Origin of the sequence: Vibrio neptunius, assembly GCA_019339365.1 — a bacterium.
In the GTDB taxonomy this organism is placed as follows: Bacteria; Pseudomonadota; Gammaproteobacteria; order Enterobacterales; family Vibrionaceae; genus Vibrio; species Vibrio neptunius.
Genome location: CP079859.1, coordinates 1,845,491 through 1,903,161, shown reverse-complemented (window position 1 = coordinate 1,903,161; position 57,671 = coordinate 1,845,491). Strand labels below are relative to the sequence as shown.

At 45.1% G+C, this 57,671-nt stretch carries 54 protein-coding genes, 5 pseudogenes and 2 riboswitches (2 of these 61 running past the window's edge); of the genes and pseudogenes, 21 read left to right on the top strand and 38 right to left on the bottom strand.

Translation table 11 applies throughout. The features are described from left to right. A protein-coding gene (locus tag KW548_09090; protein QXX08021.1) for a GNAT family N-acetyltransferase crosses the window boundary here: on the bottom strand, positions 1 to 187 show its 5' end (the start). The gene continues 242 nt to the left of window position 1, outside the view; only the first 187 of its 429 coding nucleotides appear in the window; its start codon is at positions 185 to 187; the stop codon falls past the left edge of the window. Between the two features lie 168 nt (positions 188 to 355). Then, on the bottom strand, positions 356 to 700 hold the full coding sequence (locus KW548_09085; protein ID QXX05416.1) for a lipoprotein: 345 nt from the start codon (positions 698 to 700) through the stop codon (positions 356 to 358). Positions 701 to 1,184: 484 nt separating this feature from the next. Between KW548_09085 and trpS the strand changes: the two genes are divergently transcribed. The 3 genes from trpS (at position 1,185) to KW548_09070 (ending at position 3,788) form a co-directional block, all read left to right on the top strand. After that, entirely contained in the window at positions 1,185 to 2,207 is a 1,023-nt protein-coding gene (gene trpS, locus KW548_09080; protein QXX05415.1) for a tryptophan--tRNA ligase, read from the top strand. A 657-nt stretch (positions 2,208 to 2,864) separates the two neighbouring features. Beyond that, positions 2,865 to 3,428: a hypothetical protein gene (locus tag KW548_09075; GenBank protein QXX05414.1), complete on the top strand. Its 564-nt coding sequence runs from the start codon at positions 2,865 to 2,867 to the stop codon at positions 3,426 to 3,428. A gap of 42 nt (positions 3,429 to 3,470) precedes the next feature. After that, positions 3,471 to 3,788, top strand: a complete 318-nt coding sequence (locus tag KW548_09070; protein QXX05413.1) for a hypothetical protein — start codon at positions 3,471 to 3,473, stop codon at positions 3,786 to 3,788. A gap of 309 nt (positions 3,789 to 4,097) precedes the next feature. On the opposite strand, the pseudogene KW548_09065 reads toward KW548_09070, so the two are convergent. After that, positions 4,098 to 4,847, bottom strand: a pseudogene (locus tag KW548_09065) (IS3 family transposase). Between the two features lie 197 nt (positions 4,848 to 5,044). On the opposite strand from KW548_09065, the gene KW548_09060 reads away from it, so the two are divergent. The 5 genes and pseudogenes from KW548_09060 to KW548_09040 all read left to right on the top strand — a co-directional run bounded on the left by KW548_09060 (position 5,045) and on the right by KW548_09040 (position 11,665). Continuing rightward, complete coding sequence (locus KW548_09060) at positions 5,045 to 5,347, top strand: DUF1330 domain-containing protein (protein QXX05412.1); 303 nt, start codon at positions 5,045 to 5,047, stop codon at positions 5,345 to 5,347. A 90-nt stretch (positions 5,348 to 5,437) separates the two neighbouring features. Then, complete coding sequence (locus KW548_09055; protein QXX05411.1) at positions 5,438 to 6,769, top strand: MFS transporter; 1,332 nt, start codon at positions 5,438 to 5,440, stop codon at positions 6,767 to 6,769. Positions 6,770 to 7,027: 258 nt separating this feature from the next. Then, complete coding sequence (locus tag KW548_09050) at positions 7,028 to 8,518, top strand: hypothetical protein (GenBank protein ID QXX05410.1); 1,491 nt, start codon at positions 7,028 to 7,030, stop codon at positions 8,516 to 8,518. Positions 8,519 to 8,581: 63 nt separating this feature from the next. Further along, positions 8,582 to 9,199, top strand: coding sequence for a DUF1566 domain-containing protein (locus KW548_09045; GenBank protein QXX05409.1), 618 nt, complete (start codon positions 8,582 to 8,584; stop codon positions 9,197 to 9,199). A gap of 106 nt (positions 9,200 to 9,305) precedes the next feature. Beyond that, a pseudogene (locus KW548_09040) lies at positions 9,306 to 11,665 on the top strand (DNRLRE domain-containing protein). Between the two features lie 65 nt (positions 11,666 to 11,730). On the opposite strand, the gene KW548_09035 reads toward KW548_09040, so the two are convergent. The 9 genes and pseudogenes from KW548_09035 to KW548_08995 all read right to left on the bottom strand — a co-directional run bounded on the left by KW548_09035 (position 11,731) and on the right by KW548_08995 (position 19,927). After that, entirely contained in the window at positions 11,731 to 12,303 is a 573-nt protein-coding gene (locus KW548_09035; protein ID QXX05408.1) for an NAD(P)H-dependent oxidoreductase, read from the bottom strand. Then, positions 12,303 to 12,701 carry a VOC family protein gene (locus KW548_09030; protein ID QXX05407.1) on the bottom strand — a complete coding sequence of 133 codons (399 nt, stop codon included), beginning with the start codon at positions 12,699 to 12,701 and terminating at the stop codon, positions 12,303 to 12,305. The genes KW548_09035 and KW548_09030 overlap by 1 nt, the downstream gene beginning before the upstream one ends. Positions 12,702 to 12,876: 175 nt before the next feature. Beyond that, positions 12,877 to 13,755 carry a DMT family transporter gene (locus KW548_09025; GenBank protein QXX05406.1) on the bottom strand — a complete coding sequence of 293 codons (879 nt, stop codon included), beginning with the start codon at positions 13,753 to 13,755 and terminating at the stop codon, positions 12,877 to 12,879. Then, positions 13,748 to 15,024: pseudogene (locus KW548_09020) on the bottom strand (opine metallophore biosynthesis dehydrogenase). Before KW548_09020 ends, KW548_09025 begins: the two are co-directional and overlap by 8 nt. 1 nt (position 15,025) lies before the next feature. Further along, positions 15,026 to 15,811, bottom strand: coding sequence for a hypothetical protein (locus KW548_09015; GenBank protein QXX05405.1), 786 nt, complete (start codon positions 15,809 to 15,811; stop codon positions 15,026 to 15,028). An 18-nt stretch (positions 15,812 to 15,829) separates the two neighbouring features. After that, on the bottom strand, positions 15,830 to 16,597 hold the full coding sequence (locus KW548_09010) for an ABC transporter ATP-binding protein (GenBank protein QXX05404.1): 768 nt from the start codon (positions 16,595 to 16,597) through the stop codon (positions 15,830 to 15,832). Beyond that, a complete protein-coding gene (locus KW548_09005; protein QXX05403.1) occupies positions 16,594 to 17,670 on the bottom strand; it encodes an iron ABC transporter permease in 1,077 nt (358 codons plus the stop codon). Before KW548_09005 ends, KW548_09010 begins: the two co-directional genes overlap by 4 nt. A 3-nt stretch (positions 17,671 to 17,673) precedes the next feature. Next, positions 17,674 to 18,783 carry an ABC transporter substrate-binding protein gene (locus tag KW548_09000; GenBank protein ID QXX05402.1) on the bottom strand — a complete coding sequence of 370 codons (1,110 nt, stop codon included), beginning with the start codon at positions 18,781 to 18,783 and terminating at the stop codon, positions 17,674 to 17,676. A 229-nt stretch (positions 18,784 to 19,012) separates the two neighbouring features. Further along, on the bottom strand, positions 19,013 to 19,927 hold the full coding sequence (locus tag KW548_08995) for a LysR family transcriptional regulator (GenBank protein ID QXX05401.1): 915 nt from the start codon (positions 19,925 to 19,927) through the stop codon (positions 19,013 to 19,015). 194 nt (positions 19,928 to 20,121) lie between these two features. On the opposite strand from KW548_08995, the gene KW548_08990 reads away from it, so the two are divergent. Then, entirely contained in the window at positions 20,122 to 20,280 is a 159-nt protein-coding gene (locus KW548_08990) for a hypothetical protein (GenBank protein QXX05400.1), read from the top strand. A gap of 181 nt (positions 20,281 to 20,461) precedes the next feature. After that, positions 20,462 to 20,604, top strand: a riboswitch (FMN riboswitch). Between the two features lie 93 nt (positions 20,605 to 20,697). Beyond that, on the top strand, positions 20,698 to 21,357 hold the full coding sequence (gene ribB, locus KW548_08985; GenBank protein QXX05399.1) for a 3,4-dihydroxy-2-butanone-4-phosphate synthase: 660 nt from the start codon (positions 20,698 to 20,700) through the stop codon (positions 21,355 to 21,357). A 130-nt stretch (positions 21,358 to 21,487) separates the two neighbouring features. On the opposite strand, the gene KW548_08980 is transcribed toward ribB, so the two are convergent. Both KW548_08980 and KW548_08975 read right to left on the bottom strand, forming a co-directional pair. Then, positions 21,488 to 22,201, bottom strand: a complete 714-nt coding sequence (locus KW548_08980) for a transporter substrate-binding domain-containing protein (GenBank protein ID QXX05398.1) — start codon at positions 22,199 to 22,201, stop codon at positions 21,488 to 21,490. Positions 22,202 to 22,367: 166 nt separating this feature from the next. Continuing rightward, positions 22,368 to 23,276 (bottom strand): LysR family transcriptional regulator, encoded by a 909-nt coding sequence (locus KW548_08975; GenBank protein ID QXX05397.1) that lies wholly within the window; start codon positions 23,274 to 23,276, stop codon positions 22,368 to 22,370. Between the two features lie 133 nt (positions 23,277 to 23,409). On the opposite strand from KW548_08975, the gene KW548_08970 reads away from it, so the two are divergent. Next, positions 23,410 to 24,465, top strand: a complete 1,056-nt coding sequence (locus tag KW548_08970; GenBank protein ID QXX05396.1) for an HlyD family secretion protein — start codon at positions 23,410 to 23,412, stop codon at positions 24,463 to 24,465. A 3-nt stretch (positions 24,466 to 24,468) separates the two neighbouring features. Next, positions 24,469 to 26,019, top strand: coding sequence for a DHA2 family efflux MFS transporter permease subunit (locus KW548_08965; GenBank protein QXX05395.1), 1,551 nt, complete (start codon positions 24,469 to 24,471; stop codon positions 26,017 to 26,019). A 155-nt stretch (positions 26,020 to 26,174) separates the two neighbouring features. On the opposite strand, the gene KW548_08960 is transcribed toward KW548_08965, so the two are convergent. From KW548_08960 to KW548_08895, 14 genes are all read right to left on the bottom strand, one after another. After that, complete coding sequence (locus KW548_08960) at positions 26,175 to 26,570, bottom strand: NUDIX domain-containing protein (GenBank protein ID QXX05394.1); 396 nt, start codon at positions 26,568 to 26,570, stop codon at positions 26,175 to 26,177. Positions 26,571 to 26,604: 34 nt separating this feature from the next. Continuing rightward, positions 26,605 to 27,111, bottom strand: coding sequence for a peptide deformylase (gene def, locus KW548_08955; protein QXX05393.1), 507 nt, complete (start codon positions 27,109 to 27,111; stop codon positions 26,605 to 26,607). Between the two features lie 149 nt (positions 27,112 to 27,260). Beyond that, complete coding sequence (locus KW548_08950; GenBank protein ID QXX05392.1) at positions 27,261 to 27,692, bottom strand: GNAT family N-acetyltransferase; 432 nt, start codon at positions 27,690 to 27,692, stop codon at positions 27,261 to 27,263. A gap of 105 nt (positions 27,693 to 27,797) precedes the next feature. Continuing rightward, entirely contained in the window at positions 27,798 to 28,172 is a 375-nt protein-coding gene (locus tag KW548_08945) for an MmcQ/YjbR family DNA-binding protein (GenBank protein QXX05391.1), read from the bottom strand. A gap of 31 nt (positions 28,173 to 28,203) precedes the next feature. Then, positions 28,204 to 28,743, bottom strand: coding sequence for an AAA family ATPase (locus KW548_08940; GenBank protein ID QXX05390.1), 540 nt, complete (start codon positions 28,741 to 28,743; stop codon positions 28,204 to 28,206). 178 nt (positions 28,744 to 28,921) lie between these two features. Next, a complete protein-coding gene (gene lamB, locus KW548_08935; GenBank protein ID QXX05389.1) occupies positions 28,922 to 30,124 on the bottom strand; it encodes a maltoporin LamB in 1,203 nt (400 codons plus the stop codon). 413 nt (positions 30,125 to 30,537) lie between these two features. Further along, on the bottom strand, positions 30,538 to 30,714 hold the full coding sequence (locus KW548_08930; protein QXX05388.1) for a hypothetical protein: 177 nt from the start codon (positions 30,712 to 30,714) through the stop codon (positions 30,538 to 30,540). Positions 30,715 to 30,767: 53 nt separating this feature from the next. Beyond that, positions 30,768 to 31,298, bottom strand: a complete 531-nt coding sequence (locus KW548_08925) for a GNAT family N-acetyltransferase (protein ID QXX05387.1) — start codon at positions 31,296 to 31,298, stop codon at positions 30,768 to 30,770. A 34-nt stretch (positions 31,299 to 31,332) separates the two neighbouring features. Then, positions 31,333 to 31,872 (bottom strand): GNAT family N-acetyltransferase, encoded by a 540-nt coding sequence (locus KW548_08920; protein ID QXX05386.1) that lies wholly within the window; start codon positions 31,870 to 31,872, stop codon positions 31,333 to 31,335. Between the two features lie 230 nt (positions 31,873 to 32,102). Then, positions 32,103 to 33,032, bottom strand: a complete 930-nt coding sequence (locus KW548_08915) for a hypothetical protein (GenBank protein QXX05385.1) — start codon at positions 33,030 to 33,032, stop codon at positions 32,103 to 32,105. Positions 33,033 to 33,205: 173 nt separating this feature from the next. Continuing rightward, complete coding sequence (locus KW548_08910) at positions 33,206 to 33,724, bottom strand: hypothetical protein (protein ID QXX05384.1); 519 nt, start codon at positions 33,722 to 33,724, stop codon at positions 33,206 to 33,208. Between the two features lie 310 nt (positions 33,725 to 34,034). Continuing rightward, positions 34,035 to 34,424 carry a ribosome recycling factor family protein gene (locus KW548_08905; protein ID QXX05383.1) on the bottom strand — a complete coding sequence of 130 codons (390 nt, stop codon included), beginning with the start codon at positions 34,422 to 34,424 and terminating at the stop codon, positions 34,035 to 34,037. Positions 34,425 to 34,777: 353 nt separating this feature from the next. Beyond that, positions 34,778 to 35,512 (bottom strand): chromosome partitioning protein ParA, encoded by a 735-nt coding sequence (locus KW548_08900; protein ID QXX05382.1) that lies wholly within the window; start codon positions 35,510 to 35,512, stop codon positions 34,778 to 34,780. 18 nt (positions 35,513 to 35,530) lie between these two features. Then, the gene (locus KW548_08895; GenBank protein ID QXX05381.1) at positions 35,531 to 35,689 is read right to left on the bottom strand and encodes a hypothetical protein; all 159 of its coding nucleotides are present in this window, start codon (positions 35,687 to 35,689) and stop codon (positions 35,531 to 35,533) included. A 283-nt stretch (positions 35,690 to 35,972) separates the two neighbouring features. Between KW548_08895 and KW548_08890 the strand changes: the two genes are divergently transcribed. Beyond that, positions 35,973 to 36,311, top strand: a complete 339-nt coding sequence (locus KW548_08890; protein ID QXX05380.1) for a YggL family protein — start codon at positions 35,973 to 35,975, stop codon at positions 36,309 to 36,311. A gap of 45 nt (positions 36,312 to 36,356) precedes the next feature. On the opposite strand, the gene KW548_08885 is transcribed toward KW548_08890, so the two are convergent. Further along, positions 36,357 to 36,599 (bottom strand): hypothetical protein, encoded by a 243-nt coding sequence (locus KW548_08885; protein ID QXX05379.1) that lies wholly within the window; start codon positions 36,597 to 36,599, stop codon positions 36,357 to 36,359. A 447-nt stretch (positions 36,600 to 37,046) separates the two neighbouring features. Between KW548_08885 and KW548_08880 the strand changes: the two genes are divergently transcribed. Together KW548_08880 and KW548_08875 are read left to right on the top strand one after the other, a co-directional pair. Further along, positions 37,047 to 38,597, top strand: coding sequence for a hypothetical protein (locus tag KW548_08880; GenBank protein QXX05378.1), 1,551 nt, complete (start codon positions 37,047 to 37,049; stop codon positions 38,595 to 38,597). Positions 38,598 to 38,893: 296 nt separating this feature from the next. Next, positions 38,894 to 38,998: riboswitch (glycine riboswitch) on the top strand. 108 nt (positions 38,999 to 39,106) lie between these two features. Beyond that, a complete protein-coding gene (locus KW548_08875; protein ID QXX05377.1) occupies positions 39,107 to 40,480 on the top strand; it encodes a sodium:alanine symporter family protein in 1,374 nt (457 codons plus the stop codon). Positions 40,481 to 40,514: 34 nt separating this feature from the next. On the opposite strand, the gene KW548_08870 is transcribed toward KW548_08875, so the two are convergent. After that, positions 40,515 to 41,129, bottom strand: a complete 615-nt coding sequence (locus tag KW548_08870) for a LysE family translocator (protein QXX08020.1) — start codon at positions 41,127 to 41,129, stop codon at positions 40,515 to 40,517. 258 nt (positions 41,130 to 41,387) lie between these two features. Between KW548_08870 and KW548_08865 the strand changes: the two genes are divergently transcribed. Beyond that, positions 41,388 to 42,872, top strand: a complete 1,485-nt coding sequence (locus tag KW548_08865; protein QXX05376.1) for a carboxypeptidase M32 — start codon at positions 41,388 to 41,390, stop codon at positions 42,870 to 42,872. Positions 42,873 to 42,903: 31 nt separating this feature from the next. Here KW548_08865 and KW548_08860 read toward each other — a convergent pair whose 3' ends face one another. Further along, positions 42,904 to 43,461, bottom strand: coding sequence for a thiamine phosphate synthase (locus KW548_08860; GenBank protein QXX05375.1), 558 nt, complete (start codon positions 43,459 to 43,461; stop codon positions 42,904 to 42,906). Here KW548_08860 and KW548_08855 point away from each other — a divergent pair. Further along, positions 43,448 to 43,771 carry a hypothetical protein gene (locus KW548_08855; GenBank protein QXX05374.1) on the top strand — a complete coding sequence of 108 codons (324 nt, stop codon included), beginning with the start codon at positions 43,448 to 43,450 and terminating at the stop codon, positions 43,769 to 43,771. The genes KW548_08860 and KW548_08855 overlap by 14 nt on opposite strands. 81 nt (positions 43,772 to 43,852) lie before the next feature. Beyond that, positions 43,853 to 45,163 carry a hypothetical protein gene (locus KW548_08850; GenBank protein ID QXX05373.1) on the top strand — a complete coding sequence of 437 codons (1,311 nt, stop codon included), beginning with the start codon at positions 43,853 to 43,855 and terminating at the stop codon, positions 45,161 to 45,163. A 51-nt stretch (positions 45,164 to 45,214) separates the two neighbouring features. Here the strand turns inward: KW548_08850 and KW548_08845 are convergent, their stop codons facing one another. After that, positions 45,215 to 45,433, bottom strand: a complete 219-nt coding sequence (locus KW548_08845) for an integrase core domain-containing protein (protein ID QXX05372.1) — start codon at positions 45,431 to 45,433, stop codon at positions 45,215 to 45,217. Positions 45,434 to 45,958: 525 nt separating this feature from the next. On the opposite strand from KW548_08845, the gene KW548_08840 reads away from it, so the two are divergent. Then, positions 45,959 to 46,915, top strand: coding sequence for an AEC family transporter (locus tag KW548_08840; protein QXX08019.1), 957 nt, complete (start codon positions 45,959 to 45,961; stop codon positions 46,913 to 46,915). On the opposite strand, the gene KW548_08835 is transcribed toward KW548_08840, so the two are convergent. The 6 genes and pseudogenes from KW548_08835 to KW548_08810 all read right to left on the bottom strand — a co-directional run bounded on the left by KW548_08835 (position 46,889) and on the right by KW548_08810 (position 56,418). After that, on the bottom strand, positions 46,889 to 48,175 hold the full coding sequence (locus KW548_08835) for a HAMP domain-containing histidine kinase (protein ID QXX05371.1): 1,287 nt from the start codon (positions 48,173 to 48,175) through the stop codon (positions 46,889 to 46,891). The two genes, KW548_08840 and KW548_08835, sit on opposite strands and share 27 nt — an antisense overlap. Then, positions 48,172 to 48,856, bottom strand: a pseudogene (locus tag KW548_08830) (response regulator transcription factor). The gene KW548_08835 and the pseudogene KW548_08830 overlap by 4 nt, the downstream one beginning before the upstream one ends. A gap of 40 nt (positions 48,857 to 48,896) precedes the next feature. Then, complete coding sequence (locus KW548_08825; protein ID QXX05370.1) at positions 48,897 to 52,058, bottom strand: efflux RND transporter permease subunit; 3,162 nt, start codon at positions 52,056 to 52,058, stop codon at positions 48,897 to 48,899. A 1-nt stretch (position 52,059) separates the two neighbouring features. Beyond that, entirely contained in the window at positions 52,060 to 53,244 is a 1,185-nt protein-coding gene (locus tag KW548_08820; GenBank protein QXX05369.1) for an efflux RND transporter periplasmic adaptor subunit, read from the bottom strand. Further along, a pseudogene (locus KW548_08815) lies at positions 53,241 to 54,633 on the bottom strand (TolC family protein). Before KW548_08815 ends, KW548_08820 begins: the two are co-directional and overlap by 4 nt. Before the next feature lie 204 nt (positions 54,634 to 54,837). Further along, positions 54,838 to 56,418 (bottom strand): ATP-binding cassette domain-containing protein, encoded by a 1,581-nt coding sequence (locus KW548_08810; protein ID QXX05368.1) that lies wholly within the window; start codon positions 56,416 to 56,418, stop codon positions 54,838 to 54,840. Positions 56,419 to 56,898: 480 nt separating this feature from the next. On the opposite strand from KW548_08810, the gene KW548_08805 reads away from it, so the two are divergent. Both KW548_08805 and KW548_08800 read left to right on the top strand, forming a co-directional pair. Beyond that, the gene (locus KW548_08805) at positions 56,899 to 57,369 is read left to right on the top strand and encodes a GNAT family N-acetyltransferase (GenBank protein ID QXX05367.1); all 471 of its coding nucleotides are present in this window, start codon (positions 56,899 to 56,901) and stop codon (positions 57,367 to 57,369) included. Between the two features lie 88 nt (positions 57,370 to 57,457). Further along, positions 57,458 to 57,671: the beginning of a VOC family protein gene (locus KW548_08800; protein ID QXX05366.1), read on the top strand. Its footprint extends 335 nt past the window's final position; only the first 214 of its 549 coding nucleotides appear in the window; it begins with the start codon at positions 57,458 to 57,460; its stop codon lies beyond the right edge, outside the window.

The following is a 57,671-nucleotide window of genomic DNA, read 5'->3' as shown; positions in this document are numbered from 1 at the left end:
CAATGTACATGCCTCTGAGTATGGTGACATCATGAATAAGTTCTACTTTCACGGCACCGATAATCACCCCGTCATTCAGGCAAATAAACGCTCTTTCTGTCTCCGACCAAGCGCTGTGATACCCCTGCTCTTTGTAGAATTTACCGATCGCTTCCTTCATCGAGTTGTCGGCTTCGATTATTGTCATTTCTACTTCATTTATTATTGTCATTTCTACTTCATTTATTATTGTCATTTCTACTCCATTTATAGTGGCTAACGCCTTTTTATTACAACAAACGAGTTAACCCTCAAACTCCAAGAAAAAAACGCCAAGAGTAAGTCGTCTGACGTAAGTCGTTTGTATCGGCGTCTTTTAACCTGAACTGGTTTCATCGGTCTTGACCAATGTCACGCCATCCACTTCCATCAACCACTGACCTTCTATTAATTGAGGAGGTTTGGACACAACAAAGGTTGTGGTTAAAAAGGAAAACCCCACAACAAAGTCGTCACCAACAAACTCTTTGATTGACGCATTTATCGAAGTGGTTCCTCCACTCTTTAAGCGCTCATAAGCTACCGTACCATCTGCAAGAATTAACAAGTACATTTCTGCACTTTGCCACTCACCAACATAAGAAAGTTTTTCTTCAGGTAGCGGCTTACTGCACCCGGCAAGTGCCAATAAAGCCAGCAAAATTATTAACGGTTTTTTCATCACTTCTCTCGACAGTCTAAGTTTTGTATTTCGCCACCATCTTTTATCATGGACAGTCTTGGTTTTCTGCCGCCTAACCTTCAATCAAGCTAACATAAACCATTAAAAAATAAAGCATATATTACATGCTCGATTTCTGGCGTCCGATAAAAAATGAGCCTGTGTGTTATCGCTTTTTCAACAAAGCGCATTATAGTGGCGAGCGTTGCGTCAGTCTGATGATTAACAGTAATTTATTTCATCTTCTACTGGCATATCAAGCCAGTTTTATATTAAAGGCAGGCTTAAAGGGTTGTATTTGTTAGTTTTTGTTGTTAGCTTGTGCCAATGAAATGTATCTTAATGCTTACTTCATCTTTCTTCTGGTGGCGCTCTAATTAGAGCGGCACTGAATTCTTACATTCTTTAGCTGCTGGAAGGTAGCTAAGTATGTCATCCCTATTTCTATCTCCAGTAGCCCTCTATTTAACTAGGAGACAGAAAAATGTTAAACAAACTGCAGACTGAAACACCGGACATTATTCTAACCGGAGATCGAGCCACTGGCCCATTGCACCTGGGACATTACGTCGGTTCTTTAAAGCCGCGTGTTCACCTTCAAGACATTCATGAGCAGACTATTCTTGTTGCGGATATGCAAGGCCTTACAGACAACGCACATAACCCGAACAAGGTATCTTCGAACATCTTGAATGTGGTTGCAGATTACTTAGCGGTCGGCATCGATCCATCCAAAACAACCATCTGTCTGCAATCCCAACTGCCTGCACTCGCCGAACTCACCATGTACTACAGCAATCTGGTTACTATCAGTCGATTGGAGCGCAACCCAACGGTCAAAAGTGAAATTCACAACAAAGGGTTTGAACGCTCTATTCCGGCCGGTTTTCTTACCTACCCTATATCTCAAGCGGCTGACATCACAGCTTTCAATGCTTCTCTGATTCCCGTGGGTGATGACCAAATACCCATGCTTGAGCAAACCAATGAGATAGTAAGGAAAGTGAACTCTTTAGCTGGCAAAGCTATCTTAAATGAATGCCGCCCCTTACTCAGTAACGCTCCCCGTTTGCCCAGCACAGACGGTAAAAATAAGATGTCTAAGACGATGGGCAACACCATTAATCTTGGTGCCAGTGAAAAAGAGATCTCTGCAGCGGTCAAATCTATGTATACGGACCCCAATCACCTGCGAGTTGAAGATCCGGGTCAAATCGAAGGCAACGTGGTGTTTACCTATCTCGATGCTTTCCATCCAGATCAAGATGAAGTCAAGCGACTCAAACAACAGTATCAGAGCGGCGGACTTGGTGATGGTACGACAAAAAAGATCCTAGAGGAGTGTCTACAAGAAATGCTTAAACCGATCAGAGACAGAAGACAGGAATTTCTGAATGATCGAGCTCAATTGGTGGATGTGCTGCGCAAAGGCAGCCAAGTATCTAGAGAGAAAACACAAAAAGTGCTTTTTGATGTAAAAGATATCTTCGGCCTTAATCTCTTCTGAAAGGCTGGCGTTGTCGATTCAGCATCGACAGATACTCAGACCAGTAGCACTTTTAAGGACAGCGCCTGATTGAGTGGGTTCTGTCCTATTTGTTGCATCTGTTTCAACGGATTCGGGCAATGTCTAGTAGGCCGTTTTCTATATAGAGATTTGATGCGCATGTAGGTGGCCAATTCGCCACAGTTTTGTCGCATTAGCTTTGAATTCAGGAGAGTGGTTTCTACCTTTCTAGTCATAATCTGTTCCAAAGTGTCTGTGCACTATCAACACAGAGCAATCACTTAGAGCCATATCCTAAAAGGCTGCACACCTGTTTTCTCAGTCAAGTCGAACAAAAAACAACCAGACCATATTCATTTATTGTAGCTTTAAGGCAAAATTATTGAGGTAAGTCACAAAAAAAACATCAAAATGTGCTTTTTCTTTTTAACGGCGTTCCTTGAGGTTAGAATCCCGCGCTTTATTCATCAAAAGTATCAATTATATCGATAGTATTGAATCACTGATAGTTTCATCTACCAAACTTCAACATCAAGACTGTGAGCATTGTTTTGGTTTATTTCATATAAAACAAATACTCCCATTGATATGACGAACGATTCCACATCTACGGTATTTTATTTACACCATTACTAAACATTCACAAGGAAAACAATAATGAAGTACTTGATTATTGCCCTGTCCCTATTCGCACTTTCTGGGTGTGGTAGTACGTTAAAGATAACAAAGCCTCAAGAAGATGGCTACTACAACACAGGAACGAAAGTGGCCACTGAATCTATCTTGGTTAACGAAAAAATCGACCTGTCAAAGTACAAATCTCTATTTTTTGCCAAAGTAGACAGGGAAAACATCGAAAAGTATCTCGACTTTTATAAATCATCCATTGAAAACATCGGTTATTTCGATCGTGTTTTGACTCAGTCAGATATGGAGCAGTTAATCTTAACTGAAGGTATTGCAGAAAAAGTGACCAGCGTTTCAGATAACATTGGTTTGTACCATGCTCAAAAACACCTTGGTAAGTTTCTTGTTGGTGAATTAAGTACTAAGCGTAAAGGTGGGTACAACTACGAAGCAGAGCTAAAGGTTTCAGACCCAAGTAACGGAAAAGTGGTTTTTCATGTCAAACATCAGGCCTTTAACTTCGATGGTCTGGATAAGCCCCTATTCTTGCCAATGTACAATGCTTTCATTGATTGGATAAATACAAATTCATAATGGTGTATGGGGTGCTCCGCACCCCGATTTTAAGGAAAAACCGTGTTTCATAAACATGTTATTACCGCATTGTTGGCACTGCTTTTAACCGCTTGCACTAACTATAGTTATGTGAAGGTTGAAAATTCGAGTACCCAACTTTCTGCTAAACTCCCAAAAGCAAGTGTTATTTCTCCAAGTCAATATGATTACTACCCATATATTTTTCGAGAACTAGATGTATTTGACGATATCTCTGAAGGTTACACTAATAATGGATTAGAGATTCGCGTACAAAGAAGTTCTTCCCCAAAAATCGTGGCGTCACTTTTACGTCGTTCATTATTTCTGCCGCCACTTTTTTTGTGGTCCCGTCTATAGGCCAATTTCAAGAAACCTTGGATTTTTCGGTCTATGAGGACGGTAAGTTTATAGATTCCTACAATTATTCGGCAACCAAGTATATGACTGTATGGCTCTTTAACTCCCCTAACCCTCTAGATGAAACCACCATTTCCAAACAAATGGACACTGAACTCTCTAAACAGTTTACCCAAGCTTTATACAACGACATTAAAGAAAAAAAGAGAGCAAAAGCCTACACCATAAATGGTAAGTGTAACCCTCCCTGTTTTAGTGTTTGCCTGAGCGAATAAACTCCAGTTCAACTGTGTTCTCTTCCGTCCACTAAGCCAGAGTGGTTGAGATAAATTCAGGGCCATTATCCATGCGAAGCTTACTGGGTGAACCCTCGCCAGGCAATAATGCGCTCCAGCACTCTGATAATGCGTTGTGCTAGCAGGTTTAAATCCACTTCAATCGCCAGCACCTCACGGTTAAAATCGTCTACGACGTTGAACGTACGAAAGCGCCTGCCACAGAGCAATGCGTCACTCATGAAGTCGACCAGCAACTGTTGATCGACTCTGGGCATGCCAGTGGCGCTTAGATAGACGCTTTTTGCCCTTGCGCCGTAGGTTTAGTTTGAGCGAACAGTACACTCGATGGACTCGTTTATGATTCCATCGGTGTCCCCAGCGCCTAAGTACTTTAAATAATTTGCCAAATCCGTATGCTGAATACCGCTCTGTTGCCTCCTGCAACTTAGCGATAACCTCATCATCTCGATAAGGGTCTGGTCGGTAGCGATAGACTGAGTCGCTAATGCCAACTGCGCGGCAGGCTATTCGCAAACTGACCTGATAGTGTTTGCGAGCGTAATCGACAGGCTCGCGCTTAACCGCTGGCTTTACAGCTTTTTCCAGAATATCTTTAACGATACGGTGCTCGAGGCTGAGGTCGGCAAACGTTTGCTTGAGCCTCCAGTTCTCATCCTCGAGCTCTTTAAGCCGTTTAACATCTGACGCTTCCATCCCACCGTGCTTCGACTTCCTTCAGGATCTTTACGATTTGCGTTTCTGTGTAGCGTGATTTTTTAATCATGCGTTCTCTGTTTGTTTCAGTGTAAACGGAAAAACTCTAATTGCTAATGACCAGTTTTTTGGGGAGGGTTACAGCTGCATCTGTTTCAACGGGTTTGGGAATAACAAGGGGTAACATTTGGGTTTGATTCGGTTTAATTCTTTAAGGCACAATAAATTAGGTAACCAAACACCGAAAAATAGGAAGCGATTAAAATGTACGAGTTCTTAGTTGGCCTTGAAGTATCGAACAATGACGTTTACTCCGAGTATCGAGCGGCTATGAAGCCTATTCTTAGGTCATTCGGTGGCAGTTTTGGCTTTGACTTTATGGTTTCTGATGTTCTGCTGTCTGAAGTTGATGAACCTATTAATCGAGTCTTTACGATCCGATTTCCTAATCAAGAAGCCGCGCAAAATTTCTTTGCAGATAGTGAGTATTTGAAAGTCAAAGCTCAATACTTTGATGCGTCTGTATCCCACACAACCATCATAGCCAGTTATGAAAAAACCACTTAGCAATCCCATGATTTCAAACACACAACCTTTACCATCGAGACCCAAAGGGTATATACATAGTTTTATCTTGTTCAAAGTGTTGAAGCCTTCATGACGCTCAAAGAAATTCTTCAAATCCGTAATGTCCGCAGCTTCTTAATCTTTCGCAGCAGTTACTTTGCGCGTTTTTACTACCCAGTATTCACCCTACTTTATCTCGATTATGGCTTAACTCTGTCACAGTTTGCGATGCTTAACGTCGTTTGGGCCGCGACCATTGTTTTAGCTGAAGTCCCATCTGGCGCTTTTGCTGATACCTTGGGGCGGAAAAAGCTGGTGGTGCTCTCTTCAGTGGTCATGTTTATAGAGATCGCCATGATCGCTTTTGTGCCCACAGGGAACCCAACGATTGTTTTCTTTGTGTTTTTGATTAATCGAGTGTTGAGTGGCTTGGCGATGGCATTGGCGAGTGGCGCCGACGAGGCTTTGGCTTACGACACGCTCAAAGAACAAGGTAAAGAAGACGTCTGGCCGCAAGTGCTGCAGATCCAGCTGCGTATTTCCTCTAGTGTAGGGATTCTGGTAACCCTAATTGGCGCAGCCATGTATGACGTGAACTTTATGGCGTCGGTATTTAACGTCTTTGGACTAGACGCCCCAGAAAAGACGCAAGACATCATGCGTATTCCTGTCTATGCCACCCTGTTCGTTGCGCTTATCGCCTTTTATGCCGCAATAAATATGGAAGAAGACAACAGTGCATTGCCAGTGCACGACAATAAATTTGCCACCACAATCGCCAGCCTCAAATTAACGTTGAATACGGGTAAGTGGGTGCTTTCCACTCCTTACGTGCTATTCATATTGCTCTACTACAGCTTGTTTGAGCATACATCGCGGATGTTCTTAACCATGAACAGCCAATACTATCGCGCCATAGATATTCCGATTATCTATTTCGGCTTCATCGGCGCGGGGATAAGCGTCTTGCAAATCTTATTGGCTGGGCAAAGTCGTAAACTAGCGGAACGAATCGCCGCCAAAAGGTTCATTGCGATCATGGGTTTAGCAAGCATGGCAACGTATTATTGGATCAGCCTAGGGTGGTCAATCTATGGGGTAATCCCTGCCCTGTTACTCATCTTTATTATCATGACGATGAACATCTTCATCAGTTATCACCTCAATAAAAAGACTGAGTCTCACAACAGAGCAACGGTGTTGAGTTTCAAAGGTTTAGTGTTCAACTTAGGATACGGCTCAATCGGCATTTTGTACGCCTACTACTATAAGCTGGTGTCTCAGAATTATACCGAGCAGGAGATAGAACAGCACGTCGACTTCATCGCCTCACTCTCTTCATTTTTCTATTACTTTACGTTTCTGTTCATTACAATCAGCGCTTTTTTCTATATCAAACATAGGAAGCAGGCAATTTTCTGAAAAGGAATATAACGCGCAGCCTCGGCTTAAAACTTTGATAAGTTCGTTTGAGCAAGATTATTTGATGTAGGAATCCAACACTTTCAACACGATCTCCATATCTACTCTCTTGGGATTCTGTGGTGAGATGACACCGATGATTTATGACAGTTGCGATAAATTCATATTAAACATTATTCATATGTGATTCATATCCTATCCTTTTGAATCACATGCTTTAAAGTTGGCCCACCTCTATCAACTTTATCAATCGGGTCAATGAAACGGACACTAGTTTGGGTCGTATTGCATGGATTTGCCATGCTGTTTGTTCTGATCAACCTTTTCACAGGCTTTCGCATCGCAACAGTGAGCTATCCGCACTGGCTTTTCTTCTCAGTGTGGCTTCCTCAAGGGCAATTGCATTCCATCCATATCTATTCCGGTATTGCGTTAAGTGCTTTAACGCTCTCATATTGTATTTACCGTTGGAGGCTCAAGCCGAGTGTTAAATCGAGCCCGCATCGAGGCATCAACGCATTTAATAAACGCTTTATTAAAGTCAGCTACGTGCTCTTCCCTACATTAATTGTGACTGGATGGTTACTGCTTGGCGGTTACGCCGGTGATGCAAGCAAGCTGCACTTCTATCTTGCACACGGAGCGCTGCTTTACCTGTTTCTTCATGCTGGTGGCTACTTTGTTCAATATGGTGTAACGGTATTCGTCTCCCTCTTTTCCACTCAAGTCACTGGACCTGAAATACGCCAAATACTGGTGGTTTTAACCCTTACCTGTGTCCCTTGGATGGGGCTATTTTTGACTTCCTCTTCTACTCTCACCGCCACCACTTTACCACCGGATCAGGTTATCAGTATTGATGGTATTGCCGACGAGCACATTTGGAAAAATACACCATCGACCTATGTAGAAACCCATGGTGGGGAAGGGTTTGAAAATGGCTATACTCGCATCGGCATCAAAGCGCTCCACAACCAGCAGGATATTTTCTTCCACATCACTTGGGATGACCCCACCGAGAGCCTAAATCACCTCCCTCTGGTTAAAACAGACAAAGGTTGGCAAGTCCAAGAAGACGGCTTTTATCGCTTCGACGAAAAGCGATTCTATGAAGACAAACTGGCAATAATGCTCTCCAATACCTGTAACCTAGGCGCTGATGGTACAGCCCATCTTGGGCCTAAACCCTTAGAGGGAAAACCGGCCAATTGGCACGGCAAAGGTTATCACTATTCGCCAGATAACAGCCTTCGTGATCTATGGCATTGGAAGGCTGTACGAACCAATGCCATGTATCAGGCGGATGACAATTCGTTCACTACTCCTCAGCAAGTTGACCCCGCTAAGAGGCGCTATACCGCTGGCTATATCACTGATGGTAAAGAGTCCGGCGCTTACGTAATGAACTGGCAGTGGTATTCACCCCATGGCGTCACGCCTAAACGTCTGCCTAACTCAAATCTAACCAGCTCTTTTTCGTCTATTAACCAGTCTACGCGTTACGCTCCCTACCTGAGCTGGCATGACACCATGGCTTACACACAACACGTTGACCAGTCCCCCTCAAGACGATCCTTCCTTCGGTATTACACAACTCTAATCAGTTTGAAGGGGACCGGGGGATGTCCGTGCCTTTGGACGATGGAACAATGGAGTATGGTCACTCGAAATCGCTCGAAGATTAGAAACAGGCTCAGTTCAAGATATTGCAATACGCGATGGCGTGTGTCTTTGGGTAGCCGCGTTTGATCATTCACAAATAGCACATACGCGACACGCGCAAGGCATTCGCTTGGCATTTGAGGCAGCACAATGATCAAACGCTTGTCGATTCTGGTTGCTTTGATCACAAGTTTAGTGGTCATCGCTTACCTTCACCCCATTCAACCCGATAACCCCCAATCATCAAGGTGGCAAAAAATAACCATGAGTGGACAACCGCTCGATATCTGGCAGGGGCCTTGGAACTGCGTGTTGGATAAGCAAACCGGATTGCTCTGGGAAGTAAAGACTGACTCTGAAAATATCCATGACTCTTACTGGTCTTACTCATGGTTTGACGGGGAGCGAGGAGTCCCAGATCGCGGCGATTGCTTTTTTAACGAGGGTCGCTGCGACAGCTTCGACCATGTCACTCGAACCAACGCTGAATCCTTATGTGGCCGCAATGATTGGCGGGTCCCAACGACAGACGAGCTCACTACGCTGATTAACCTCTCGGTGCCCAATGGACAAGCCAAAATCAGCAGCGGATTTTTCCCGAGGGTGCGCAAAGGCGATTACTGGTCATCTGACCATTCCATTCCTTTGCACGGCTTCTATGCTCGTTTGGGTGATGGGGCCAACGCTGTTGACTTTCGCGATGGGCAAGTGAAAACCCTTCCCTATCGCAATGCCGCCTTTTTAATTTTGGTCACTCAATGGGAGTGAACCCGTCATGAGCGTTCCCCCTGTAGCAGGTGCGCACTTAAGCACGTTAGTCGAATTTTCATGGTCAGTTTAGGCCGACTCTAACCCATAACCTATGGACTTAATTATGATTCGAAGGATTGCAACACTGTCACTTTTAGCCATAACCGGGCTCACCTGTTTGAATGCGGGAGCCGCAACACAATATCATCGAGTAGTCTGGGACAGCGACCCTGCGCGAGAAGCGGTGATTGGTTTCTCGCCAAACGGTGAGAGTGAACAACCCTATGTGCAATACGGCACCTCAACAGATGAAACGACATGGCTGACCAAACAACCTAGCTACAACCACGTGTTCGGCGGTGATTTACTCAGCTATTTTGTCAGACTGGAGAATCTAACACCGGATTCACCGGTTTACTATCGTGTCTGTGACCAGCAAGGTTGTGGAGAACGTTTTTGGTTCCGTACCGCTCCGATTGATAACAGTGAGTTTGTTATGATCGCTGGAGGCGATACACGCACAGGGTGGACCAACCGAAGAATGGGAAATCAGCTCGTCGCGAAAGTTCGTCCTTTATTCATACTTCACGGCGGCGACTACACCAGCCAAAACAGCGCGTCACAAATGGCTCAGTACTTAGAGGATTGGGCATTGACCTTTTCCAGTGACCAGATTGACGGCATAGCGTACAAGCGTACCTACCCATTTATTCCTACCCATGGCAATCATGAAGACTACGATTACTCAACACTATGTAAGGTGTTTGGAGTCGATGCTGATGGTAATGGTGAGTGTAATCCTTTTGATACCTACAACGTTGTTAACATTTCACCATTACTTCGCGTCTATACACTGAACAGCCAATTTCGCAAAAGTGGATGGTCAAGCTACGCTTCTCAAATGAACCAGTGGCTTGAACAAGATTTAGCCACTCATGGCACTCAAAACGTCTGGCGCGTTGCCCAGTATCACAGGCCGATGTTTCCTCACGTGTCATCCAAGTCAGACAGCCCAGATCTGTTTAACTGGTGGGCAAACTTGTTTTACCAACACGGTATGAATCTGGTTGTGGAATCTGACAGCCACTTGACCAAAGCCACCCGAGAACTAAAACCAGACGGCAGCGGCTTTGTTACTTCGCCAAGCGGAGGCACAGTCTACATCGGTGAAGGCAGTTGGGGGCGGCAGCCCGATCAGCGAATGATCCTAAAAGCTGGACCTTAGACGCGGCCAGTATTCAACAAGTGAAGGTCATCCAAGTGTTGCCAGACACGATGACGGTCCGAACAGCGCAGTTTGACGCTTCAGCCTCCACGCTAACAAGAGAAGACAGACAAGCGGATAGGCTTCGTTTACCCGAAAACGTCAACTGGTGGTCACTCAATGAAGTTGGAGAAACGATGGATCTGGTTCAGTCATCAGATGGTCTCTCAATACTGAAGAACCAAAACCCCGGGCCATCTCCTTCATTTATTCGCTTACCTGTGACGCAAGATGTTTTTGTCGCACAATCACAGCCAGATACTAACTTTGATGGACACCAAGATGGCTTGCTAGCCGACGCCTCTGATTCTGCTTATGGCCGTACCATGAGTCTGATGGCGTTTGACATTTCATCAATCCCCACGTGTGTCGATATAGCTGGCGTTAAGCTTGAATTGCAAGTCACTAACAAATCTTATGGCGCGTATGGCGTTCATATTGCAGAAGAGGCTTGGACCGACTCATCGGCGACTTGGAATTCAGTCGGTGGTGAACAAATCGCCGCAAGAACACTGACCCAATTCACTCCTTCATCAACGGGCAAGTTTGATGTTGATTTAACCGACAGCCACCTACTCGATTTGTGGGCTCATGATGGCAATTTTGGCATCGTCGTCGCTTCATCAGGTACAACCGACGGCCTCGACTTTAACTCAAGTGAAACAGGTACACCACCAGCCCTGGTTGTTAGCTATCACGAACGTAAAGACTGTGAGGCTCCCGTTAACTCGCTATCGCTACCAACCAGTGACGATACTTTTATCGCCTCGAGTAAATCTTCGGAAAACTTCAACAACCATTCGGACGGTTTGCTTGCTGACTTGCTTGATAGCAAATATGGCAAAACCAATACGTTGATGAAGTTTGATGTCTCTGTTTTACCTGAAGTTGCTGAGATTGACTCAGTGGTACTAGCCTTACACGTGACCAACGCTTCGACTGGCGATTTCGAATTGTATCGCGTCAGCCAAAGTTGGAATGAGCAGACGGCGACTTGGCAATCGGTTTACGATAACGGTGGTTCTAGCGACTATCTGACCACCTTCTCGCCTAAAGAGAAAGGTGTTTACCGTATCGACCTAACCCATTCAGGCTTACTTCAATCATGGTTAAACGGAGAAAACACTGGGCTTATCATTGTACCTAAGAGCCTGAACGGCCTTGATATCAGTTCTCGTGAACTGGGAATGGGGCCTGTATTAACCATTACTTATCACTAGCAACTACGAATAGAAAATCTCAATCTGGGCGACAGGTTCAAAGCCCAGATTGAGTATTTGGATCACTATTCTACGCTAACCCCTTGCTCAATTATCTGCTGGCTGTCGATATGGCCTGCCGCTTTATGAGCAGCCACTTCTATTTGCGCCAGATCAGCGTCGGTTTGAATAGAGAGATATTGGTGGCCTTTGAAGTCCAAGTCGAAATACCGAGCGGTCAGAACAAATGGCTCAATAAAACACGATGGACACGTAGATTGATAACCTGTAGAAATGACCGACATGCTTTTTCCCGCCCAACGTCGACCCAAAGGCTTGTCGTTCTCTGTCAAGTCCGACAACCTGTCAAAAAACACTTTCATTTGAGCTGACATCGAATACCAGTACACAGGGGACGCCCAAACTATATGGTCTGCGTCGACCAATGTACGCATTAACTCAAGAAAATCATCGGATTCGTTGCGGTGTTCGTAGTCGTAATATGTGATGCCATAATCTGACAAGTCAAACACGCGGCCCCCAGAAGCCGCAGCAACCACTTCAGCGAATTGACGTGTATTGCCATCTGCCTTTGATGAGCCAAGTACAATCGCTATTCGCCTATCCTGACCTCGTTTGGTATGTTCTAAATTAGCCATTATGCCTCCCAAACCTGACGCTGCAATACCACGCGGTAACCATCGATATCTTCATAAGTCCATCCAACGTTTTCCCAATATGGGTTAAATGAAGCGACTCGGTGAAACCCCGCCTCCACCATGTTTTGGCAACAGCTCTGCCAATGACTTTCATCAGGTACGTAAAATACCAGCAAGTTATCTAGACTAGGTGCAGGTTCTACATGACTGCCGTGATGGTGTGTGAATTCTAAGTGATAGGGGTGAGCTGGATGACCAATGATACTTCCGCTAAAGCCTTCGTGGTCAGTAAAACTAGCCAATAGTTCAAAGCCTAAGCCCTTGATATACATATTGGTGAGAACATCAAGTTCGTTAGTCGGTCGAGCAACGCGCAATATTGAGTTCCTTGGGATCATAATAGCTCCTTGTCAAGATCCTGAGTTTAGCGATAGCCCATATCTGGGTATCACCAAAGCGAAGAAAACACAGGATAAAACCTCAACTTAAGTCGAGGTCAACAGTCACTATAGGAGTTTTTGGTCTCCATTATGGGAGCAATCCGCTCAGCAATCGTCAATATGATCACTGAGCTTAGAAGAGGTTAAGATTTCGCTGACTGTGGCTGAGCGGCAGGAGAAGAGGATGTTTTCCAAGACAAGGCGATACAAGCGACAACAATGATCCCCCACCCAAAATAGTCATCCAACTCGGTATTTCCTGCCAGAATAAAACGCCCCATAGCACATTAAAAACTAAGCCTATGTATCGAGTCGCTGCCACGACAGCAGCATTCTCATGCGTAAAGGCTTTGGTTAAAAAGATCTGTCCAATCAAAGACACCACCCCAATTGCCACTAGGTAAACCCATTCAATCCCTTGCGGAACAACAAAATCATCTTTCATTAGATAGGCAGAAACCAGCATGGCCGTCATCAGAAAGTAAAACACAATTTCATACGTATGATGCCGCTTACTCAAATGACGAATGGTGATAGACGCACCAGCAGCAAACAGCGCACTGGCAATACCAGCCAAAGCAAATACATTAAACGACGTGTAATCAAAAGGATTGATGACCAAAGCAACACCGAACATGACTAAAGGCAGTAACCATCGGGCTTTATCTGGGAGGCGTTCCCCCAACACTAGGCTGGACAACACGATCACAAAAAACGGCGACAAGTAGGCCAGAATCGCGGCATCAGCGAGCGGTATATGAGTAATGGTGTAGACAAAAGCCAGCAAATAGAAGGCTCCGAGAAGCCCCCGCAAAACCAGTAACGGAACGCCAACCGTCGAGAACGCAACCTTGGCTTGCCACATTAACCCCAATATCATAGTCGTACCTATTGCGCTGCGGAAAAAGACGATTTCCGCACTCGGTATGGTTAGGCTAGCGGCCTTGATTAGTGCATTCATTATACTGAATATCAACGCTGAAAATATGGCAAGAGCCACACCTTTATTCATGATTGTCTCCTGACAACAGGGCCAACCACTGAAGACTCTGAGTCTCGTGGCAATGGCTTGATTCTAAAAAATGGTTGGGGATCTGACGATGGCACAGCCACTGCTCAAATTCATCTAAGAGGCGACTGACCGTTGGCAAAGCAAGCCCAACATAGTGAGCTAACGCTCTAACCCAATACAATGCGTGAATATCTTCACTGGGGATCCGTGGCCAACTTTCGTGCTCAAGATCGCCCCTAGCAAACGGAACGGCTGAAAAATCAAAATATCGCCCTTGTTCATCCGGGACAGAAAATGGGTCGATCAAAATGGCACTGTAACGTACGTAAAGCCGATACTCCTGCTCGATAGGTTGACAGTCAGCAAAGGTATCGATGTCATGTCGCGATAACGTTTCTTCGTGCACAGGGTAGTTGTCGTCATTAAGAAACTGTAACAAGTTAAATGGTACCCCACCCAACTGGCGCATCAGTAATGACAGATCCTGCCATAACCCCACCATGGTTTTCATTGTCGCTGGCGTAATCGGCCCCTCAGGAAAAAGCTTATACATGTACTTAGTTTCATCACTGGACCCAAAAATATGGTCAAGTGAAAAAGGCGTCAAAAAGAAGGCTGGGTGGACATATAATGTAATGTTTCTCCCTTCAACACTGTAGCCACTTTCTAGCCTTTTGACGTCAGTGCCCACCTTAATTAACGCCTCACTAAGCGCTAAAAAAGCCCCCTTACTACCCTGACTGACATGAGCATAAATGCGTTTCTTCACTGCCTTGGTCAGCACGTTCACTGTCGACGAATCGGTGTCGAACTTTGTCGCCGCATAGTAGTTAGAAAAGACCACTATATTTGGATTCAAACCCCGCTCAGCAAAATACCCTTGTGTCATTTTATGCCCACCGACCCAAGAGGAAAGCAAGACGACGTCTCGCACAGATTGCAAACACCCAATCGGCAACGACAGTAATACAGACGCCAACGCGTATGAAGGTGTGGCAATCACCAAGGTATCCCACTCGCCCTCAAGTGTGAGTAAATCATCAAAAACCTCATCAAACATCACTGTTCTAGCAAGGGGGCAAGATTGGATTTGGCGACATTGACGCACGCTGCCTGTTTGTCTTTCAACAAATGGCCATGGCGTTGCCAGCGAGCAGACGGACGGCTGGCAATGCCGATGTGTGTGGCCTGATCCTGAAGTAAGGCCGCTGTTTGAATTCCAGCGGGGCCAGCCCCGACAATGAGCAAACGCCCTATTGCTTTTGTCATATTAGGATCTCTCCATCAAAACAGTGTCATAGACAGCCGCTGAATTTCGGATATGTTGGGTTTCCCAACCATCCATCAATTCAGGGTTGAATGGATAATTGAACGCTGACTTGAGACCATTTCCAAACCGCACTAATACTCTATGCTCTGGATTCAGATGCGGCTTAATCTTATTGAGCAGTTCCCATTTGTGCTCGACTAACGAAGCCACCACAATATGAGTTGGCTTAAAGGTCTGGAATTCGGTCACTATGTCCTTGGAGCCAAACGAGGTTGGTAAAGAGGCTCGGTCTAACTGATTAGCCATCGTAACGGCTTGCTCATCGATATCGATACCATGCACCGCCGCCCCTGTTAGTTGCGCGATAGTGAGTGCGGACAATGGATATGACCCAGACCCGACAAATAGCACGCGTGAGTCTGGTGCAATGCCTGCCTTATCAAGTTCGATATGTGTGTTTTCGGATAACTGACTCAAGTATTCGCTCACATTAAGTTGGTGTGTCTGGGCACATTGCGACTGATGTTTTTCCAGTAGACACAGGGCTTTTATCGCCGTTTCACGCAAACGTTTAACTTGACGATCATGTTCAGGATGATGGCCAATTTCGTCACTCAAATGTTGAGTGGTCTCGGTTAAAATCCAAGCGCAAAGCTCGTCCAATTTGTCCTGCAGTAGTGCAAAGCATTCACAACTTTCAACACTGTATTGCGTTAATGTATCGATTTGTGATTCAAACGTCGAAATAGCCACCAGCAATTGATAGTGGCGATGCGTCATCGTCATAATTTTTCCTTATAGAATTCAATTTTTTGGCAGCAAGCGAACAGGCGTTACATAGGCATGACCTTGGCTGCAATGCCCCACGTCTACTTCGACTTGATAAACACGGCTTAACGTTCTTTCGCTTAAGACTTCACCGGGTGTCCCTTGACGTTGAACACACCCCTTGTCGAGTAACACAAGGTGATCACAGTAGCGAGCAGCCATCGACAAGTCGTGCAGCACCGCGACGGTGATGCATTGCTGCTGTTGAGTGTAGTCTCTCGCCAGATCCAAAACCTGAACTTGGTGTTTGAGATCAAGCGCGCTGGTGGGTTCATCGAGCAATAAAACTGATGGCCTTCCAACCAAAGCTTGAGCTAACGAAACTAATTGCTGCTGTCCCCCACTGAGGTGGCAGAAAGATCGTGTTGCGAGTTGAACTAATCCCAATTCACGTAATATGGATTCTGCAAGATGTTCCTGTTCATCGGTAATACGCCAATTGAGTTGGTGCACCAATCCGAGTAAAACAACTTCAATGACGGTCAGTTGACTCGACGATTTGTTCAATTGGCATAAATAAGAATAGGCCGTGCGAGGAAGAGCGTTGCCGTGAGTATCTAGACCACGAACTTGCCCTTTACTTGGGACTAACCCCATCATAGCTTTCAGTAAGGTCGTTTTTCCTGCGCCATTTGGGCCCAATATGGCCGCAAACTCGCCGCCTTTAAATGCCGCATCAATGTTGTCGAGGATCGATTTGCGACCAATATGAACCGATAGCTGATGTAGAGAAAGGCTTGTCATAGTCCACCTCGACGTTGCAGCAACAGATAAAGTAGAAATGGCACACCGACCAGTGAGGTGATGATTCCAATCGGAAGTATCGTCCCCGGAACAATCAACTTAGCGACCAATGAAGAGACACACAGTAACAATGCGCCCATCAATGTAGATAGAGGCAAGTACAGGCGCTGATCTTCACCAACTAACAATCGTGACAGATGCGGAGCGACTAAACCGATAAAACCAATGGTGCCGACAAAAGAAACCGCACCCGCTGTTAACAGCGAGCAGAGCAAGAACATCTGCAACCTAAGCTGGCCTGTATTAATGCCAAGCGCCTGTGCACGTTCTTCACCCGACGATAGTGCAGTAAGCGCCCAAACTTTAGGCAGCGCAACCCCGAGCCCAATCAGTAAAATGCTCCCCGAGACAGCGAACGACAACCATGTTGCTTTAAGCAAACTGCCAAAGAGCCAAAACACTATCTGTTGTAGCACTTCTGGTGAAGCAAGGTATTGCACCAAAGATTGCAGGGCTTGAAAGAAAAACAACACCACTATCCCTGCTAATATCAATACTTTCGCGTCCATGTTGCGTGCTCGACCAATCAAATAGATCGCTAAACTTGCTAAAGCAGAAGTGACAAATGCCGCGACAGGAACACCAAGCCATGCGATACCAAAGATCGAAAAGCCACATAGCAAGGCCATAGCTGCACCAAATCCAGCCGCGGCCGAGATGCCTAAGGTGTAAGGGCTAGCAAGCGGGTTAGCCAATAAAGTTTGCATCAACCCGCCAGCCAATCCGAGGGAAGCACCCACCACAAGGCACGTTAATGTGACAGGTAACCTCAGGTGCCAGACAATGGTCGTCGATAAGGTTTGTCCTTCCGGCCCGCCTAATAAGGCCTCAAAAACACGGCCAAGACTAATCCAAGAAGCCCCTGTGCTGATATCAAAGATCATGGCGACAATAACAGCAAATGCGGCTAAACCAATCGCACGACGTCGACTCCGCTGCAATCGGCTATAGAGACCTGCGCCCTCCTTATTAAAATCGCTCGGATTCGGCGCAGTTTGGTTGTGATAATTCATGGCTTAACCGTCTACCTTTATCATAAAAGTCCCTGATAAAGCTTGTGGCATATACTGCTCAAAAAAGGCTTTGTGATGCGCGACGGGGTCGACATCTTCAAATGCTTCGGGATAGATAGATTTGGCAAGAAATTCAAGAAACACATGATCATAGATAGTGCGTGTCCCTGAGTGATACATACCATAAACGTGACCATTTTTGACTGCGGTTAGTTGTGGCCAACCTGCACGCGTCAGATAAGGTTGATAGCGCGCCTGAGCCGCGTCGAGGGGCGTATCGAATCCAAGTAACGCACTATCTGTATGCTTAGCCCAATGTGCACCGGAAATGAAAATAACTTCAGGGTCTTGGCTGAGTACGTATTCTGGTGTCAAGTGTGCCGAGCCTTGAATTTTTCCAGTCGCAATGTTGTTGGCTCCTGCTAAATCAAGCAAGTTGCCCCACATTGCGTTGGCGTAAGACTTGCCATATTCTTTGGCACCACCTGTACCTATTTCAACATAAACACGTCTTGGTGAATGATGGCTCAAATAGTCAGCAACTCGACGTTGTACATCTTTCACAGTCTGTTCGTAGTCTTGGGCGATGGCTTCAGCACGCGCTTGGGTTCCCATAACCTGGCCAATGATTCTCGCACTGGCGACATGTTTTTCAAGTGTCTGCGCATTGAAATCGACAACCACAACCTTAATGCCACTTTTTTCCAACAAACTGACCTTTTCACCAAGCGAGTTGAATTGCCACGCCGCCAGAAGCGCCACATCTGGACGCGTGACTAAAAGCTTTTCAATATCAAAGGTCCCTGTATAAATAGATCCCGAATCAATGATGGTTTCTAATTGTGGGATGATCTTGCGGTAGGTATGCCATTGTGACTGACGGTAATCTTGCCAAGAACGACGTGGAAAGATCGCCACTTTTTGGTAGGCATCAGGCCCTGCTATCGCTAAATAATCTTCGAAATAAAATCCAAGGAACAGTCGTTCTGCGGGCTTATCGAGTGTAATTTTTCGACCAAGAACGTCTTCAATTTGGATGTTAGCCCAAACTGGCACAGCACCACAGAGCGACACTAAGGCCACTGCCAGCCATTGACTGAATTGTTTTTTCATTTAATCATACCGTAATAATAATAATTATCAGGCGCAATGTTATATCATAACAATTATAAACAAAACAAGTTTCATAATATGATTTATGAATAGGTTTGGAAGTCACCTCCAAAGATACAGGTTGCCTGATATTGGTTGTATCACTGATATATTGCGTAATGCGGAAACATGGGAGGGAAAATGAGATGCCTTTGCTGAGTCATTCATATGCAAAGGCAAGTGGAGTCGATTAACGGTTGTCGAAGAGGTTTGCGTGCTGTAGTGCTTCACGTTTTAGCCACTGAACGAACACTGAAATACGCGCTTTACGAATGGAATTTGAATGGTAAGAAGCGACATACTCTATTCCATTATCAAGCTCAATATCAAATGGTTTCACCAAAAGCCCACGCTCTATAAAGTCTCCCGCCAAGCTGTCTGTCCCGGGGCATACGCCGTGGCCCGCGATCACTGCGTTGATTCCCATATCCAATGTGTCCACTTCCATCCATTCACATGCGCGCTGGCTAATATCTACATTCGCTTTAGCAAACCACGACTCCCATGAAAAATGATGAGACCGGATTCCCTTTATAAGCCAGCACTTCAACAACTGCTCTGGGTGAGTAAGTTTCATGTCACGCGCTAAAGACGGAGAACAGACTGGGAACACCGCTTCATTGAACAGCATTTCCCGTACAATACCCTCCTCATGAAAGTTAACTTCACCAATGGCGACATCAATCTCGCTTGTCAGTGCCACTTTAGGCGCCATAGCAGAACTAATGCGGATCAGCGTTTCTGGATACTCAAGTGAAAATTTCCACAATCTTGGCATCAACCAACGCGCAGCAAATGAGGGGCTGGTTGCAACGGATAAGACACCTTCAATCGGTTCGGGTTGAGTAGCGTTGAGCCCTTCTATCAAAGTTTCAAAAGCACTGGAGACTTTGGTATACAACCTTTGTCCCTCTCCTGTAAGTACCATATCTCGCCCTTGGCGAATGAATAACTTGCAGCCTAATGCCTCTTCCAATTGACGAAGTTTTTGGCTAACCGCTGCCTGTGTCACACACAGCTCTTGAGCCGCTCTGCTGTAACTCTCCCAGCGTGCAGCGGCTTCAAAGTAGCGTATATTGCTTAAAAAGTGCAGCCTCTTGTCCATAAGCCTACCTTATACGTCCCGTTACTATTCGTCGTTCGAAGTTAATCCTATGTTACTTAATAATGCTGACATTACTAGATTAAAACACATTGATTACGCTTAATTCATTCCTAACAAATAACATAAAAATAAGCTTAAGTTATGAAGCTTTTTTCTTGAACCCATAACAATCATCATAAATTTCAGAGGATTTAATGAAAGACTTCCATCACTACGAACCCATCTTGATGCGCAGAACTTACCAAGAAGTATCGATGGATACAGTTCCAAAGCCTTACCATGTACAGCCTTTGCTGCGCAACTTATTGATACTGACGAGTGTGCTGATAGGCTTAGGTTTTGTGTGGCTCTAGCTAACACTTCATTGACCAAAGTGAAATGATGCCCTAACTCCAGATTGTGCCAGCATCATTATGCTGGCCGACCGCATTTCAAACCCTGTTTCTCAACATTTTTTACTCCGTTTCCAATTCCCAGCATCAAAAAAATACACTATGCTAGGGCTGCCCATCATAATGGGTACCGTATACACATATTTATTCTCAGGGCGGGGCGGAATTCCCCACCGGCGGTATATCTTTAGCAAGATGAGCCCGCGAGCGCTCGATTCGTCGAGGTCAGCAGATCTGGTGAGATGCCAGAGCCGACGGTTATAGTCCGGATGAGAGAGAATTAATGCACACCAGATGTTTCATCATGAAACGCTGGTGCACTTTGCGTTGTCTTCTATCCCATATAGCCCTGATTCTGGTAAACAATGAGGAAACACCATGAATCAGACATCGTTACTTGCCGAATTTGGCACTCCTATTGATCGCGTCAACGCGGCGCTTGATGCTCTAAAGCGCGGACAAGGCGTTTTGTTACTTGATGATGAAAACAGAGAAAATGAGGGTGACTTGATTTACTCTGCTGAACATCTGACGCCTCAGCAAATGGCACTAATGATTCGAGAATGCAGCGGCATCGTGTGCCTATGCTTAACCGATGACAAAGCCAATCAACTTGATTTACCACCTATGGTAAGCCGTAACGACAGTGCGAATAAGACGGCATTCACCGTGTCAATTGAAGCCAAAAAAGGCGTCACCACAGGCGTCTCAGCCCATGACCGCGTTACCACTATCCAGACCGCTATTGCGCCAGATGCGAAGGCACAGGATTTAGCACGTCCTGGGCATGTATTTCCTTTGCGTGCTCGCTCTGGTGGCGTTTTAAGTCGCCGCGGCCACACAGAAGGAACGGTCGATCTGATGACTCTAGCAGGTTTGTCTCCAACAGGTGTTCTGTGTGAGGTCACTAATCCCGATGGCACCATGGCTCGCGCTCCACAGATCGTTGAGTTCGCACGAGAGCATGAGATGCCTGTATTAACGATCGAAGATATCGTCGCCTATCGGCTACAACACACCAACGCTTTAGCCAGTTGATCGTAAGGAGTAACATCTATGTTTACAGGAATTGTCTCCTCCATTGCGACAATAAAACGAATTGATGATCGCGGAGGAATTCGACAGGCCTAAGCTTTGTATCGCGCCAGCGCTCAGCGCAGGCGCGATATTACCTTAAACTTGGCTGATACTTCTGTTGCAACCTCTGTTGAGTACCGTCTTCAATTAACCCATCTAGATGGGCTTGCATCGTTGCAATGATGTCATCTGGTACTGAACGATGGCAAGCAAGCCCCATCTTGATCGGGAATAAATCGAGAACTTTCTCAACAGGCAAGCCGTCCTGTTTAAAGGCGAGATATCGAGATTCAGCCAAAGCGACCATATCCACTCGCCCGGCAAATAACTTTAAGACAGATTTGGTCGCGTCATCAGCACGATCTAAATGTTTGAAGCCCTGTTCTTTTAAGAATGTTTCTGCGACATCTTGATTTTGAACACCAATGCGATAGGACTTTGCTTCATCCATCGCATCAATATTGAACCCAGCATCTTGATGCTTAATGAGTACAGACATGTTGATAGAAAGTGGTTCTACCCACTTAAACAAGTCTCGCCGCTCAGGCGTGTTTGAGGTCGTAAAAACACAGGTGAACGCTTGTGTCTGAGCTAGATGAAGAGCTCTCGCCCAAGGGTAAACCTGCATCTCGTATTTCAACCCAGAGCGATGGAGGATTTCCTCGACTTGTTCAGTCGCTATGCCTTTGAGTATACCGCTTTCCGTGTAGCTAAGCGGTGCATACTCTTCTGTTGTGATCGACAACATCAAGCTCGCGTAGACCGGCGAAATGTTCAATACAAATAGCAACCACAAAATTCTCATGCACACCCTCCTAGTAATTTAGGGTAGTATTACAACGGTTAATTTGCCCAACTAAAAAGTGCCATGTACAACGCAGCTCGTCGAAAAACAAAAGGTCGACTCACATTGCACGGGACGACAAATAACCATGGGAGTTCATGCCTCAACAGAGGCTTGTGAATTTGGCTCACCCGCGTGCCGCAAGATCTTTGCTGAACGCCTCTAATAAAAAGTCGATAAAGACCTTTTTACGTTTCGGCATCAATTGCCGATCTGCGTAAACCAAGCTCACTAGCACTTCTGGCATTTGATACTCAGGAAGCAGTTGAATAAGCCGCCCGCTGGCAAAGTGCTCTCGACAAATGAACTCGGGTAGTACTGCGATGCCAAGCCCGTCCAAACAGGCCTTAAGGCAGGCAGTAATGGTGTTAACTCGTAATCGGTGTGGCAGGTCAATTTGTAATGAATCTCCGTCTTCTGGGATCAAATGCCATTTAGGTAACCTCACCGCACGGTTAAACACCTCAACCATTTGATGCGGTGGAATTAAGTCACGATGAGACTCTATAACGCCATACTCTTTCAGGTATTCTGGACTAGCAACTAGTACGCGTTGAGATCTCGTCAGTGGGCGAGAAACCAAAGCAGAGTCTTCCAATTCACCAATTTGCGCGTACAAATCAATGCCTTCAGCGATGATGTCGACTTCTCGATTAGACAGTTCGAGGTTTATGGTGACGCTAGGGTATTCCTTGAGAAAAGCATTGATGTATGAACCCATAATTTGATGCCCGAGCTCTACTGGCAACACCACATTTAAAGGCCCACGAATCAAATCCTGATTGGCAGAGACTTCAAGCTCAGCCTGATTTATGATCTCCAGCATTTGCAGGCTGGATTGATAAAACCGCTCACCTTCCGGTGTTAACACTAAACTTCTCGTTGAACGCGTGATCAAGCGCACACCTAGATGCTTTTCTAGCTCAACTAACTTTCGGCTCACTGTTGATTTGGTCATATTCAGCGCATCCGCTGCATGAGTAAAACTCCCACAATCAACAACTTGTGCAAAAACAGTAATCGCATTCAAATCCATCTCATCACCTTACGCCTTAATTAGTTAAATTTTTGCAACAGTGTTTCTTTTTTTTTCCTATCTTATCAATCAATCCAAATCATTTACACTTTGTAACATCTGCCGAAGACGAAAACTGAATACGAGAAAAATAATGACGAATACACTTACCGAGACTAAGCCAGTAAAATCCAGAAAAGCGCCTCTTATCGCAACAGCCATTATGCTGTCACTGGGCTTGCTGGGCGGTGGGTACTGGTTTGGATACGGTCAGTACTTCGAATCGACTGACAATGCCTACCTTCAGGGAGAGATCACCACCATCAGCCCTAAAGTGGCTGGCTACATTGAACACTCCTTTGTCAGTGACAACCAAAAAGTCAAAAAAGGCGACCTATTAGTACAAATTGACGACCGTGACTACCGAACTGCGCTCGAACAAGCGCAAGCGCACCTTACCGTCACCCAATCCAGCGTAGAGAATTTGAAAGCACAGCAAACCTTGCAACAAAGCCAAATCCATCAAGCAGAAAGCCGCGTCGATTCAGCAAAAGCGGAATATGACCGCGCAGTTCAACAAGTTCAACGCTCGCGTAGCCTTCTTAAACGCAACTACGCTTCGCAAGATGAAGTCGACAACATGCTGGCTCAACAAAAAGTTACTCAGGCGGAGCTCGATGAAGCAAAAGCAAGCTTGGTTGCCGCTCACGATCAACTTGCGGTCATCGATAGTGATATTAAACAGGCTCAAGCGTCCATCGTTGAGTCTCAAACAGCTGTAGAGCAAGCTCAGCTCAACCTTGACTACACTAAAATCTATGCGCCGGTAGATGGTATCGTGGGCAAGCGCAGTGTGCGTGAAGGTCTTTTGGTTCAGGCAGGCACACCATTAATGAGCTTAGTACCGACCAGTGACGTGTGGATAGAAGCGAACTTCAAAGAGACTCAATTAAGCGGTATTCATCAGGGACAAAAAGTTGAGATCGAGCTGGATGCCTTTCCGGGCCAACCATTAGAAGGTGTCGTAGACAGTTTTTCACCTGCCACTGGCGCCAAATTTGCGCTATTGCCTCCGGAGAACGCGACAGGTAACTTCACCAAGATTGTTCAGCGCGTGCCCGTTAAGATCACCATCCCTGATCAACAAGCATTGAAAGGCCGACTACTACCGGGGTTATCGGTTGTGGCAACTATAGATACCAGAGGTTAATCCATGTCGGAAGTAACCTTAAACGCGCCTGCCGTTCAAGAGAATCAAGTATCGACACGCCACTGGATCGCTTTATTTGGTGGCTTGATTGGCGCCTTCATGGCCATTCTCGACATTCAGATCACCAACTCGTCACTGAAAGACATACAAGGTGCATTGTCGGCGACTCTGGATGAGAGTTCATGGATTTCGACGTCTTATTTGGTCGCGGAGATGATTGCTATTCCACTCAGTGGCTGGTTATCTAAAGCACTAGGCAAGCGTCGTTACCTAACTTGGACAACGGCAATTTTCACACTTTCATCACTGCTTTGTTCCTTCTCATGGAACATGACCTCGATGATCGTCTTTCGTGCAATGCAAGGTTTTAGTGGTGGCGCATTAATTCCTCTCGCCTTCTCTCTGGTTATTCAGCTACTGCCGATTAACAAGCGAGCCGTTGGTATGGCGTTGTTCGGTGTTACCGCGACGTTTGCTCCGTCCATTGGTCCAACGTTTGGTGGCTGGCTGACAGAAAATCTTTCCTGGCACTACATCTTTTATATCAACATTCCACCAGCGCTTCTGGTGATTACAATGATTCGCTATGGATTGGATGACGAGAAATTAAATCTAAATACCCTCAAAAAAGCCGATTGGTTCGGCATTGCGACTATGGCGTTAGGTTTGGGGTGTCTCGAAGTTGTGTTAGAAGAAGGAAACCGTGAAGAGTGGTTCAGCTCTAGCTTTATCATCACACTAAGCATTATCTCTGCCGTGAGTTTAGTGTACTTCGTTATCAATGAGTTACAGCATAAGAAGCCCTTAGTAAACCTAAGATTGCTACGTGACGGACAGTTTGCCATGTCGTGTATTGCTTATCTGATTTTGGGCATGGCCTTACTAGGTTCAATCTATGTTTTGCCTCTCTACCTAACTCAGATCCAGCAATACAACGCGATGGAGATTGGTGAAGTCTTGATGTGGATGGGCTTTCCTCAGCTCCTGATCTTTCCGCTGGTTCCTAAGCTGACTCAATTCATCAAACCTAAGTACTTGGTCACCTTTGGCTTTGCTATGTTTGGCTTAAGTTGCTACGTCAATACTCACATGACGATAGATTTTGCTGGTCACCAGCTGATTCTGTCGATGATCCTACGTGCAATTGGCAGCCCGTTCATTATGGTACCTTTATCTCTAGTCGCGATGAAAAACATCAGCAAGCTAGACACTCCAGATGCCTCGACACTGACCAATGTTATGCGAAACCTTGGCGGGGCTTTTAGCATTGCTATTATTGCAACCTTGCTCGACAACAAAACCCGCGAACACCTCGCACATATTAAAGAATCTCTGCCGTCGGTGAGTACATTAGGTTGGGACACGCTGCATCAGCAGCAAGCCTTCTTTATGCAATCTGGAAGTGACACCGCAACAGCCATGATGCAAGCGCAAGCCAGTTTACTCAGTACCATGCAACGCGACGCCGCGATCATGGCCTACAACGATGTTTTTCTGATGATGACCGCTTTTCTAGCGTTAGCAGCAGTACTCATTCTTAATATGAAGAACTAAATTCATAGCGAAGGTACAAATCTGGGCGCGACGTTACCAAGTCACCTCGCGTCTATTTTCCATCACAAAGCCTGAGTTTAGAATCGTTGCCATCAGCAATACGAATTAGGACTCGAAAGAAAAACCTCTGTTCAGTTTTTTGCCAGCCCCTGCTGCTAACAAAGATGGTGATTCACTCTCTTGAATTCTTCTATCGCTCGCTTATCTGCCTCAATCGAAACTGAATCTGATTCAAGCTTTTCCCAACTTACGCTCTCTGCTTCCAATGCTTTAATCTCACCTTGCCACTCACTAACTACGTAATAATGCAGTAGCTGTAGCTCAGAGGTGGGATGGTAAAGAGAACACAAGTAATGGTATTGATTTGCAGTAATATCTAATTCTTCTTTTAGCTCACGGCACAGGGCTTGTGGCTGAGTTTCGCTATCCTCTATATGTCCACCGGGAATACAGGTTAGGCCAGGGTCACTCGCTTTATCTATCGACCTCTTTTCAACCAATATTTGGTTGTTATCCACCAAAAGAAAAGACACACATTCAAAAGGCTGCATTAAGTCTACTCCCTGTCTTTATCATTTTTCATGTTTAGTTTGCCATTGCCTTGATGTGTTTTTTCACTTTTTTTAATGCCATACGCTGCTTCAATGGGGAAAGGTAGTCAATAAACAGATTACCTGCCAAGTGATCAATTTCATGTTGCATGACGATCGCAAGAAAATCATCACTTTCAATCCTTACAGGTTCTCCGTGTCTATCTAATGCTTCAACGACAACGGATGTGTAGCGCTCAACATCAGCATAGTAGTCCGGGACGGATAAACACCCTTCTTGCCCCATAGCTAAATTCTTACCCTCAACCACTTCTGGGTTGACTAGTATCAGAGGCTGATCGCGGCTCTCCGACAGGTCGATGATGACGATAGACTCACGGCGGCCGACTTGAGTTGCCGCCAAACCAATTCCATTGCTTGTGGCATACAAGGTTTCCAGCATGTCATCGATTAGGGATTGAACGGATTGTATGTCCGATACCTTTTCAGCTTTGATCTTCAGCCTTGGATCAGGTGCGGTCAGAATCTTTAAAACAGCCATTGGTTTCCTTATGTCAAAATTTATTGCGTAGATAATCTACCATGAAGTCGATATAAATCACTGTAAATTATTAATATATATACGGAAACGCTCAAAGTTATTAGCTTTGAGCGTTTCTTCTGACAGGTTGAGTGACGACAAACCGGAACTTAGAGCGTCATATGCAAAAGTGGAAATGGTTTCCCCATATCATCAACAGGTGAGCGCGACTCGACATGGAACCCCATGTGTTTATAAAAGTCGACCGCCATTGGGTTTTGCTCATTCACATCTACTTTGTTTACACCAAGATGCTTAATGGCATATTGCAATAATGCTTTCCCCACTCCCTTGCCTCTCGCGGCGTCTAACACAAACAGCATTTCTACTTTTGCTTCATGAACACCGACAAAGCCAAGAATGTTGCCGGTTTCATTTTTTATACACTTCAGTGTGACGGCCGGGAAAGCTTGTTCAATGATAATAGGTTTAAAAAACTCAATATCTTCTTCTGTTATGAAGTCATGAGTCGCTCGGACTGAGTTTTCCCAAACATCCAGCATCTCTGCAAAATGTTCAGGAAGCACATTTTCTACATTCATAATGAGTCACTTGATTCGTAAGTTGTATCCATGTGCAGCCGCGAATGCGGATCCTAGCAACCGAAAGGAACAATGTATAGATTGAAGAAAAGAAATGACAGGATGCTAACGATTCGCTTCCAAGTTCAACCCAAGTTCACTTTGCTTACGTTTACTCAAACCTGACGCCACCAACCGATAAGACTCGCGCAAGTAGTACTCTAGTTCTTCATCGAGTTCACCTGACGTTTCTACTTGCTGAATCCATTTCATTCCTCGGTTCGCAAAGTAAGGCGCAGGAATATACCCGTCATGCTCGCTGAGAAAATCAAAATTTAGCGGGGAGGTTTTAAACGTAAAGGCGGGTTTGTCCGATTTGCCCCAACCGCCTACGGCAAATACCTTTCCTCCCACCTTCCAAACATGAGAATCCCCCCATTGCACGATATGCGTAGTCGCGGGAAGCTCAGAACAAAACTGATTAAACTGCTCGTAAGTCATACTTATCTCTTCAGTCACTTATAGATTGAGGTTAACGAGAGCTTAGCGCATCAAGAACAAATCGTGATCGTTGCTCAATGCTAACTTTCGGTACTTCCGTTAAGGTGTAGCCAAACAATTGATACGCTTCGCGCATTTTTTCATAAGTGGCCACGGCTTCGGCAAAGTCTTGCTTCCTTTCCGCATCGTTGGCAAATATATCTTTCCAAGGAGGGAAAACAAACACCTGTAGATTGTGCCTGAGTTGATTGCAGTGCTGTGTGAGACACTCAGTCAGAGCCAAGTCTTCTAATAAGCTGTAACCGTAACTATCAACGATACTTCGATCGAAAAATACGAACTCTTCCCCAACACCAATTCGACGATACTTGTCTATTTCTGCCGAAACCATAGCGTCACGAAAAGCGGTTTTATCCAACCATGGAAGGGCATTACCACCGCTCTCAACCTGTTGTTGAATCACTCGTCGACCAACTTCATCCGCGGTCTTGTACCCCTGACTTTGCAGGTGCTCTATAACCGATGTTTTCCCTGAACCAGGCCCACCTGTAAATACAATAAAACGTTTCATTGAATTCCTATTAGCTGAATGGATAAATCTTATTTTATTGCGACTTAGCGAAAAACTAATGGTACAGCAATGATGTGTTATCAAGAAAGAAGTGAAATCTGAGAAGAGCTACCTTGAAGAGTTTAAGCGGGATAATTCTATCCCGCCCAGCAAGAAAAGTTAGTGGACTACGAAGCGCTTACCACCAAGCTTCTACCTGCATACCAACACTGATTTCCGTGTCCTTACCTGTACCAAAAGCATTATCATTTTCTGCATCATTCAGATAAGTAGCAAATACGCGAATCTCAGGTCGAGACCAAAAACCCGCTTTAGGTACCCAAGCTTGTGCAACAGTAAACTTGCTACCTGCACTATCTACGTTATTAATCTTTTCTGAGAAACCACCAATTTCCAGGATAGTACGCATTCTATCGTTCCATTTGTATAGCGGACGAACTACTACGCTGAGTGTGGAGTCATCCGTCGCAGTACCATCAACATCTGTGGCTGCGGCATAACGGATAGAGTGACCAAATTCAATTTTGTCTCCAACAGAAACCACACCCCAGTTGATCAGACGATAGCCTTTCGCATCATTGTTTGCGGCATCACGAACCAGACCATTACCATGACCAAATGTCGTCATTTGCTCCGCGTAACCAGAATTCGCTAACTGAAGGATTGTTTTATTAAAGCCATTATCTAATGATTGTTGAAGGCTTGCCGTAAACATCAGGCTGTTGTCGGCATCTAGTGACTGACCACTACGTTCGTTACCCGCGTGATAATCCAAGCCGACTTCCAAATCTGCATTTTCCCACATTGGGATACCAGCGTATCGAACATCGGCAATAACCGCCGTCGTTTCCTGACCATCATCTAAGTCACCAGCCACAGTATCTTGTAGAAGCGCAACGGACAGCTTACCCGGCCCCATATTAATGTGTTCAACACCACCACCGATACCGCTGACGTCCCAGTAGTAGTTATCTACGATATGAACATCGTGACGCTGGTAGTAACGCTCACCCGCCCAGATAGTGATGTCTTTATCTTCAAATAAACCTGTTGCCTGAACATTCAGCTGTGCTACCTCAACACTGCGATCTTTGGAGTTTTGGTCTTGCCCTTCCCAGTATTTAAGCATCGAGTCAACAACGAATGACACATCGTCTTCTGCATACACTTCTTTTTTCAGGCCAAATTCACCATACAGATCATCTTCGTTTCCAAGACGACCGACTTTGTTTACCTCCCACTTGCTGTTAGAACCGCCCTCATTACTCAGCCCGACACCACCACGCATGTAGCCATAAAATTCGACGGGAGAAGTGGCGGCTAATGTACTGGTTGACAGGATGGCAACGGAAAGTGCGCTGGCAATAGGTAATAGTTTCATAATCCTTTCCTTGTAGCGTTAAAGCTCAATTGATTCACTCAAGTTTGTATATTTTATGATTTATGGGAACAATCCCATGGGATCGATCCCATCCTGAAGTGATAATTTAATCAAGGAAAGTAATCAGCACGATTATTGTGATCGCCATAACTATTAAGATTATTAATAAGTGAGCTAGTTATCGGTTTGACAACCGAGTAAAGGGCTCATAATTTGTTCAAGGAGAAATTAGGGGGAGATGGAAAAATTTGGAGTGCTAAACCATTTAAGGCATTGATTAATTATACAAAATCAAAATAAGGCGGCCACTTACTGTGACCACTTTTCTTTATGAATCAATTGGTTGAGCTCCTCTCTCTTGAGCCAACCAAACTCTTCAAGCTCGGGCTTATCATTAAATTTCGACACGTAACCTAGACATAGTTAATTAAAGCTGCATGCTCCAGAACACTCCGGCAAGTCGGTTTCGCCCCACCGAGTTCATACCAAAATTCTTCATCCAGCTCTCTGATATCAGAGATAGGTACGTCTATAATGGGAAGCTGTTTGGTGACTTCAATTAACCCTAGAACATCCTTTTCACTTTTCACGCACCTTGTGTTGGCTTCTCACCACTTAAGGCTTTAACTTGACCTCAAAATGGCTATAAATGTGTTTTCACATAGATTAAGGTGTTATCCAAATCGCCACTAGGCAGTCGTCTGCCATTGACCAAGCAAGCTTCAAAGTGATAACCGCACCGCGTTGCCACGGCCTGACTTTTAATATTTGACTCAGCCATTTTTATTTCCAGTCTCCTTGCAGAGCGAACGCGGAATGCGTATCGCTCAACCAGACTAACAGCTTCTGTAACGTACCCTTTTCCTGTCTTCGAGGTGCGTAGCCAATATCCGATCTCGAAATAAGGGACACTTTTATCTCTAACAATAAAGCCTATTGCACCGATAAACTGCCCAGTTGCTTTTTCGATAATGTTGAACCAAAACTCATCTACAAACTGCTCAAAGTTCACTAACGCAGTTTTAGTGTTTTCCTCAATATCGGCCAGTGTTAATACATCCGTGACCCAAGGAAGAAAAGGAGCAAACTCCTCTTTGCTATCTTCAATAACAGTAAACATGGATTCTGAATATTCTAAAGAAGGCGGGGTTAATTTAATCCTCTGTGTTTCCATAAAAGCCACCATCAAACATGTAGATAGTAATTGGTTAACTTATTGAGTGGAGTTTTTGCCACTCTGAACGCAATACTCCGTATTTAACTGAGTCATAATACTCGCCATTGAAGTATCTTACTTTTCGCAGTCGAGCTTCTTGCTGAAAACCAAGCTTGAGTGCAAGTGACATCATGCGAGGGTTTCCTGACCACGTTGTCATCCCAACTCGCTCTATTTGCTTGTTTTTAAACAAATAAGTAACCCAAAGAGGAATTGCAGTCGCTGCTATTCCTTTTCCCCAAAAAGCAGAGTCGTAAATGACAATTCCAGCTTCGAGCCAGCGTGTTTCTTCACATTCCCAATAACAACTCACGGTGCCAACAGGAATATCATTTACCGTCACCAATTGAAGATCTTCACCTTTTATCATTCGTTGAAAAGACCCTCTTTCAAACTGTTCAAGTGAAGGATGCGAATATGGGAAATAGGGTCCATTGAACTTTGTCCATTCATCGTTGGATACCACAAGAGCATGAATGGTTTCCAGCTCATCCGGCTTAGCGGGCCTAATATTGATCACGGCATCTGACACAAAATTTCCTTCTTAATTTTACTGGTCCACCTTCATGGCAGAGAGTCTGGTAGCTGTATAGGCAGCACTTTATCGTTGTTTCTAATTGAGAGCAAAAGATTGCAGCTCAGTTTTGTCGATGTTTCATCACCCGACATTAACAATGCTAAAAATCTCGTACTGCGAAAAGTCAGTGCAGGGCTAATAATCAAAAAGAGCGCCCATTGGCGCTCTCTCGAGAAGTTCAAAGCTTACTCTGTAAACGTGGCATTCAGTTTCACTTTATAGTGAGCATAAATGTTTGATGAGTAGTGTCTTGCAACCAGTTGTATCTTCAGTTTTTCTACATCAACCGGCTGTTCCAAAGCCACAGATTGTCGACCGGGGAATTTCAGATAGCTCGAATAAACGCGGTTGCCATTCTCATCATGAATGAATGCAACGACCGATTGATTTCGGGCATTATCATTTGTTTCAACCACCAGCTCTAAAGACTTCACTTTCTTATTATAAGTTGGGGTAAGTTCGATCCATTCCGTTACAGGCTGACCAAAACGAACATACATGGATGTTCCTGCCGAGTGTGTTTCGTCAAAATCAATCACAGGGTCATGGTCTGGAAAACTGTTTGCATCGTTCGGTTTGCTGTTACCGAAATACTCCTGAATTAAACTGAAGTTGTCTCCGTCATAATCTGTATTGGCATCGAGCCCGACTGACTGATACGTTTTTTTCCACCACGTGGGTAGGTAATCGTTGTCGATGCGCGAACTTTCACCAAAGTTAAAACGAAAATTTCCCTCAAATCGCTGACTTGGTTGAGAAAAATCCGCATTGTACAAAGAAATCACAGCTCGATAGTCGTCTTTCCAGTAAGCGATAGGCGTAGCAAATGTATGCTCACCAATACCGGCTCGACAGTCTAGATAGTGCAGCAAAGTACTCGCGCTATCGTAAATACTAATCTTACAATCCATTGAAGAAGGCTGGTTGTTATCATAGCCTAACGTTGCCAAATGTCGTCTGTCAGATGGCAATGAGAGGTTGACAGGAATATTCAAACGCGCGCCTTTATATATCGTCTGACTTACTTGAGTATTGTACGTTTGCAAATGGGGATTGGTATTCGCCACTGCAGCGAATGAGACAAAGGGTATAGCCAACAGAAGTGTTGTTTTCATTGAAGAACCTATAGTTACTTGTTATCAAAAAGATCAATATGATTCACGAATGCTATTTAATACAAGCAAGGCATGTAAACACTCAATAAAGAAAATCAATTGATTTACAAATAGCTATAGGCTGTTACATCATAAAATGTGACGGGTTTGTTTAGGCAAGTCGTCACCCCATGTTAAGCAACCTCTGTGTCCTCTCGATTCAGCTCATCAACTTGCTCAATCTCGGCATCTCTTAGCTTTTGAATAAGTACAGGCAGATCATTACGATAAAAGCTCGCATTGTAGCCTTGAGCAGAAGATGGTAAGGACTGGATAAACTGATACAAAGGCTCGCTAGGTGCTTTGGCATCATCGCTGTTATTGGGAACAAGCAACACCTTTTCATTAACCGTTAACAAAACGCTTTCCAATGATTGTTCGTAATGATCGACGTTTGCGGGTGTTATCGGTTGAAAAACAAAAAAATAGTTAGGCAGTCGAATTATAGTACTTTCATCCTGTTTTGATAATGCACCATAAAACATCCACTGTTGAGTTTCTGATTTGAATCGCCTCTTCATTTTTTCGACACGCACAGTCAATGCTTTTTTCGCGTCTTGAGCTTCCTTTTTACGTTTGGCTTCAAAATAGAAGTAAATGGAGAAGAGGATTAATAGAACAGAAAGTAGCGCAACAAGTATAAAAAAGGGCATGATAGTTTGCTTAAAATAGGTGCTGAGTAGCTGAAAAATAAAAGGAATTATACAAAATGATTCCTTTTCCCACCAAAGGTTATTCGCAATTTAGTGAAATTCGAAACATTCTGCGAGGGGTGACTTTACCGTTCTAAAGTAGAGACAAGCCCCTCAATAAAATGAGCGAACTAATGCAGCCTAAATGATGTTTCACGGATAAAAATCACCAACCGAAACACCCCCAAACTCATTAGCCCTAAGACTATGTTTGTATTTTTGGTCAACACGTAGACAGGAACGATCAGCTCTTTGGATAACCCAAGCTAAATTATAGGGTTTCCGACTCAAATCTGGCGAAGCGAGCTTCTATAAGTGAGCAGCCAGTGCGCTCCATTAAATCAGTCAGTGTTATTGTCGGGTCAGAAAGCAATATCTCTATAAGACGTTCGCTCGTGTTCTCTCGCGATACCACACTCTGATTCATATGGGCATTCAACTTATTAAGTACAAAATCGAATTCTGCAGATTGCTGAGATAAGTGATTAAACAACCCCTTTAGCGCGTCGAATTGGCCAATCAATTGCCAGTTTCTCGAACGGCGAACGCGCTTTAGATCACAACCGTGCTGTTTTACAACAATACGGAGCCGTTTGTTCGCCTCACTACCAATCCTGTGAATAAGCGAAGGGAGGGAGATAACAAGGTTTTCTGATGACATTGTAGAGCTCAGCTAACGAACAACAAGAACAGTTTACCTCACAACCTAGCTCATGCCGAGGCTTTACTGGCTCCAGAGCTGACATTAAACAACGAAAAGAACTCTTTTCCACACAGAGGTTGAGAAAAAAGGTAGCCCTGATATTCATCGCAGTTTTCCTGACGTAGAACCTCTAACTACTGTTCGTCTTCGACACCCTCAGCAACGACCTTGATGTTCAAGCTGTGCCCCATCTGGACAATTGTCCCAAGTAACATACGATCTGCCTCATGAATCGCGCATTCATCGCCAAATTGCCTACCTTTGATATAACAAACCTCCCCAATGGGAGGTTTAATATCAATCCAGTCTTGTTACAAGCCTAACTCGTCCGTTAGTGCCTTCATTTGTTTGAGATCCATCTGATGCACTCTTATCATTTGATTGACCTGACTTAAGCGAGAACTTGCCTCATCTTGCTTATCGCAAGAATCAGACTTCACGTCCCATGAAGTCCCTGCCAGATACAAATCACAATCACTTTTCAGTTTTTTTACTTTGGGCTCGAGATTCTCACGCTCTTTTTCCAAGGCCTCCAGTTCTTGCTTCACTTTAAGCTCTTGTTGAAACAGTTCTCGTGATCGCTCAAACATCGTAGCTTGCATATCAGCCTGTCGATTCAGCTGATTATTTTCTTGGGTCGCTTGCGCAATTTGCTGCTTCTGCTGATTCAATTGTTCTTCGAGAGACAGGTTCACCTTTTCTAATTCAGAAACCTCCGAGCGTAGCGCTGCCAATGCATTTTCGTGCTCTTTCTGCTGCTCATCAATGGCTTGTTGAAGCTTATTGGCGATTTCATCATCAACTTTCGCCACTTTATCTTCGACTTCGACAACCAGCTGTTTTTTGTCTTCGACAAGCAACTGATACTTGGCTTCCAATCCATCATAAGCAGCTTGCCATTTTCCGGCTGTAGCGACGGAGCCCACCAACCCACCTAACGCGAGCCCTAAGACACCAGCAATAACGATGTACAAATAGCTGCGTTTATCTCTTTCTTCGATAACCACCACATCATCATTGTTATCAATTTCAGACTCGCTGTTCACTTTGTTGCTCCTACTGATTTAGCGTATGAGTTCGGTCACCACCAAAGTGGCGGTGTAAATTATAAAGCCTGATATCAAAGTAATGACGACATATTTTTGCAGTTTTTCGTTAGTTCGATACCGGATCAGAACAAATGCCAACGCCACTAAAAAAACAATCGCAATCAATCTTGTCATACCACCTCCTAGTTAGCCTCTTCGCGAACCTCAATGGCTTGTTAACTTATTCATTTATACCACCTTTTGAGAACATTGGGTCAGAGTTAAGTTTGTTTTACACTCGTTAGGTTTAATTATATACATGCCAACCCCTGCTGCATCCATTTCCATGTGGTTTAATCGTTACAAAACGCGACCTTTGCCAAACAAGGTTAGTATTTTATCTCTTTTGCAGAATTATGTTTGGGCTTGCTTCGGATTTGAGGTATAAGGAGCTAACTCGAAAACCTGAGGCAAAATAATGAAACCATTTAAGTTAGACAATAAGAAGCGTCGCATCCAAAAGAAACTCTTTGTGGGCGAATTCGCGATGCTTGGATTCGAAGTCAGCTGTGAAACAACGATCACTGACTTTGATAATTACGACGCGTTTGTTGACGAGTTCATCGATTTCATTGATGCACTCGGGCTCAGCTTTGGCGGCGGCGGTCTTGAGTTATTCGAAGGCTTTATCTGTCATTCAGAAAGGTACCAAAGTGTAACAGAAGAGCAACAAGCAAAAGTTGCGAAATGGTTGGATGCGCGTGCTGATGTGAAATCAGTACAGGTGAGCGAGCTGGTGGACGCGAACTACTTCTAAGCTTTGCAATAGCGCCCTACTCAGGGCGCTATAAGTATATTGAATCTATTTCACTTCCAAACCTAGGTTATATTGCGCCAAGCATCTGGTCACATAACTCACTTTCAACAATGCAGCTATTACGATGGTGCTGATATGCGCTGCGATTTGAGCATTCAGGCTGAAGGAGTGAGCGTATGGATAAGAAATCAGCACGCTGACCACCAGTGCGAGAAAAGTGACGACCAGTCCAATATTTGAAACAGTCAAAAGTGTTTTGAATGTGGTGCGAGTTGGTTGAGCAAACATAGAGACCTCACTAGATTATTTTGTTTTCTCTCTACTTTGCATTCTTCTTGCCAACTTTATAAAACTATAAAAATCAATAAACAAGGAATAAATCATCAAAAAAAGAGTCTAAAAGACACCAAAATATTAGTGTCATAATGACACGAAAGTGTTGATTTACTTAAATCCAACTAAAACCCTCCACATATTTAACCTAACAGGTTAAAATTATTCTAAATATCAATAATTTCATAATATTAAAATTACACATATATCAATTAGTATAAATACTCAAAACACTATTGATATGATGATTGTTTTATATGTAAGATAACTTCTTCAGAGCAGCGATCATCAACTTTTCCATCTGTTCTGATGCTCATCGAGAACTTAAGTTAGTTTGTAGTCAACTTGTTGTAAGTCTTATTCCACCATGAATTATTACTTCATTAGTGAGGAGAGACCTCCATGCGATATTTAGCAATTCTCGCGACCCTACTCTCATTAGGTACAAATGCATCACCTAGCTTTCCTGATTTATCCGACTATCAAAAAATCGACAAAGTGTCAGGAACAACTTCGCTGTCTCGTAACGTCGGCGTCATCGGGAATCAAATTATTTTCAAAGATTTGGATGTTTGGAAGTTTGGTCCAAAGCTTCCGGTTACCGGCAGTGGACACACTGATAAGTACGTCTACAATACAGACCGTTTTATAGCTATCGGCTCCAACTCAGAACGTAAAGTCTTTTTGTTCGAACGCGAGAGCGCATTTAAACCAAACTGGACCTTATCTACTACAATCGAGTTGCCGGACGATGTTGATCCGCAGTTGTCTCAATTTGGCGAGTCTGTTTATCTTGATGATCAGCTACTCACCATTTCTGATCCCATGCAAAGAAGTGTTTATGTTTACCTCAGAAGCTCTGGTGAATGGCAACTGGTCGACAAACTAGACGTCAATAGTTTACCTGCTCCCGCTTTTCACTCATTAGGGTTTACTGTTCGTCGTTATGCTAACGAATTGTACGTTAGTGAGTCTTCTGCTGAGCGTATTTTTGTTTTCCGAAGTCAAGACCTCAGTACCTGGCAACTAAGTGATGTCATTGAGTCACCCGACAAAACCCCTACACAGTCTAGTCAGTTTGGCTTCGCATTTGATGTAAATAAACACTTTTTAGTCGTAAGTAGTTACGCAACCTCTTACGTCCACGTCTTCATGAGACGTTTTACCCACGAGCCTTGGAATCTTCAGCAAACCATAAAACAAGCAGATATCGATGCAGAAACAGGGTATTTTGGCCACGATGTGGAATTAGATCGTACGACCTTTATGATTGGTGATGACGCACTTGGCAAAGTCTATCGTTTCGATATCCAGAAAGGCACAAACCTAGCGTGGCAACTGGCTGAAGTCTTTCAGACCGGAGAAGGGAGCAGTCGCTATGGATCTAGCTTTGGGTTTGAGTCGGGCACATTGTTGGTTGGAGATAATAGCAACTCACATCTGTTTACCCGACCAACTCCGAAGGTGAACATCGAAGGTTATGTGTATTCTCACGATGGTATTCCTCTAAAAGACGCAGAAATCAGAGGTTACCTCTCCAGCGTTAAAACGGACGTCGATGGTGCTTATACCCTCCCTGTCCAAAGTGGTTGGAGCGGAAGCCTTTACGCTGAGAAATCAGCGGGAACAGTTTATCTCAGCCAAACCGTTGAAGTCAGCAAAGCATATCGAGATGTTGTAATCGAAGATTTGACTATCTCAGAACCGATAATGTTTTCTACTTTTATCGCCCTTTCGGGTAACTGTCGCGATAATGAAATGTACATAGAAGAGATTCCTAGAGGAGATCAAGACAATATCCGTAGCCGTTTTATTAAATTTGCCCTTCTTTATGGTAGTAGCGGCACGTTAACGCCGATTTCTGCATTGTGTGACGTGACTCCAGCGAAGATTGAGTATGACTTCGTGGATGAAAGCGTTGTTTTTAGCGTCAACACTCAAAACAAACAATAAGCCTTAACTAAGAGCCTTTGGATTAGTCCAGGGCTCATTCACTCCCTCCCAATAACAATCATTCTTCTCATTTTGTTATTCATGCAAAAAACTGATTGAATTACACATAAATAATGATAGAGTTCACACGTTGGTAGCAACCAGTGCTATCAACCAACTTTTGCTCACTTTACGAGCAATCGTTCCAATGAAGACTGCAGGAGAGTGGTTATTTACCAAATTTTAACATTTGGACAAAATAACCTACCGAAGAAGTAAATCTTTCAGGTGCTGTGAAAACAGCGAGGACTGTAGTTGGAGGAACCTCTGGAGAGAACCGTTAAATCGGTCGCCGAAGGAGCAAGCTTCATACTATTAATGTGTGTAGTGAAACTCTCAGGCAAAAGGACAGAGGAGTGAAAAGAACAACCTAGCTATGATCGCTTTTCTGCCTGTAGCGTTTGTTGAGACTTGTCGTCTCTACCCTTTCACTCTTCTCCTTAGTAATGCTTTATCAATTAAGGGAAATCATGGATAACCTTCAATCTTTACTTAAAACTATCGACAGCTTTGTCTGGGGTCCACCACTACTTATCCTGTTAGTGGGAACCGGTGTCTACTTTACTTTTCGCTTAGGCTTACTTCAGTTTCGACACCTACCAACTGCACTGAAAATGGTTTTCAGCAAAGATGATTCCAAAAAACCAGGTGATGTTTCAAGCTTCGCCGCTCTTTGTACCGCGCTTTCTGCCACCATTGGTACAGGTAACATTGTTGGTGTCGCAACCGCAATAAAACTCGGTGGCCCAGGTGCACTGTTCTGGATGTGGCTTGCCGCTCTGTTCGGAATGGCGACCAAATACGCGGAATGCTTATTGGCGGTTAAATACCGTAAAGTCGATGACAAAGGCCAGATGATTGGCGGGCCAATGTACTACCTTCAATATGGGGTGGGTTCTCGTACGCTCGCTTCGCTCTTCGCTTTCTTCGCTTTGGGTGTCGCCTGCTTCGGTATTGGTACCTTTCCTCAGGTTAACGCGATTCTCGACGCTAGCGAGATCTCTTTTGGCATGCCGCGAGAAGCATCCGCAGTGGTACTGACGCTACTAGTGGCGTTTGTCACGCTGGGTGGTATTCAGTCGATTGCTAAAGTCGCAGGAAAAGTCGTTCCAACGATGGCGCTATTCTACGTGCTGGCTTGTCTGAGCGTGATTGTCATCAACAGCAATCAGCTGCTAGGCGCCATCGAGCTGGTTCTTGTGTCTGCATTCACGCAAACCGCTGCAACAGGTGGCTTCCTTGGTGCGAGCATCATGCTAGCCATCCAGTCGGGTATTGCTCGTGGTGTGTTCTCTAACGAGTCTGGTCTTGGCAGTGCCCCCATGGCAGCAGCAGCTGCGAAAACCGATTCGTGTGTGAGACAAGGTCTGATTTCGATGACAGGTACCTTCTTCGATACCATCATCATTTGTACCATGACAGGTCTTGCACTGATCCTGACTGGTGCATGGCAAAGTGACTTTGCCGGTGCTGCGATGACGACTCACGCTTTCGCCGTTGGCCTGAATGCTGAGACACTTGGCCCTATTCTGGTCTCTGTTGGTTTGATCTTCTTCGCCTTCACAACCATTCTGGGTTGGAACTACTATGGTGAGCGTTGTGTCGTATTCTTGTTCGGCACCAAAGCCGTTCTGCCATACAAGGTTATCTTCCTTGCTTTGGTAGCCTCAGGCGCTTTCCTACACCTAGATATGATTTGGATTATCGCCGATATCGTTAACGGCTTGATGGCGGTACCTAACCTGATCGGTTTGATCTTGCTCCGTCATGTTGTGATTGAAGAAACGAAAGCGTATTTCTCAGCCGCGGTCGATAACGTAAAGCAGCCTCAGATGCAGAGCTAACCAATTAAAAAACGGCGGCTTAAGCCGCCGTTTTTTATTCTTCCACCATCAATTTCAAACCTAAGCCAACCAGAACCACTCCCGTAGTTGCTTCCATCCGGCGCATAAACTTAGGGCTTTTCAGCAAGTTCTTCGCTGAGTTCAAAGTGCCCGCCAAGCCACATTGCCAGATCATGGCAATCACAAAATGGATAGCCGCCATCAAGCTGGACTGCAAAAATGCCGAACCCTCTGGATTAATAAACTGAGGCAAGAATGCAAGATAGAAAACCGCTGTTTTTGGATTGAGAATATTTGACAAAAAACCTTCTCGAAGAGAGCGTTTTATGTCCAGATTATGCGTATGAGACTCCATATTCGACAGAGTTATATCCCCTTTCCAGACCTCTCTTAACGTTGTCGCTCCCAGCCAGATTAGATAAGCGGCACCAGCCATCTTGGCGGCATTAAACACCTCTGCCGACTGCGCCAAAATAGCCGAAATACCCACTGCTGAAAACGTCGCGTGGACAAACAGGCCTAAACAAATACCGAGACTCGTCGCTACGCCATCTTTCACTCCACCTCGGGAAGAATTGCGCAGCACCAGTGCTGTGTCCAGCCCCGGTGTTAGCGTTAGAATGGTAATGGCGATCAGAAACGCGTCCATATTGTTAATCACATCTTCTCCTTTCTATACCGCTTCTCGAATTCATTTGGTAACCCTCTTCTTATCATTAAAACATCTTTGAATAAACCACGAGGCGGAATTCTTCTTCTCCATGTCAATAATATTTAAATCACTAAATACTCCAATTAGTGTGATTTAAGAGAAGTTCATTGCCATCAACATAACCGGATAGTACTTGGTCTGGCTACGTGAGATTGATACACTTTCCTTCTGTTAAATAGTCACGGAAGGCGACCTATGAGCGCATTCGAAAAACTTAAAGCACATTCTAAAAAAATCTCTCATTTCAGCCATCTTGCTTCTATTTGTGGTTGGGACCAAGCTGCGGTAATGCCTAGCGGTGGTAACCAAGCTCGCTCTGAAGCGATGGCGGAACTCTCAGTTCATATTCATGGTCTTCATACTCAGCCTCAACTGGCAGATTGGTTCGCAGAAGCGGAAGGCGAATCACTCAGTACCGATGACAAGGCGACACTTCGCGAATTGAAACGCCAGTGGCAGCAAGCCAATCTTCTCCCAGAAGAATTGGTGCAAGCTAAATCTCTCGCAGGTTCCAAATGTGAACATGCATGGCGTACACAGCGTGGTGACAATGACTGGGTTGGGTTCGAGAAGAACTGGGCTGAGGTAGTAAAACTTTCTCAGGAAGAAGCGCAAATCCGAGCAGAAGCAAACGGACTCACTCCATACGATGCCATGCTGGATATCTACGAGCCCGGCACCAGCTCCGCTTCCCTAGACACCTTGTTTAGCAATGTGAAAAGCTGGTTGCCAGAACTTATCGATGAAGTGATGGAAAAGCAGTCTTCTGAGCAGTTTATTTTACCAGAAGGTCAATTCGCGACGGAGAAGCAGAAAGCACTTGGTCTCGAAGTGATGAAGCTACTGCAGTTCGATTTTGAGCATGGACGTCTGGATGAAAGTGTGCACCCCTTCTGTGGCGGTGTACCATCGGACGTACGAATTACGACTCGCTACGATGAAAACGAGTTCGTTCAGTCGCTGATGGGGATTGTGCACGAAACGGGTCATGCTCGTTATGAACAAGGGCTACCAAAATCTCTTGCTGGATTACCTTCTGGTGAAGCTCGCTCTATGGGTATTCACGAGTCACAATCGCTATTTTTTGAAATGCAGGTCGGACGTAGCGATGCCTTTATCGCGCATCTGGCAGGTTTTGCGGCCAAGCATTTCGGTGGTCATAACCCAGCGCTATTCTCGCAGGAAAATTTCCACAAACTCTACACCCGCGTGAAAAAAGACTTCATTCGTGTTGATGCCGACGAGCTTACCTACCCTGCTCACGTTATTCTGCGCTACGAGATTGAGCGCGACCTGATCAACGGTAAGATCAAACATACTGACGTCCCTGAATTGTGGAATGAAAAAATGCAGGCTTACCTTGGATTGTCGACCAAAGACAACTTCAAGAACGGCTGTATGCAAGACATCCACTGGACCGACGGCGCATTCGGCTACTTCCCATCTTACACATTAGGTGCCATGTACGCCGCGCAGTTTATGGCTGCGATGAAGCAAACTGTCGATGTTGATGCAGCCATTCAAGCTGGCGATTTAACGCCAATCTTTAGCTGGCTATCAGACAATGTCTGGAGCAAGGGAAGTTTACTCACAACAGATGAGTTGGTGAAACAAGCAACAGGTGACACACTCAACGCGCAATTCTTTAAAGATCATCTAAAGAATCGTTACTTAGGCTAAACCCAAAGGCTGGTGAATTCACCAGCCTTTTTCATTTCTCAACCTGCCAAAAATCTGAAATCCCAGCCACACCGTGCGCTCCATAGCGTTGGGCATGTTCTACATTATGTTTACTTTGTCCGCCGAGGGCAAAGGTTCGCATGTTCGCCAATTTGGATAGCTCCGCAAAGCGCGGCCAACCCATCGGAGTGGCATCAGGATGAGAATTCGTCGCTTCCACTGGCGAAATAGTAATGAAGTCACACCCCGCTTGATTCGCCAGCTCAATCTCCTGCTCATTGTGGCACGATGCCGCCAGATATTGCGCGCCGCTGTGACGAACCGACTGAATCAAAGCCTTATCTGAGAGGTCTTTCGAGGTAAGGTGAACGCCTTGAAAAGGCGCTAAGTCCGTGCCGTCGTAGGAAGCAGAATTGACCAAAACAATCCCTTTCACGGAGGAGCCAATTACTTGCTTTAGAGACGATAAACTGTATGACTTTGCTCTTAACTGACACACACTATCAGCCCCCAGCAAAGCGAGTAATTGCGCTAACTCATCCAAGCTTTTGTCCTTGTTGGTAATGGCGTACTTTGTGGGTAAAAACATTGGTACTCTTTTCTCTTACAACCCCTGTGATAAACAGCTGAAATCTTACTACTTGCTGGCTTTGGTTTCACCTCCATCTGTCAATCACGATCATAACGATGTTGCTGCAACGCCACCGACTTCCCTACTCGTTAAACCACTTAGAGGAAAAATCAGCCATGGTTTGAACATCGCTAACCTTACTTTTCATCCACAGGCTGCCTTTAAGTGCTTATATGCTCGTTATTTATTGGTTAATAATCAAGTGGTCGTACCTCTAACATCAAAGTTTCACTCAAACTCCGAAGATCATCTCCCCGAGATGTATTAGTATCTAGGTACATCCTCCAGCCTCACTTGAAGCTGATTCCCAGATGGCCAATGCGTTCTATATCGTTAAGTGGAGGTTCCTATGCAATTCAAACTACTTAAGCGTCTCATCAAAAACAAAATCTTTGGTAATACTTCTGACACGACTCGTGGCGTTCAGATAGCCCAAATGGCCGATGCTCGCATGGGCGCGATGTATATGCTTGCCAGTACTGAAATTACTAAGGTGGCAAAGATTTCAAACGCACATTTTTTTAGTGCTTTTGTAGTCGGGACCGAGCCTTTCAGTGACTTTAAACAAGCAGCCGTAGGGTTACTCAGTAACACAGAAACCATGGCTAAACTGAAAAACAGCAAAGCTGCGAAGAAGATTTCGAAGGCCGCTTCTAAAGTCGCGAAAGTGACCACTTCGATGAAAAATGGTATCAAAGACCTACTGTCTGATTTTTTCCGCACTTTACTCGATAAAGTACGCCATGTTTACGGTGATTTGCTCCATGGCCTTGAATGGCTAGCCGAAGTGGGGAGTTGGTTGATCAGCAAGTTTACCGGCACATTTGCCGACCTGATTCCCGGTTGGGGTCACGTAAGAAGTGCTTCTTCTCTTTACTCTGCAGTCAAAAAATCTGTCCTAAAGTCTAAAGATCTCATTACTCAGATTTATAAAGGTCGTGGTGTCGAACTACTGGGGGGCCACCCAAGCATTATATCCAAAGCTTTGGCTCGCCACTCTGCTACTGGCGCTCTCGGTGGCATCAAAAGTGTTGCGCTTAGCGTCGCTGGAATCGCGGGAGCAACTGCCGTAGGCATTGGCTCTATCATCAGTCTTATCATCTCTGTATTGGAACGCATCATTAAATTGGTCGATTTCTTTGTTCAGCGCGCCCTACTTGACAAAGTACTCAAAAGAGCCAAAAGAGAATGGCACAACCGCACCGCTAACGGCAGCTTGGTCAGTGATCACAAGAGGTTTTCTGAGTGGTTTCAGAACGCGGTTGTCACTACCCCGATTGTCGCTGCACTGGTTATGGGCAGCGGTTTTGTCGGTCACCCGATGAAGTTTGCGCAGTTGCTTACGCCCAAGTTGGATGCAGTGTCCCAAGGCGAGTTCGATAAAGCGGTGGTTTACATCGACAAACTTAAGGCACTCTCAACCAATTACGTTCAGGAATATGTGGGCAGCTACAAAATTGATTTCTCCAGCACCGATGGCGTGGTTAACGCTCGACTCAATGAACTCAAAAAGGGTAAAGGCATATTGGATGGACACGAATTCGCAGTGAAACCCGCCGCGGTAAAACCAGCAGTCGCCTCCCGCAGTTCATTGGCGAAAAGCAATCTCTCACTCTCACAACTTGCGTCTTTACATGGCATGCCACCATTGGATGTGTGATTGAATGAAAAAGCCAGCGATTGTGAAATGATCCCGTGTTGGACATTTCGGTTAAGCGACTAGAAAGGCCTGATTTCGATATTCCGTTAGAGTTAGGCCTTTTAGTTTCACCTCGATACGTTTCGTATTGTAGCACTCGATGTACTCGTCAATATGTTCGAACAAACCATCGGCACCTTCACAGTGCGGAATATGGTACATGTCTGTTTTCAGCAAGATGAAGAAGTTCTCCACTACTACGTTATCTAAATAGTTCGCTTTTAGCGACATACTTTGCGTTAGTCCAACGTCAGTAAGCGTTTTCTGATATTTTCTATGCCTATATTGCCATACTTGGTCACTATGCACGACGGGTTAAGGTCGCTGCACCGCAAGCGCAGGCATTTCATGATTTATGCGTCGAGTACTAAAAGTATCAAATGAATAGAAGTCTGTATTGACTGAATAGACAAAGTCATATTGAAGAGGTGGTTCTGTGACTACATGATATTCAATCAGAAGGTGCACACCATGTTTGTCCGCTTTGTTCACGGTTTCTCAGTTGTGATCAAAAACCGGGAATGTGATGATTTGACATACGCTGCCCTTAACCTGTGTTGTCCGTTGACAATATTCAGGCAGGAGAAAGTGTTAACATTGTCGTAGACCAAATTAACACCCACAACATCAAATTGTCCAAACTGACGATACCAGTCAACGGACTGCATGAACGGTCAACTAAGCATCGAAAAATCTATTGTAAAACACAGTATCTACTGGCAACGTTACTTCATCCAGTTTACTTTCAGGGCATGTATGGACACATTATTTCAGCCATTGAGTTTCTCACTATCCATTACCGGTCCAATTTGCCTTATGCTGTTATTGGGGGTGTTTTTCAAGCGTATTGGGTTGATAAACGACAATTTCATTGAGGTGGCTTCAAAACTGGTTTTTCAGGTTACACTACCAACTATGTTGTTTCTGAGCATTGTGGTATCTGAACACGATTTCTCCGCAGCCAGCCGCTTTCTTGGATTTGCCACGTTTGCGAGCATTGCCTTTTTTGTCTTTACTACAGTCTCTGTCGCACTGTTATTCAAGTCTTCTCCAGACAAGGGCGTCATCACACAAGGCGGCTATCGCGCCAACACTGGTATCATTGGCATTGCTTACGTGGCGAATGCGTTTGGAGAACAAGGGATCGCGCTCGCTGCCCTGTATGTCGCCATCACCACTTTCATTTACAACGTTCAGGCGGTTATCTGCCTCTCCCCCAAAGGGGGAACCTCCCCCGCCAAAGCCGCTAAAGTGATGCTGAGAACGTTAACCAAGAATCCACTGATCATCGCCATTGTCTCTGGCGTGGTTTTCTATCTGCTTTCTATACCTGTCCCAACGGTCGCTGTTGATGCGGGTAATTACCTAGCGAAGATGACCCTACCACTGGCTTTGTTGTGCACCGGCGGCTCGCTGGATTTGAGTAAAATGAGAAAAGAAAAAGGGCCGGCATGGTTTGCCAGTAGCTACAAGCTGGTACTGGCTCCTTTGCTGATCACCAGCGCCGCCTATTGGTGCGGGTTTAGAGGAGTAGAGCTTGCGATCTTGTTTTTTATGAATGCCTCGCCCGTGGCAGCGGCAAGCTATGTCATGACCCGTTCAATGGGCGGAAATTCGGTACTGGCCGCCAATATTATTGCCATGACGACGGTTGTTTCAGCCCTCACCTGTACCGCAGGCATAACCCTACTCGTTTACACCGGGCTGATTTAAGTCCTTGATATCAGGCTGAGAAAAATGAAGTTCAACACGTCGACCTGACTCTGTTGCGCTATTGTCATAGTACCAACTGTACTGTTTGATCAATCGCTCGGTGAGCTCAAGACCTAGACCAAACCCCAGCGCTTTCTCTCCGTCACCTTGGGAAACGTTGTGATTGGTAATAACCAGTCGACTTCCAGACTGCTCGATAATCACTTCCCCCTGATAAGTATGCTGAAACGCATTGCGAACCAAATTAGTTATGATGATTCGACACAGACTATGCGGTAAGGAGTGCTGCGTAGTATCTACTTTGATACTCACTTTGACCTCTTTTCCTTGCAACAAGTATTCGAGTTCATGATCGATCTGAGTAATGAGATCACCAATCACGAGCTCACTGAATGGCAGTGTCTTGTCTTCTTGTCGGTTGAGCCACAATAGAGTTTCAGTTAGATCTGTCATTGTGTAACCTGCCCGCTCAATACGCTCCAAGACTTCAAGCTGCTTGTCCTCATCCAACTTCTTGAGGATCATCTTTTTCAGTAGCTCTGAATTGGCACGAGTAACCGCTATCGGCGTTCTTAATTCATGACTGGCATAACCCAAAAAGCGCTGCTCTCGTTCAAGGCCTTCCTGTACAGAGCTGAGACTGGATTTAATGATTTCTGCTAGTGTGTTGAGCTCACTGTAGTCAAACCCCGGAATTGGCTGGCTGAGCTTTTCTTTGTCCAGAGATTTTGCCCAGTCTTTAAGTTCTTCAACAGGAGTCGAGACACTACGAATAAAAGCGACAAGTATCAAAGAAAACGCCAAGATTGCAGCGATAGCAACAAAAACGATGTAGATAAACTGGGGCATTTCACCCGGAGAAAATTCATTATCAAGAAACAACACTGACGCGTATCTGACGTCTCCTTTGTGCTCCATTTTCATTGCGAAATAGCCCGCTTTAGGCGGTTCAATAAGAGGAATTCCGACGACGTTTTTGAGGACTTCATTAAGGACCAGTTCGTTTTGGTTCAGGTTGTCTTGAATTGGCTGTGGTAAGTCTTGCCATCGTCTCGCAACCGTGAGGTCATTGATTTTCACAGGCGTGTTATCCGTCAATTCAACTTGATACGCCTGCGTTCGCATGAACCCTGTCATAGCCATATCCAAACCTGAAAAGAAGTAACTTACCGCAACACCAGACATCGCGATAATCGTCAACGACCCTGTAAGTAGCATGGCAAACAAAAAATAAAGCTTCAGGCTACGTCTTATTTTCATTGAGAAGTCTCTTGTTTCAATGCAAAGCCACGTCCCGTGATCGTATGAATCAATTTGGTTTCAAAACGGCTATCCACTGCTTTTCTCAGATTAAACATGTGCACCTTTTAGGCTATTACTGTCTGGTTGTTCATCTCCCCAGACACTCTGCATCAATTTTTCACGAGAGACGGTATTAGGGCTCGCCCTGACCAAAGTTTCTAGTAACTTGAATCCGATTGGCGAGAGCTTTAAGGCCTCATTAGATCGGGTTGCGTTCTGAGTTTTCAGGTCAACTTCGAGATCGGAAACAGAGAGCTTAGTAACTTGCCCGCTGCGACGGCGAGACAAAACCTGCGCACGAATAATCAGCTCTTCCATAGCAAAAGGTTTGACTAAATAATCATCTGCTCCTTTCGAAAAGCCCGTTAGCTTGTCATCAAGGGTATCTTTTGCCGTCAACATTAGAACAGGCACGTCAACCCCTTTCTCTCTGAGCCTTGCACACACTTCCAGACCGTTCATTTTTGGCAAATTCAAGTCTAGAATCACGGTGTCGTAATGGCCTTGTTGAATCAAGTTGAATCCGGACAAGCCATTTGCAGCGTGGTCACATTGAATGTCTTCCAGAGCGAGGTAGTCAACGATCGCCTTAGCTAAATCCAGATCATCTTCGACCAGTAACAGCTGCAAGTTTTCCATGACTACCTCTTACTCTATGAAACTACTATTAATTTAGACGTTAAACACTCTCAGCGAGATTTTTATGCCCCAGCACCGCTGCTTTCACTTTATTGAGACCATTGTGAATATCACATTGGATCAGTAGAAGTGATGGGGTTAGCACCAATGTAATCATCGTCGCGAACAAAATACCGTAGCCTAATGCAGCGGCGGCTGGAATGAGGAACTGCGCTTGCATCGAGGTTTCGCTCAATAATGGTGCCAAACCTGCAAAGGTCGTGACTGATGTTAACAACACTGCCCTCAGTCTACTGCTGCATGACTCAACAATCGCTTCACTCACCGGAACCTTATGCTTGCGCGTCAGTTCGTTGAAGCGTGATACCAACAATAAGCTGTCATTGACCACAACACCACTCAGGGCAAGGATACCATTTAGCGACAGGATACTGATCGTCAGATCATTCAGCCAGTGACCTAAGATTGCTCCAACTATACCAAACGGAATCGCTACCATAATGATAAGCGGTTGAACGTAAGACTTTAATGGTATCGCCAGCAATGCAAAGATGACTATCAACGCCATAAGGAAGGTCGATTGCATTGAGTCTGTCGACTCTTGCTGCTGCTCCGCTTCCCCAGTAAAGTCAATTTTCAGTGTCGGGTACAGAGAGTTCAGCTGTGGAACCAGTGTTTTCTCCAACTGAGCCACCAGCTCATTCGACGACACCACGTCTTTATCCACTACTGCGGTTAAATAAACAGCGCGCAAGTTGTCTATGCGTGTAATTTCTGCTTGTTGGTAATCCGAATAGACATTCGCGACAGACAACATAGGAACCACAGTACCATCAGGAGTACGAACACTCGATTGCTGAATATCAGCCAGCGTTTGGCGATCACCTTCTGGATAGCGAACTCGAACTTTCACTTCATCTTTGCCACGCTGGAAGCGCTGAACAATATCACCACCGAAGGATTGCAATACCTGCTTCGCGAGACTCGAAGTATCCAGACCTAGCGCACGTCCCTGCTCGGTTAGCTCAAAACGGTATTGCGGTTCGCCGAGATCTAAATTGTCATCAATGCCACTCACACCCGATGTCTGTTCCAGAGCCTGTTTAAATCTATTACCTGCTTGGGTAAGCATCGCGTCGTCGCTGGCTTTGAGCTCCACTTTAAAATTATCGACCATTTCCATTGACGAGAGCACTTTAAGCTTCTTCATCCCTTCCATCTGCCCTGACATCTGCAACCACAAGTCAGCAAACTCACCCGAACTGTAAGTTGCATCCGCAGAAAGCTCTACCTGTACGGTTCCAGTACGGTCTTCATCGGCGATGACCTGAAGGCTGGTAATGTATGATGTGCTCTGATCTTGGCTCTCGCTACTCGCTCTCAGCTGCTGATCGGCCTTAACCGCATTGGCTTCCAGCTCAAGAAGATTGGTTTGAGTCTGACCAAAGCTGGAATCGTTGTACATGCTGATTTCAGCACTGACCGTATCACCGGCAATGTCAGGGAAGAAAGCGATTCTCACCGCTCCGGTCAGTGGCATACCAATCACGAGAATAAACAAAGCGATAAAGGTCATGAGCACAGCATAACGGAACTTTAACGCCTGCTTAATTACCTGCTTGTACACTTTGTGATTGAACCATTCCAGCCCATTGTCTGCACCTTGCTGGATGTGGCTCCAGATACCTTTCTTCTCACTTCGATGGGTATTGATATGGGCAAGATGCGACGGCAGAATAAATTTGGATTCAACCAAGGATAGCAACAGACAAATGGTAACCACAGTGGCAAACTGAGCGTAAATCTGGCCCATTTTCCCATCAACCGCTGCAATTGAAAGAAACGCCACGACGGTTGTCAGCACACCAAAAACAGTCGGTGCTGCCACCTTTAATGTGCCAATAATCGTGCTGTTGAGCGAATCCCCATCTTTCCGTCGCGTCGAGTAAATACTTTCCCCGACGACCACAGCGTCATCAACGACAATTCCCAGTGCCATGATAAAACCAAACGTGGTCATCTCATTGATGGTTAAACCAACAAAAGAGTCGGTCATAAAGAACAATGTGCCGAAGAAGACGAACGGTAAACTCGCCGCAACCCAAAATGCGACACGAATGTTTAAAAACAGCGCCAGTACAATAAACACCAGAGCGATACCTGTAAGGGCATTTTTGGCCAAAAGAGACAATCGCTCTGTGATCAACGTACTTTTGTCATACCAAGTCTCAACACTGACGTTGTCAGGCAACAAATTGCTGCTACGCCATTGTTCTACCACTTTGTTAGCTTGTTCTACGATTTGCACCACGTCGCTGTACTCATCCATGACAATCTGAATACCCATCGAGTTGCTTTGGTTGTATCGTGACAGGCTGAGAGTGTCTTCCTCAAAGGTATCCGTGACACGAGCAATATCGCCTAGCTTAATTTGGCTGCCGTCGGAGTATGTGACAACAGGGATCGCTTTAAAGTCTTCAATCTCGTAAGCCTGCTCAGAGACCTTAAGACGGACGGTTTTCTGGTCATTACGCAAGCTGGTTGAAATACTAGTGGATGATTCGGCATTAATCGCATCAGATACATCGGTAAGCGATAAACCATAGGCTTGCAATTGACTCTCATTGACCTCGACCGAAATCATAGGATCGATTTCCGCTTTAATCTCCAGATCACGAATGGCGCTTTCGGCTAGCAAATCGGCTTTAAGCTGCTCCGCCAAATCCTGCAATGTGGCGCGGTCCGCGTCGCCATAAAGTTGAACCCATAAAGCGTGGTCCTGCATCCGAGCCTTATCAATCACAGGATTGTCAGCTTCCGTTGGTAAATTGTTGATGGCATCTACTTTGGTCTTCACGTCAGTCAGTAAAGCATCGAGACTATAGTTGGTCTCTTTTTCGATCGACACGTGGCTACCCGATGCGCTGGAGGTCGACGTAATGCGCTTTATGCCTGCGACCGTCTCTAAAGCTTCTTCAATCTTTATCGATATCCCCTCTTCTGCCTGAATAGGATCACCGCTGTCATAATTGACAGACACAGTCACGATATCAGGTTCCAAACTTGGAAATGCTTCCTTGCGCAATGAGTTAACCGACAATAAGCCGACAACAATGACTCCTACCATGAGCAGGTTCGCGGCAACCGGATTTTGCGCGAACCAAGCGATCATACCTGTTGGCGTTTTGGATTGATGCGCCATGTTACCCCTCCTCAGTTGGCGTAACTTTCATACCAGGCTTGAAGTTACTCAACGGTCTGACAACCACTTGAGCCCTTTCTTCAGCCAAACTCGGGGTGACGTAAACTTTACCATCACGACCAAATAGCTTGCTGGCGTTCGATTTGTGCAGCAAACCTTGTTCATCTACCGTCCATATTTCACCCTGCTGAGATATTGCAGACGCTGGCACTTCCCAAAGGCCATTAACTTCAGCTCCACTCAGTGTTGCTTTTACGAAAGTCCCCGGATAGAGGGGTGAGTCTGCCTCAAGAGGTTTATCGATAACCACAACCAGTGACCGCTGGCGCGTGTCCTGAGTTACGTGTTGGTACCTTCTCTCAACCTGACCAAGCCATTGGTGAGCACCACTACTGTCAGTCAATGTCACCTGCCAGTCTCCCATATCGCGGGAAGTTGGCAGATTTGCCCATTGCTGCTCTGACAATGGAACTTCCACTTCAACACGTTCAATACTGTAGAGAGTGGCGACGGTACTACCGGCACTCAAATAGCTCCCCGGCTGCACATCTCTACTCACGACTAACGCCGTGAAGGGCGCACGTATTTCCGTGTCTTTGAGGTCTTTTTCTGCTTTCTTTAATGCCTGCTTTGCATTGGCTAAGTTTGCTTCGGCGCTGGCAAGTTGAGGCTGTCTAAGAACTAGAGGTGAATTCGGTTCCCCATCTAAGCCAGAACGTTGCCATTCAGATTTGGCTTGCTCACCCTCTCGCTGCTCTTCTAACAACTCAAGTTCTGCCGTCGCGACATCAGATTTAGCCTGAGCCAACGCCTGCTGATACGACGTATCATCCAGCCTTGCTAGTATGGTGCCCTCAGTGACCACTTTGCCTGTCTCAAAGTCATCAGATAGGCTGATCACTCGGCCACTGACCTCACTGGCATAGTTAAGTTGATAACGAGACCGAGTTTCTCCATAACCCACAACCTGAGCTTGATAACTGGCACTGGTAGTCATCTGCACTGCAACTTGCTGGAGGTTTAAGCTTTCTTGCACCAATGGTTGCTGCAAGGTCTTCGTTGCTTGTTGCTCAGACTGGCTATTCTCGCTCGCCTGAGCCATATGACTACCGTTATAGCCAATGGCAGCAAAGATGCTTCCAACGGCAACAAGTGTCACCGCTAGAGTGATGGCATTTTTTTTCATGATGATACTCCCAAGCCCAGAGCTAGGCCCAAATCGATTCGGTTTAGTAAGCGTTGATAAGTGGCGTTTACCAACTGCGCTTCGGTGTCGTAGGTCTGCTGCTGAACAGTTAGCAAATCAAAGATGTCGACCAGACCTTTTCGATATTTCTCTTGGTAGCTGACAAAACTACGCTTCGAACTGGTAAAGGCTTGATTAAGGTGCAGTTGCTGCTTTTCAAGCGAGTACTCCTGTCCAACAGCGTTTTCCACTTCATTAATCGCCGTCAGCAAGGTTTCCTGATAGGCCCAATAGCTCTGCTCTGTGGTGAACTGAGCAATCTCAGCCTGAGATTTGAGCTTCCCACCCTGAAAAAGTGGCGCAGATAGTTTTCCAAGTACGCTCCACAATGGATCCGTTAACAAGGCCTCGCTGGGTGACTGCGCAATATCCGTCAAACTTGCCGTCAAACTGAAGGATGGCAGCATAGCTTTGTAAGCCGCGTCGGTACGAAGAGCTTCAGCTTCGATGTTGTAGAAAGCTTGCTGTAGATCTGGTCTACCTGCCATATTCTGCTGACCAAGAGAATCAAGAGGATTCACGACTTGTGGAAACGTCATCGCGACCTCTGGCTGCTCCAATTCGGATTGCCATTGTCCAGTTAAGAGTTGCAGGCTACGCCTACTCTGTTCTAGGTTTTCCGCATATTCAGCGACCGTTGAGCGCGTCGACGACGTACTCGTTTTCGCGTTATCCAAGTCTTCCAGACTACCTAGCCCCACTTGATAACGCTCTAGAACCAACACCTCGTTGTTTTCCAAGACATCCAGTCTTCTCAGCTCAATATCAAGTAATTGCTGATTGACGCTGATTTCTAACCAGTTGCGCATGATATTGGCTGCCAACAAATCTTTTGCTGATTGCAAACTTGCCTGAGAGGCCGCAACATCTTTTCGTGCTGCTTCGCTGCTATCTGCCAGTTTTTGCCACAGATCCAGCTCCCAACTTACGGTCACGTCGCCAGTATAGCTGTCATCAGTGTCTTCTTTGGATTGACTGGTAAAGCTGGCACTTGCAGTAGGCAGCTGATCTGCCACCGTGACTCCTTGCTGGGCATATACAATTTTTAGCGCGATCACGCTTTGTTGAAAACTGGGGTTATTTGCAAAGGCCGCATTGATGTATTGTTCAAGTGCAGGCACTTGAATTAGGTCAGTGAGTCGAGTTGGTTGCTCGTTGGTGATAACTCGTGTTTTTAGTTGTTTCTCTGCTATCACTTGTTTGAGCAGGGGGTTCTAGCGACTGAGTACTGTTCGACTTTGCCAATTCGGCATAATCGACATCAGTCCCTGTCGCACAGCCCATAACACCTACCAGCGTCAGAGCAAGGATGGAATATCGCAATGTCATTGTTATCTTCTCCCACTATCGTGCGAGAAAAGTAACAAACAGGAGGGTTAAGGCAGGGTTAAGAGCAACGCTATATCCGTATTAAACGTGAGAAAATGCTCAGACTCCCGTGATAAAGAGGCACGCAATACACGACGGAGAACCCTAACTAAGTCAAAAAGCTAAGTATCGGAAGTCATTAGGGGCAATCTTGCCCCTGTTTCCTTAAACGGCCATTATATTCAGTGTGTTGCTGATTCCAGCGTCATCAACAAAATCTTGATCATGACTGACCAAAACAAAAGGCCCTGGGTACTCAGCTAGCGCTCTAGCCAATCTCCGCTTTGAATCAATGTCTAGATGGTTGTCTGGTTCATCAAGCAAGAGTAACGGCGAGCTGGGTTGATGACTCACCATCAATATCGCGAGCTTCATTTTCTCTCCACCACTCAGCACAGAAACCTTTTTAAAGACGCTGTCTTTACGAAAACCAATTCCAGCCAGCACAATCCGAGCATCACGCTCTGATAAATTAGGACAAAAGTGGCACAGCGTAGCTAGCACACTGAGCTTCTCGCTCAACAAACTAAAATGTTGATCAAGATAGACGGTTTTTGTTTTGCGTTTCACTCCTTGGTGAAGATTTCCCGAGGGAGAGTTCAGCGCTTTTAATAGCGTCGATTTACCGCAACCGTTAATACCTGATAGATGTATGCGGTCTGTCTTCCCTATCCTTAAGCTAACAGGCTGCCAACGACGTTTGTCTACGCAAAAGTCATTGATGGAAGCCAGATTGGGTCGTTTTTCCTTTTGAGGCTGAGCCAGATAAAAGCTCTGTTTTTTCACTTCTTCTTGCTGGTTTTTTAAGGTCTCCAGCTTGTGCTGGTTACGTTTCAACTGATTGTTTTGATTGGTAATAACAGCAGAGCGAGTAACTTGCGCGCTATCTTTCATCGCATCCATAAGAATTTTTGGCTGACTGCCTGATCTTCTTGCGCGGTTGCCGATCGCTTCTCGCTGCAGGGCTTTTTCGGCATTGAGCTGGATTTGACGCTCAATCTTCTTCTTTTCTGATTTGAGAGTGTCAATCTTGCTGCTTAAAGCCTGTTTCTCTACGTTATATTGGCGCTGGAATTCATCATAGCCACCTCGATAGCTTTTCAAACCTAATGATGAAAGGTGGCAGATAACATCAGCACAGCGTAGTAACGCTCTATCATGACTGACCAATAGAATCTTACCAGGGAATGCTTTGAGTTTATTTATCAACCACTGTTTTCCTTGGGTATCGAGATGATTGCTTGGTTCATCAAGCAACAAAATATCCGGACTTTGCTCAAACAAATAATAGAGCTGAAGCTTAGCCAATTGCCCTCCACTTAGGTTGCAACAAAAGTCATCCAATGACAGCGCAATGCTCAAATGAGCCATAAGCTCTATTGCTCGCTGCTCTACCTCCCAGTCATCGCTAAGGCGGTCAAAGTCTTCCTGACGAGTGCTTCCTTGTTCTATAGCCCTCAGAGCCTGAAGTTTGTCATCGATACCAAGGTATTGCGCGATAGTCATATCGCTGACTAACAACTCTGAAGGTAGCTGCGCGTACGTAGCAATCCTCCCTTGACGTTCGACATTGCCAGCGTCAGGCAAGCAGTCCCCCGTCAAGATGGAAAGCAACACCGACTTACCACTGCCATTTTTTCCTGTTAGGCCAGTAATACGATGATTTAACGATAAATTTATCGAACGGAATAACCATTCACCCGTTTCGAGCTGATGTGAAATTTGAGATGCAATTAATTCAGGCATATCGCCTCCTTTTAATTCAAAAGGGGTCGCCATTGTGCGGTGATATGGCCGAGCGTATAAAATGCCGAGATAATCCAGATAAACTGGCAAGAACCACCATTGGTGGATTTTAGAAATGTACTAAGATTGCGGCAACGCCCACTAACCCCGAGTGTCCAAAGTGTTGTTTATATTGGATGTCAGGAAGTTAGCTGTTCATTTAGGCGTTAGCTCCTAGAGAAGTGATGTGCAGATTATAACCAGCTTTATTTAAAAGTTGCAATATCGCACAGGAGATAATATCAAGAAAAGATAACCACTCGGACTGTTTCGCCACAATGGCTAGACAGTAAGGCCTAAGACGCCTTAACTCTCAGATTTTGAGGATTAGACTCAAGGTATCTATTAGTGAATATTTATCATGTTATATTGCTCACAAAGCATACTTAATAGATAAGTGACGCAGACTCGAGATTCAAATGTTGGCTATTAGGAGAAGCAATGAGTATAACGTTCAGAAATGCAAAAATTTGTGATGCGAAGGCAATCAGTGAGCTGATTTTACCTTTAGCAAAAAAGTATGTTTGTCCAACGTGTGATCCCTCAGTACACGATGTTTTGCTCAAATCCATGTCAGAAGAAAAGGTAGAGCATTATCTTTCGACAAATTATCACTACGTTGTCGCGGTGACTGCGAATGATGAAGTCATTGGCGTAGCTGGGATTAGAGACAACTCGCATTTGTATCATCTATTCGTAAACGATCGCTTTCAAGGTCATGGACTATCTCGTCAATTATGGGAGGTGGTTAAGGAAAATGCGCTAAATAACGGCAACAAGGGGATATTTACAGTCAATTCAGCGATAAATGCAGAAAGCGTATATTTACGTTTTGGTTTTAAGCGCACTGAAGGTATCAGAAATCGCCAAGGCATGATTGATATTCCAATGATGTTAGAGGCTAGTTGCTAATAAATAGGTGGATATGCTGTTATTACTTTTGTTACTCGAAATGAAAACATGATCTCAACACGGCAGTATAAGGATGAAACTATAAATTATGGATGAAACAATCTTTCCAAATATTCAGTTAAGTCATATTGAAATATATGTCAAAGATATAGCAAAGATGGAAGACTTTTATACGAGGAAGTTAGGTTTTGTTGTCACTGACAGAGGCGAAGGGGAAAATGGTCTGGTTTTTTTGAGTCGCAGTCCTGAAGAACACCACCAGATTGTACTCAGTCCCATACACTCGCCTAAGCTTGATGAAA

Bases quoted from the DNA above. Each gene is read 5' to 3' on its own strand.
- KW548_08885 (QXX05379.1), bottom strand. From the start codon at position 36,599: ATGTTTGCTCAACCAACTCGCACCACATTCAAAACACTTTTGACTGTT.
- KW548_09075 (QXX05414.1), top strand. From the start codon at position 2,865: ATGAAGTACTTGATTATTGCCCTGTCCCTATTCGCACTTTCTGGGTGT.
- KW548_09085 (QXX05416.1), bottom strand. From the start codon at position 700: ATGAAAAAACCGTTAATAATTTTGCTGGCTTTATTGGCACTTGCCGGG.
- KW548_09050 (QXX05410.1), top strand. From the start codon at position 7,028: ATGAAACGGACACTAGTTTGGGTCGTATTGCATGGATTTGCCATGCTG.
- KW548_08820 (QXX05369.1), bottom strand. From the start codon at position 53,244: ATGAAAAAAAATGCCATCACTCTAGCGGTGACACTTGTTGCCGTTGGA.
- KW548_08915 (QXX05385.1), bottom strand. From the start codon at position 33,032: ATGAAAACAACACTTCTGTTGGCTATACCCTTTGTCTCATTCGCTGCA.
- def (QXX05393.1), bottom strand. From the start codon at position 27,111: ATGGCTGTTTTAAAGATTCTGACCGCACCTGATCCAAGGCTGAAGATC.
- KW548_08970 (QXX05396.1), top strand. From the start codon at position 23,410: ATGACGAATACACTTACCGAGACTAAGCCAGTAAAATCCAGAAAAGCG.
- KW548_08895 (QXX05381.1), bottom strand. From the start codon at position 35,689: ATGACAAGATTGATTGCGATTGTTTTTTTAGTGGCGTTGGCATTTGTT.
- KW548_08835 (QXX05371.1), bottom strand. From the start codon at position 48,175: ATGAAAATAAGACGTAGCCTGAAGCTTTATTTTTTGTTTGCCATGCTA.
- KW548_08870 (QXX08020.1), bottom strand. From the start codon at position 41,129: ATGGACGCGTTTCTGATCGCCATTACCATTCTAACGCTAACACCGGGG.
- trpS (QXX05415.1), top strand. From the start codon at position 1,185: ATGTTAAACAAACTGCAGACTGAAACACCGGACATTATTCTAACCGGA.
- KW548_08925 (QXX05387.1), bottom strand. From the start codon at position 31,298: ATGGAAACACAGAGGATTAAATTAACCCCGCCTTCTTTAGAATATTCA.
- KW548_08840 (QXX08019.1), top strand. From the start codon at position 45,959: ATGGACACATTATTTCAGCCATTGAGTTTCTCACTATCCATTACCGGT.
- KW548_08875 (QXX05377.1), top strand. From the start codon at position 39,107: ATGGATAACCTTCAATCTTTACTTAAAACTATCGACAGCTTTGTCTGG.
- KW548_08890 (QXX05380.1), top strand. From the start codon at position 35,973: ATGAAACCATTTAAGTTAGACAATAAGAAGCGTCGCATCCAAAAGAAA.
- KW548_08810 (QXX05368.1), bottom strand. From the start codon at position 56,418: ATGCCTGAATTAATTGCATCTCAAATTTCACATCAGCTCGAAACGGGT.
- KW548_08825 (QXX05370.1), bottom strand. From the start codon at position 52,058: ATGGCGCATCAATCCAAAACGCCAACAGGTATGATCGCTTGGTTCGCG.
- KW548_09035 (QXX05408.1), bottom strand. From the start codon at position 12,303: ATGGCTAATTTAGAACATACCAAACGAGGTCAGGATAGGCGAATAGCG.
- KW548_08995 (QXX05401.1), bottom strand. From the start codon at position 19,927: ATGGACAAGAGGCTGCACTTTTTAAGCAATATACGCTACTTTGAAGCC.
- KW548_09060 (QXX05412.1), top strand. From the start codon at position 5,045: ATGTACGAGTTCTTAGTTGGCCTTGAAGTATCGAACAATGACGTTTAC.
- KW548_09000 (QXX05402.1), bottom strand. From the start codon at position 18,783: ATGAAAAAACAATTCAGTCAATGGCTGGCAGTGGCCTTAGTGTCGCTC.
- KW548_09015 (QXX05405.1), bottom strand. From the start codon at position 15,811: ATGACGATGACGCATCGCCACTATCAATTGCTGGTGGCTATTTCGACG.
- KW548_08865 (QXX05376.1), top strand. From the start codon at position 41,388: ATGAGCGCATTCGAAAAACTTAAAGCACATTCTAAAAAAATCTCTCAT.
- KW548_08990 (QXX05400.1), top strand. From the start codon at position 20,122: ATGAAAGACTTCCATCACTACGAACCCATCTTGATGCGCAGAACTTAC.
- KW548_08905 (QXX05383.1), bottom strand. From the start codon at position 34,424: ATGTCATCAGAAAACCTTGTTATCTCCCTCCCTTCGCTTATTCACAGG.
- KW548_08980 (QXX05398.1), bottom strand. From the start codon at position 22,201: ATGAGAATTTTGTGGTTGCTATTTGTATTGAACATTTCGCCGGTCTAC.
- KW548_09025 (QXX05406.1), bottom strand. From the start codon at position 13,755: ATGAATAAAGGTGTGGCTCTTGCCATATTTTCAGCGTTGATATTCAGT.
- KW548_08975 (QXX05397.1), bottom strand. From the start codon at position 23,276: ATGGATTTGAATGCGATTACTGTTTTTGCACAAGTTGTTGATTGTGGG.
- KW548_09010 (QXX05404.1), bottom strand. From the start codon at position 16,597: ATGACAAGCCTTTCTCTACATCAGCTATCGGTTCATATTGGTCGCAAA.
- KW548_08860 (QXX05375.1), bottom strand. From the start codon at position 43,461: ATGTTTTTACCCACAAAGTACGCCATTACCAACAAGGACAAAAGCTTG.
- KW548_08965 (QXX05395.1), top strand. From the start codon at position 24,469: ATGTCGGAAGTAACCTTAAACGCGCCTGCCGTTCAAGAGAATCAAGTA.
- lamB (QXX05389.1), bottom strand. From the start codon at position 30,124: ATGAAACTATTACCTATTGCCAGCGCACTTTCCGTTGCCATCCTGTCA.
- KW548_09045 (QXX05409.1), top strand. From the start codon at position 8,582: ATGATCAAACGCTTGTCGATTCTGGTTGCTTTGATCACAAGTTTAGTG.
- KW548_08845 (QXX05372.1), bottom strand. From the start codon at position 45,433: ATGTCGCTAAAAGCGAACTATTTAGATAACGTAGTAGTGGAGAACTTC.
- KW548_08945 (QXX05391.1), bottom strand. From the start codon at position 28,172: ATGACTTACGAGCAGTTTAATCAGTTTTGTTCTGAGCTTCCCGCGACT.
- KW548_08880 (QXX05378.1), top strand. From the start codon at position 37,047: ATGCGATATTTAGCAATTCTCGCGACCCTACTCTCATTAGGTACAAAT.
- KW548_09030 (QXX05407.1), bottom strand. From the start codon at position 12,701: ATGATCCCAAGGAACTCAATATTGCGCGTTGCTCGACCGACTAACGAA.
- KW548_08850 (QXX05373.1), top strand. From the start codon at position 43,853: ATGCAATTCAAACTACTTAAGCGTCTCATCAAAAACAAAATCTTTGGT.
- KW548_09055 (QXX05411.1), top strand. From the start codon at position 5,438: ATGACGCTCAAAGAAATTCTTCAAATCCGTAATGTCCGCAGCTTCTTA.
- KW548_08950 (QXX05392.1), bottom strand. From the start codon at position 27,692: ATGAATGTAGAAAATGTGCTTCCTGAACATTTTGCAGAGATGCTGGAT.
- KW548_08805 (QXX05367.1), top strand. From the start codon at position 56,899: ATGAGTATAACGTTCAGAAATGCAAAAATTTGTGATGCGAAGGCAATC.
- ribB (QXX05399.1), top strand. From the start codon at position 20,698: ATGAATCAGACATCGTTACTTGCCGAATTTGGCACTCCTATTGATCGC.
- KW548_08940 (QXX05390.1), bottom strand. From the start codon at position 28,743: ATGAAACGTTTTATTGTATTTACAGGTGGGCCTGGTTCAGGGAAAACA.
- KW548_09005 (QXX05403.1), bottom strand. From the start codon at position 17,670: ATGAATTATCACAACCAAACTGCGCCGAATCCGAGCGATTTTAATAAG.
- KW548_08960 (QXX05394.1), bottom strand. From the start codon at position 26,570: ATGCAGCCTTTTGAATGTGTGTCTTTTCTTTTGGTGGATAACAACCAA.
- KW548_08910 (QXX05384.1), bottom strand. From the start codon at position 33,724: ATGCCCTTTTTTATACTTGTTGCGCTACTTTCTGTTCTATTAATCCTC.